46 protein-coding genes, 5 tRNA genes and 1 pseudogene (2 of these 52 running past the window's edge) are annotated in these 57,671 nt (G+C 64.8%); 33 read left to right on the forward strand and 19 right to left on the reverse strand.

Going from position 1 to position 57,671, the window contains the following annotated elements; genetic code table 11:
* The 7 genes from WG208_RS00500 to WG208_RS00530 form a co-directional block, all read left to right on the forward strand.
* Positions 1-441: the 3' portion of a DUF481 domain-containing protein gene (locus tag WG208_RS00500; RefSeq protein WP_337169354.1), read on the forward strand. The gene continues 429 nt to the left of window position 1, outside the view; 441 of the gene's 870 nt are visible here — the last part of the coding sequence; its start codon lies beyond the left edge, outside the window; it ends in the stop codon at positions 439-441.
* A 44-nt stretch (positions 442-485) separates the two neighbouring features.
* Positions 486-1,337 carry an NAD(P)-dependent oxidoreductase gene (locus tag WG208_RS00505; RefSeq protein WP_337169355.1) on the forward strand — a complete coding sequence of 284 codons (852 nt, stop codon included), beginning with the start codon at positions 486-488 and terminating at the stop codon, positions 1,335-1,337.
* Positions 1,338-1,370: 33 nt separating this feature from the next.
* Complete coding sequence (locus WG208_RS00510) at positions 1,371-1,553, forward strand: hypothetical protein (protein ID WP_337169356.1); 183 nt, start codon at positions 1,371-1,373, stop codon at positions 1,551-1,553.
* Positions 1,554-1,800: 247 nt separating this feature from the next.
* Positions 1,801-3,345, forward strand: coding sequence for a serine/threonine-protein kinase (locus WG208_RS00515; RefSeq protein WP_337169357.1), 1,545 nt, complete (start codon positions 1,801-1,803; stop codon positions 3,343-3,345).
* A 90-nt stretch (positions 3,346-3,435) separates the two neighbouring features.
* Positions 3,436-4,356, forward strand: a complete 921-nt coding sequence (locus WG208_RS00520) for a DUF3108 domain-containing protein (RefSeq protein WP_337169358.1) — start codon at positions 3,436-3,438, stop codon at positions 4,354-4,356.
* Positions 4,357-4,484: 128 nt separating this feature from the next.
* The gene (locus tag WG208_RS00525) at positions 4,485-5,078 is read left to right on the forward strand and encodes a YceI family protein (protein WP_337169359.1); all 594 of its coding nucleotides are present in this window, start codon (positions 4,485-4,487) and stop codon (positions 5,076-5,078) included.
* A 47-nt stretch (positions 5,079-5,125) separates the two neighbouring features.
* Positions 5,126-6,496, forward strand: a complete 1,371-nt coding sequence (locus WG208_RS00530) for a hypothetical protein (RefSeq protein WP_337169360.1) — start codon at positions 5,126-5,128, stop codon at positions 6,494-6,496.
* A 151-nt stretch (positions 6,497-6,647) separates the two neighbouring features.
* Here the strand turns inward: WG208_RS00530 and WG208_RS00535 are convergent, their stop codons facing one another.
* Positions 6,648-7,751, reverse strand: a complete 1,104-nt coding sequence (locus WG208_RS00535; RefSeq protein WP_337169361.1) for a cyanophycinase — start codon at positions 7,749-7,751, stop codon at positions 6,648-6,650.
* 187 nt (positions 7,752-7,938) lie between these two features.
* Between WG208_RS00535 and WG208_RS00540 the strand changes: the two genes are divergently transcribed.
* From WG208_RS00540 to WG208_RS00550, 3 genes are all read left to right on the forward strand, one after another.
* The gene (locus tag WG208_RS00540) at positions 7,939-8,784 is read left to right on the forward strand and encodes a DUF1028 domain-containing protein (protein ID WP_337169362.1); all 846 of its coding nucleotides are present in this window, start codon (positions 7,939-7,941) and stop codon (positions 8,782-8,784) included.
* Entirely contained in the window at positions 8,784-9,446 is a 663-nt protein-coding gene (locus tag WG208_RS00545) for a YbhB/YbcL family Raf kinase inhibitor-like protein (RefSeq protein ID WP_337169363.1), read from the forward strand. Before WG208_RS00540 ends, WG208_RS00545 begins: the two co-directional genes overlap by 1 nt.
* Before the next feature lie 136 nt (positions 9,447-9,582).
* The gene (locus WG208_RS00550) at positions 9,583-10,800 is read left to right on the forward strand and encodes a glycosyltransferase family 1 protein (protein WP_337169364.1); all 1,218 of its coding nucleotides are present in this window, start codon (positions 9,583-9,585) and stop codon (positions 10,798-10,800) included.
* Here WG208_RS00550 and WG208_RS00555 read toward each other — a convergent pair.
* The 5 genes from WG208_RS00555 to WG208_RS00575 form a co-directional block, all read right to left on the reverse strand.
* Positions 10,698-11,936 (reverse strand): glycosyltransferase family 1 protein, encoded by a 1,239-nt coding sequence (locus WG208_RS00555; RefSeq protein ID WP_337169365.1) that lies wholly within the window; start codon positions 11,934-11,936, stop codon positions 10,698-10,700. The genes WG208_RS00550 and WG208_RS00555 overlap by 103 nt on opposite strands.
* Positions 11,933-12,658 (reverse strand): DUF2334 domain-containing protein, encoded by a 726-nt coding sequence (locus WG208_RS00560; RefSeq protein WP_337169366.1) that lies wholly within the window; start codon positions 12,656-12,658, stop codon positions 11,933-11,935. The genes WG208_RS00555 and WG208_RS00560 overlap by 4 nt, the downstream gene beginning before the upstream one ends.
* Positions 12,659-12,750: 92 nt before the next feature.
* Positions 12,751-13,953 (reverse strand): glycosyltransferase, encoded by a 1,203-nt coding sequence (locus tag WG208_RS00565; protein WP_337169571.1) that lies wholly within the window; start codon positions 13,951-13,953, stop codon positions 12,751-12,753.
* Positions 13,950-14,465, reverse strand: a complete 516-nt coding sequence (locus WG208_RS00570; RefSeq protein ID WP_337169367.1) for a phosphatase PAP2 family protein — start codon at positions 14,463-14,465, stop codon at positions 13,950-13,952. Before WG208_RS00570 ends, WG208_RS00565 begins: the two co-directional genes overlap by 4 nt.
* Positions 14,466-14,909: 444 nt before the next feature.
* The gene (locus WG208_RS00575) at positions 14,910-16,139 is read right to left on the reverse strand and encodes a phosphodiester glycosidase family protein (protein WP_337169368.1); all 1,230 of its coding nucleotides are present in this window, start codon (positions 16,137-16,139) and stop codon (positions 14,910-14,912) included.
* A gap of 115 nt (positions 16,140-16,254) precedes the next feature.
* Here WG208_RS00575 and WG208_RS00580 point away from each other — a divergent pair, with 115 nt between their 5' ends.
* Positions 16,255-19,083 (forward strand): TonB-dependent receptor, encoded by a 2,829-nt coding sequence (locus WG208_RS00580; RefSeq protein WP_337169369.1) that lies wholly within the window; start codon positions 16,255-16,257, stop codon positions 19,081-19,083.
* 401 nt (positions 19,084-19,484) lie between these two features.
* Here the strand turns inward: WG208_RS00580 and WG208_RS00585 are convergent, their stop codons facing one another.
* From WG208_RS00585 to WG208_RS00595, 3 genes are read right to left on the reverse strand one after another with little or no spacing between them, the layout of a single operon-like run.
* The gene (locus WG208_RS00585) at positions 19,485-21,800 is read right to left on the reverse strand and encodes a DUF6259 domain-containing protein (protein ID WP_337169370.1); all 2,316 of its coding nucleotides are present in this window, start codon (positions 21,798-21,800) and stop codon (positions 19,485-19,487) included.
* Positions 21,801-21,841: 41 nt separating this feature from the next.
* Entirely contained in the window at positions 21,842-23,158 is a 1,317-nt protein-coding gene (locus tag WG208_RS00590) for a DUF1343 domain-containing protein (protein WP_337169371.1), read from the reverse strand.
* Positions 23,159-23,160: 2 nt separating this feature from the next.
* Complete coding sequence (locus tag WG208_RS00595) at positions 23,161-25,725, reverse strand: zinc-dependent metalloprotease (RefSeq protein WP_337169372.1); 2,565 nt, start codon at positions 25,723-25,725, stop codon at positions 23,161-23,163.
* 225 nt (positions 25,726-25,950) lie between these two features.
* Here WG208_RS00595 and WG208_RS00600 point away from each other — a divergent pair, with 225 nt between their 5' ends.
* From WG208_RS00600 to WG208_RS00615, 4 genes are all read left to right on the forward strand, one after another.
* On the forward strand, positions 25,951-29,031 hold the full coding sequence (locus tag WG208_RS00600; protein ID WP_337169373.1) for an Ig-like domain-containing protein: 3,081 nt from the start codon (positions 25,951-25,953) through the stop codon (positions 29,029-29,031).
* Positions 29,032-29,147: 116 nt separating this feature from the next.
* Entirely contained in the window at positions 29,148-30,362 is a 1,215-nt protein-coding gene (locus WG208_RS00605) for a DUF1343 domain-containing protein (RefSeq protein WP_337169374.1), read from the forward strand.
* Between the two features lie 22 nt (positions 30,363-30,384).
* A complete protein-coding gene (locus WG208_RS00610) occupies positions 30,385-32,781 on the forward strand; it encodes a DNA polymerase domain-containing protein (protein ID WP_345786950.1) in 2,397 nt (798 codons plus the stop codon).
* Between the two features lie 10 nt (positions 32,782-32,791).
* Complete coding sequence (locus WG208_RS00615) at positions 32,792-33,754, forward strand: endonuclease/exonuclease/phosphatase family protein (RefSeq protein WP_337169376.1); 963 nt, start codon at positions 32,792-32,794, stop codon at positions 33,752-33,754.
* A 156-nt stretch (positions 33,755-33,910) separates the two neighbouring features.
* Here WG208_RS00615 and WG208_RS00620 read toward each other — a convergent pair whose 3' ends face one another.
* Both WG208_RS00620 and WG208_RS00625 read right to left on the reverse strand, forming a co-directional pair.
* Positions 33,911-35,746, reverse strand: coding sequence for a cytochrome b N-terminal domain-containing protein (locus tag WG208_RS00620; protein WP_337169377.1), 1,836 nt, complete (start codon positions 35,744-35,746; stop codon positions 33,911-33,913).
* Positions 35,746-36,282 carry a Rieske 2Fe-2S domain-containing protein gene (locus WG208_RS00625; protein ID WP_337169378.1) on the reverse strand — a complete coding sequence of 179 codons (537 nt, stop codon included), beginning with the start codon at positions 36,280-36,282 and terminating at the stop codon, positions 35,746-35,748. The genes WG208_RS00620 and WG208_RS00625 overlap by 1 nt, the downstream gene beginning before the upstream one ends.
* A 387-nt stretch (positions 36,283-36,669) precedes the next feature.
* Between WG208_RS00625 and WG208_RS00630 the strand changes: the two genes are divergently transcribed.
* A complete protein-coding gene (locus tag WG208_RS00630; RefSeq protein ID WP_337169379.1) occupies positions 36,670-37,128 on the forward strand; it encodes a cytochrome b562 in 459 nt (152 codons plus the stop codon).
* A gap of 75 nt (positions 37,129-37,203) precedes the next feature.
* Here WG208_RS00630 and WG208_RS00635 read toward each other — a convergent pair whose 3' ends face one another.
* Both WG208_RS00635 and glf read right to left on the reverse strand, forming a co-directional pair.
* Positions 37,204-38,319, reverse strand: coding sequence for a hypothetical protein (locus WG208_RS00635; RefSeq protein ID WP_337169380.1), 1,116 nt, complete (start codon positions 38,317-38,319; stop codon positions 37,204-37,206).
* 10 nt (positions 38,320-38,329) lie between these two features.
* Entirely contained in the window at positions 38,330-40,546 is a 2,217-nt protein-coding gene (gene glf / locus WG208_RS00640) for a UDP-galactopyranose mutase (protein WP_345786951.1), read from the reverse strand.
* A gap of 155 nt (positions 40,547-40,701) precedes the next feature.
* Here glf and WG208_RS00645 point away from each other — a divergent pair, with 155 nt between their 5' ends.
* From WG208_RS00645 to WG208_RS00670, 6 genes and pseudogenes are all read left to right on the forward strand, one after another.
* Positions 40,702-41,100 carry a hypothetical protein gene (locus WG208_RS00645; RefSeq protein ID WP_337169382.1) on the forward strand — a complete coding sequence of 133 codons (399 nt, stop codon included), beginning with the start codon at positions 40,702-40,704 and terminating at the stop codon, positions 41,098-41,100.
* The gene (locus tag WG208_RS00650; protein WP_337169383.1) at positions 41,073-41,306 is read left to right on the forward strand and encodes a YetF domain-containing protein; all 234 of its coding nucleotides are present in this window, start codon (positions 41,073-41,075) and stop codon (positions 41,304-41,306) included. Before WG208_RS00645 ends, WG208_RS00650 begins: the two co-directional genes overlap by 28 nt.
* 289 nt (positions 41,307-41,595) lie before the next feature.
* Positions 41,596-42,270 carry a DUF2442 domain-containing protein gene (locus WG208_RS00655; protein WP_337169384.1) on the forward strand — a complete coding sequence of 225 codons (675 nt, stop codon included), beginning with the start codon at positions 41,596-41,598 and terminating at the stop codon, positions 42,268-42,270.
* A gap of 305 nt (positions 42,271-42,575) precedes the next feature.
* The gene (locus WG208_RS00660) at positions 42,576-42,971 is read left to right on the forward strand and encodes a type II toxin-antitoxin system RelE/ParE family toxin (protein WP_337169385.1); all 396 of its coding nucleotides are present in this window, start codon (positions 42,576-42,578) and stop codon (positions 42,969-42,971) included.
* The gene (locus WG208_RS00665) at positions 42,955-43,278 is read left to right on the forward strand and encodes a DNA-binding transcriptional regulator (protein WP_337169386.1); all 324 of its coding nucleotides are present in this window, start codon (positions 42,955-42,957) and stop codon (positions 43,276-43,278) included. The genes WG208_RS00660 and WG208_RS00665 overlap by 17 nt, the downstream gene beginning before the upstream one ends.
* A 469-nt stretch (positions 43,279-43,747) precedes the next feature.
* Positions 43,748-43,942, forward strand: a pseudogene (locus tag WG208_RS00670) (IS481 family transposase); the annotation flags it as partial.
* Between the two features lie 449 nt (positions 43,943-44,391).
* Here the strand turns inward: WG208_RS00670 and WG208_RS00675 are convergent.
* The 5 genes from WG208_RS00675 to WG208_RS00695 all read right to left on the reverse strand — a co-directional run bounded on the left by WG208_RS00675 (position 44,392) and on the right by WG208_RS00695 (position 45,037).
* A tRNA-Pro gene (locus WG208_RS00675) sits at positions 44,392-44,465 on the reverse strand.
* Between the two features lie 32 nt (positions 44,466-44,497).
* Positions 44,498-44,571: transfer RNA gene (locus WG208_RS00680), tRNA-Arg, on the reverse strand.
* A gap of 117 nt (positions 44,572-44,688) precedes the next feature.
* Positions 44,689-44,762 (reverse strand) — tRNA-Val (locus WG208_RS00685).
* Positions 44,763-44,781: 19 nt separating this feature from the next.
* Positions 44,782-44,854, reverse strand: a tRNA-Gly gene (locus WG208_RS00690).
* Between the two features lie 110 nt (positions 44,855-44,964).
* A tRNA-Ala gene (locus WG208_RS00695) sits at positions 44,965-45,037 on the reverse strand.
* A 348-nt stretch (positions 45,038-45,385) separates the two neighbouring features.
* On the opposite strand from WG208_RS00695, the gene WG208_RS00700 reads away from it, so the two are divergent.
* The 11 genes from WG208_RS00700 to WG208_RS00750 all read left to right on the forward strand — a co-directional run bounded on the left by WG208_RS00700 (position 45,386) and on the right by WG208_RS00750 (position 57,615).
* Positions 45,386-46,273, forward strand: coding sequence for an RNA polymerase sigma factor RpoD/SigA (locus tag WG208_RS00700; protein ID WP_337169387.1), 888 nt, complete (start codon positions 45,386-45,388; stop codon positions 46,271-46,273).
* Between the two features lie 228 nt (positions 46,274-46,501).
* A complete protein-coding gene (locus WG208_RS00705; protein ID WP_337169388.1) occupies positions 46,502-47,413 on the forward strand; it encodes an ABC transporter ATP-binding protein in 912 nt (303 codons plus the stop codon).
* Positions 47,413-47,904 carry an NUDIX hydrolase gene (locus WG208_RS00710; protein ID WP_337169389.1) on the forward strand — a complete coding sequence of 164 codons (492 nt, stop codon included), beginning with the start codon at positions 47,413-47,415 and terminating at the stop codon, positions 47,902-47,904. Before WG208_RS00705 ends, WG208_RS00710 begins: the two co-directional genes overlap by 1 nt.
* A gap of 24 nt (positions 47,905-47,928) precedes the next feature.
* Complete coding sequence (locus WG208_RS00715) at positions 47,929-48,774, forward strand: helix-turn-helix domain-containing protein (protein WP_337169390.1); 846 nt, start codon at positions 47,929-47,931, stop codon at positions 48,772-48,774.
* A gap of 129 nt (positions 48,775-48,903) precedes the next feature.
* Positions 48,904-50,466, forward strand: a complete 1,563-nt coding sequence (gene atpA, locus WG208_RS00720; RefSeq protein WP_337169391.1) for a F0F1 ATP synthase subunit alpha — start codon at positions 48,904-48,906, stop codon at positions 50,464-50,466.
* A 9-nt stretch (positions 50,467-50,475) separates the two neighbouring features.
* The gene (gene atpG / locus WG208_RS00725; protein ID WP_337169392.1) at positions 50,476-51,348 is read left to right on the forward strand and encodes an ATP synthase F1 subunit gamma; all 873 of its coding nucleotides are present in this window, start codon (positions 50,476-50,478) and stop codon (positions 51,346-51,348) included.
* A 26-nt stretch (positions 51,349-51,374) separates the two neighbouring features.
* Positions 51,375-52,805, forward strand: a complete 1,431-nt coding sequence (gene atpD, locus WG208_RS00730; protein WP_337169393.1) for a F0F1 ATP synthase subunit beta — start codon at positions 51,375-51,377, stop codon at positions 52,803-52,805.
* Positions 52,806-52,808: 3 nt separating this feature from the next.
* Positions 52,809-53,069, forward strand: a complete 261-nt coding sequence (atpC, locus tag WG208_RS00735; RefSeq protein ID WP_337169394.1) for an ATP synthase F1 subunit epsilon — start codon at positions 52,809-52,811, stop codon at positions 53,067-53,069.
* A 242-nt stretch (positions 53,070-53,311) separates the two neighbouring features.
* A complete protein-coding gene (locus WG208_RS00740) occupies positions 53,312-54,379 on the forward strand; it encodes a LytTR family DNA-binding domain-containing protein (RefSeq protein ID WP_337169395.1) in 1,068 nt (355 codons plus the stop codon).
* A 306-nt stretch (positions 54,380-54,685) separates the two neighbouring features.
* Positions 54,686-56,389 (forward strand): peptidase domain-containing ABC transporter, encoded by a 1,704-nt coding sequence (locus WG208_RS00745; protein ID WP_337169396.1) that lies wholly within the window; start codon positions 54,686-54,688, stop codon positions 56,387-56,389.
* A 29-nt stretch (positions 56,390-56,418) separates the two neighbouring features.
* A complete protein-coding gene (locus tag WG208_RS00750) occupies positions 56,419-57,615 on the forward strand; it encodes an efflux RND transporter periplasmic adaptor subunit (RefSeq protein ID WP_337169397.1) in 1,197 nt (398 codons plus the stop codon).
* On the opposite strand, the gene WG208_RS00755 is transcribed toward WG208_RS00750, so the two are convergent.
* Positions 57,595-57,671, reverse strand: partial view of a hypothetical protein gene (locus tag WG208_RS00755; RefSeq protein ID WP_337169398.1) — the end only. Its footprint extends 757 nt past the window's final position; the window shows 77 of its 834 coding nt (coding positions 758-834); its start codon lies off the right edge, out of view — the gene reads right to left on this strand; it ends in the stop codon at positions 57,595-57,597. The two genes, WG208_RS00750 and WG208_RS00755, sit on opposite strands and share 21 nt — an antisense overlap.

The following is a 57,671-nucleotide window of genomic DNA, read 5'->3' on the forward strand; positions in this document are numbered from 1 at the left end:
CAGCAGCGGCTCGCTTCGCGCGTGTCGGCGGGCGCGGGGGCCAAGTACACGGCATGGCGTCCCGATTCCGTGCGCGGCGGTTTCCAGGAGGATGCGAGCGTCAGTCTTGCCGTGCTCAGTGAACGGACGCGAGGGCTGGTCGTGGATACCACCTCCGTGAAACGTGGCTCCGGGATGCGCTATCGCTGGTCGCTGCGCATGCGGTACCGCACGCGCATCGGGGAGACGCTGCGTTTTTCGCATCTCACGTTCTTTCAGCCCACATTCGATCGCCTGGCCCGACACACGCTGGAGAGTTCCACCACACTGGCCGTCCCCCTGCGCTCGGCGATCGAGCTCACCGTGACCCATCGCGAACGTGTGGACAGTGAAGCCCGCGACCGCGGCGCACCAAGCAATCGAGACGGACAGATCCTGTTCGGCGTGCGCGCGGCCTTCTGATCGCGGGCACCCCACGGCCATCGCCACCGCGCTAACTTTCAGACATGGCTACCATCGCATATCTCGGCACGGGGCTGCTGGGCAGCGGCTTCGTGGAGGCCGCGCTCGGGCGCGGCGATACCGTCACCGTCTGGAACCGCACGGCGGAGAAAGCCGCGGCGCTCACCACGTTCGGCGCCCGGGTGGCGTCCACTCCCGCTGAAGCGGTGCAGGGGGCCGAGCGTGTCCATCTGGTGCTCAAGGACGACGCCGTCGTCGAAGAAGTGCTCGCGGCACTCCGACCGGGATTGGCGCCGGAGACCATCATTGTCGATCACAGCACGACCCAGCCGGTGCTGACCGCCGAACGGGCCGCCAGGCTGGCGGGGGAAGGGGTGAAATATCTGCACTGCCCCGTCTTCATCGGACCCGCGGCTGCCCGCCAGGGGCAGGGGATCATCATGGTCTCCGGGCCGCAGGCTCTGTTCGATGCAGTGCGCCCCGCTCTCGAGCAGCAGGCCCAGCGGGTGGTCTACTGGGGCGAACGCCCCGATCTGGCCGCGGTATACAAGCTGATGGGCAATGCCCTCATCATCGGACTGGGTGCACTGGTTTCCGATGTGTTCACGATCGGTGCCGGTTGCGACGTGGCCCCGCCGGATGCGCTCGAACTGCTCCAGTTCTTCAATCCCGGCAGCATGCTCCAGAATCGCGGGAAGAAGATGTCGCAGGGGGACTTTGCCCCCAGTTTCGAGCTCGTCATGGCGCGGAAGGACGTGCGTCTGATGCTGGAAACGGCCGGCTCGCGGCCGCTGGCGGCGCTGCCCTCCATCGCGGCCCGGATGGACGAGGTGATCGCGCAGGGACATGGCGCCGAGGACTACGGGGTGATTGCCCGTGACGCGCTGCATCGCTAGTCTATTCGTTCTGACCCCAATCGAGGCCACCCGATGCCGTTTTTCAGTCACCCCGCGAACGCCGACTGGCTGCTCCCGATCATCAAGCTGCCCCTGATGCTCATCTCGGGGATTTTCAGCGTGATCCTGACGATCGGTCCGTTCGGGCAGATCGCCCTCATTGCGATCATCATCGCACTGTTCGCCCGTAACATCATGGGGCCGGTACGTTCCTGATCAGCGATGACCGGTGGATGGCGCCGGCAGTCACGAGCCCGCCGCGACCCCCGTCGCGGCGGGCTTTTTGATTGAGGGGTGATTGAACGGCCGGCCATCGCTGGGCCGAAAGGCTCCAGGCGAAACGAAATAGGGGCTTGGGGGTGTCCAATTGTTCGATAGAAAGCAGGCCGGCAGCCAGCCGGTCGTGGGGCTCGCCGCCCGCGGCGTTCCCGTCCCCCGATCCGATCCCTGAATCGTCTTCCGTGTGGCACCCCTGATCGACTCCGTGCAGCGTCACCTGGGTGACGACTTCGTCATCGAGCGGGAGCTCGGTGGCGGCGGGATGTCGCGCGTGTTCGTGGCGTTCGACAAGCGTCTCGATCGACGGGTGGTCGTGAAGCTGCTGCGGCCGGAGCTGGGAGCGGGCGTGAATGCCCAGCGATTCCGGCGCGAGATTCTGACCGCGGCCGCGCTGCAGCATCCGCTCATCGTCCCCGTGCTCGACACGGGTGAGATCGATGGGGTCCCGTATTTTCTGATGCCTTTCGTGGAAGGCGAATCGCTGCGGGCGCGATTGCAGCGGGGACCTCTCACCGTCGTGGAAACCGTGCGCATCCTGCGAGATGTTGCGCGGGCGCTGGCGGTGGCGCATGCCCGACAGGTGGTGCATCGCGACATCAAACCCGACAACGTGCTGCTGGCCAACGATGCGGCGGTCGTGGCCGATTTTGGCGTGAGCAAGGCGTTTGCCGTCGCGCGTCATGAACACGATGCGCAGATGATCGGCCGCAACATCTCCGGGTCGACCACCACGGCCGGCGTGTCACTTGGCACGCCGGCCTACATGGCTCCCGAACAGGTGGCGGCGGATCCGCAGGCCTCGTTTCCCATGGACATCTATGCGGTGGGCGTTCTGGCGTACGAGATGCTCACCGGTGCGCCGCCGTTCACCGGTCGTTCGCCACAGCAGGTGATGGCCGCGCACATCACGGAGCAGCCGGCCTCCATCGAAACGCGTCGCGCCGATCTTCCGCCCGCCCTTGCCGTCCTGGTGATGCAGTGTCTGGAGAAGGACCCGATACATCGTCCCGCGGGGGCCGCGGCGCTGGTGACGGCGCTGGACGATCCACAGGTGATGAGCGGCAGTTTCACGCCGGTGAGTGAAGGGCACGATGTCGCCGAGGTGCTGCGTACCCTGACCGGCGGTCAGCGCGTGGGGCGGAGTGCCGCGCGTCGATGGATGTGGCTCACTGGTGCGGTGGCATCGATCGGGCTCGTGGTGGGGCTTGCCTGGTGGGCGGGATTCCGTGACGGTGACCGTCGTGGTGAGGGGGCCGGCGCGGCCTCGAACACAGGTCCGAATGCGGCCGGGGTAGCGACGCCCGGTGCACTCGGTGGTCCGGTCGTGGCCGACACGACGCCATCCGTGGCCGTGCTGCCGTTCGTGTACCTGGGCAGCGATACCACGCAGGCCTATGCCGCGAATGCGATTGCCGATGCGATCACGAATGCGCTGGCTCTCGAGCGGGGGCTGCGGGTGAGCTCACGCTCGGCGGCGGAGGTGCTGCAGCGCCGGATCGCCAGCGGTGACACCACCCGCATGCCCGTGCGCACCCTGGTGGAGGGGGTGGTCGAGGTGGAAGGCACACGCGTGCGTCTCACCGTGCGCCTCGTCGATGCCAACGATGGATTCACGCTCTTTGCCGACCGTGTGGAAGGTGAACGGGGCAATCTCTTCGCCCTCGAAGACGACATTGCGAAAGACATGCGCGATCTGCTCCGATCGCATTTCAATCTGACCGGGCGGTAAAGACCCCCTCGCTGTGTCGGGGGATTCCGCACAGCGCAGGCGGAATTCGCCCGCTGGTTGTGCAGGGGCCTCGTGGCGACCCTCAGGGCAATGGGTTCCACTCGATATCTCCGTCGTGGCTCACGCCATGCGTTCCATCTCCCGTCACTGTTGTCGCCGCTGGCGATAGCCGTGGCGATGGCCGGTGCACCGGCCGGCGCGTTGTCGGCCCAGGCGCCGCTGCCACCGCCGGTATTGTCCGACAGTACACCCCGTGCCCCGTTTCCCGTGGGGGAGATCCTTGAGTACCAGGTGCATGTCTCGCTCGGCGGCAACATCGGGCGCGGACAGATGCGTGTGGAAGGGCCGGTGCAGGAGCATGGGATCACGTTGTGGCGACTGGTCTCGGAGATGCATGCCCGACGGGCCTTCGTGCGGGCGAGCGATCGCAGTACGTCGTGGTTCGATCCAGCACGATTCGCGACCCGCCGTTTCGAGAAGGTCGAACGCAGTCCGCTGGGAAGCGGAACCGAACGCGTGGAGATCGATGCGGAAGGCGGCACCTGGCGGGGCACCGATGGCAGCGACAATCCGCTGGCGTCACCCCAGCCACTGGATGAACTCTCGTTTCTGTACTTCCTGCGCACGCTGCCGCTCGACCGTGAAGGATCGTTCAGCCTCACGAGGCACTACGACGAGTCCCGCAATCCCACGCTGGTGAATGTCGGCGCCGAGGAAGTGGTGGAAACCCCTCTCGGATCCTTCCGGACGCGTGTGGTGGTCATGCACGTGCGCGATCCCAAGCACTACAAGGGTATCGGTCTCATCAAGGTGAATGTCGATCTCTCGGCGTGCCATCTTCCGGTACGCATCGTGAGTCGCATGCCCATCGTGGGCACCACGACACTCACGCTGGTGGCCCGCTCGACATCCCCGCGTCGCATCGATGCGCCGGTGAGTGCGTCCGTCGATGCCTCGGGTGAGAGCGACGCGGCGCACAGGCGTCCATGTGTGGAGTCAGCAAACCCCTGACGCCCCCGCAGGCAGGAGCCTCACGAAAGTTCCAGACCTGCCCGACCTGAATTTGCTGCGCCAAGGGCGAATCTCCTACCCAGAGGTGACTGATTCACCTCGACCTGCACGAATACCGGAGATGCACGATGCGTTCCCTCAATCCCTCAATCCTCGTCATGACGGCCGCGGTGGCGCTGATGGCAGCGACGCCCAGCGGTTCCGGTCAACTCACGCTGCGTGAAGGCAGCCGCCTGTGGTTCGACGGTACATCCACGGTGCGCTCGTGGAGCTGCACGGCAGACCGGATCGACGCGACGATCAACTCTCCCGAGACCGCGGTGACCGACGCGGTACTCGATGGACGCAAGGTCGATGGCAAAGTCGAAGTGGACTTTCCCGTGGCCAAGCTCGAGTGCAAGAACGGCACGATGAACGAACACATGCGCAAGGCGCTCAAAGCGACGGACAATCCGACGATCCGCTTTGCGCTCGATGGCTACGACCTGACAAAAACATCGGCGGTCGGCGGCACGTTGCACGGCACCCTGCAACTGGCCGGCCAGAGCAAGCCGATCATCATCCCCGTGCAATTCGCGCCGGCCGAAGGGGGCCTGCGCGTCACCGGCAAGGTGCCGCTCAAGATGACGGAGTGGGGCGTGAAGCCTCCCACGCTCATGCTGGGCACACTCAAAGTCGGTGAGACGGTCACCGTGAACTTCGACCTCCTCCTGCAGCACTGAGTTCCGGCTCTTTCCCCTTCCATTTCAGTCGATTCCGGTACCACATCATGACTCGCTCACGTTTCTTCCTCGCCGCGGTGATGAGTGTCGCACTCTCGCCGCTCGGCGCTCAAACCGCCACCTCGTCGGCGGATACGGCGAAAGTCCAGCAGCGTACACTCACCATCCAGTACCTGCGTCCGCAGGACCAGCGCGGCATCAACGTCTTCGAAACCCCGAAGGTGGCCGGTGCCGAGTACAAGGGATTCGCGTTGCAGTTCGGCGCCGCCTTTGCCCAGCAATTCCAGGGACTGACCCATCAGAACACGGCGGACTCGGTCTTCCAGGCCGCGGTGCCGGCCGTCCCGGGCAACGCCGGCACGGCGTCGGTGGCGAACAAGAACCGCCTGATGGCGATCAGCAACGGTTTCAACAACGCCACGGCCAACATGTACATGCACGCGCAGCTGGCACGTGGTGTGCGCATCCAGCTCACGAGCTATCTGTCGGCCCGCCATCACAACGAAACCTGGGTGAAGGACGGGTTCATCCAGATCGATGAATCGCCGATCGACATCGGACTGCTGAACACGATCATGAAGTACACGACCGTGAAGATCGGTCACTTCGAAGTCAACTACGGCGACTTCCACTTCAAGCGGTCGGACAACGGTCAGGCGCTGTACAATCCACTCGTGGGCAACGCGATTCTCGATGCCTTCACCACGGAAGTCGGCGCGGAAGCGATCGTGCAGCACAACGGACTGCTCGGTGTGTTCGCGCTCACGAACGGTGAGATCCGCGGCAACATCACCCGTCCGGCCGACCGGTCGCCCGCGGTGATGGCCAAGCTGGGTTTCGACCGGCAGCTCAACGACGACGTGCGGGTGCGTCTGACGGGTTCGTGGCGCAATCAGGGCAGCGCGATCAGCAACACGCTGTATGCTGGCGACCGGGCGGGTTCGCGCTACTACTACGTGCTGGAGAACTACCAGGCGACCGAATCGGCGCAGCAGTACTCGGGCAACATCAATCCGGGCTTCAGCGACAAGTCGAGCTCGTACATGATCAACCCGTTCGTGAAGGTGCGCGGTCTCGAGCTGTTCGGCATGGTCGAGAAGGCGAAGGGACGTGCGGCGCCGAACACGAACCCGGTGCGTGAAGTGAACCAGTACATGGGCGAGGCGACGTATCGCTTCCTGCAGGGCGAGAAGCTCTTCGTCGCGGCGCGCTGGAATCAGGTGAGCGGGGATCTCGGTGGTCTCAACAACGACATCAAGGTCACCCGTGGGAACGCCGGGGCGGGCTGGTTCATCGCGCCGACGCTGCTGCTCAAGGCGGAAGTGGTGAACCAGACCTATACCGGATTCGCCCGCACCGACATCCGCAACGGCGGCAAGTTCAAGGGCTTCATGCTCGAGGCGGTGACGGCGTTCTGAGAACTACAAACAACGAACAGCTTTGCCGCGGATGACGCGGATGGGGCGGAAACAACACGGATAACTACGGAAAAGACCCGTTGTTCATCCGTGTTGTTTCCGCCCCATCCGCATCATCCGCGGCAAAGCTGTTTTTGTTGTTGTTGGGATCTCAGTAGATCGCGCCATCCGAGGCGGTCACCACACCGCGCTGAACCTGCAGGGTGTACTGTCGTGCATTGGGCGCGGACCACTGCCCCAGGTCGAAGATCCCATTGGCGGACACATGCTGCACGTTTATGGGTGCCAGCGTCAGCGGAGTGTTCGCCGAACAGATCCGGGTTGCGGTGGCCGGCACCGAGATCAGATACGCACCCTTGCCACTGCCGAAGACGGTGGCTTTGCCCGAAGCGTCCACTCCCACCGCGGATTTTTCGTCGACAGCCAGCGCACGCGGACTGGCCGATGCACCGTCCTGCTGCAGTCGGGCCAGGAAGACGAGCAACCGCCCCATCCGATCACGAACGGCAAAGTGCGAATCGGTGATCACATCGTGCAGCACCGGCAGGGTGAACAGCGAACGGGAAAGGGTGACCGAAGAGTCGTAGGGACTCGCGAGCACGTCCTTCGACGTCGATGAAACGTTGAGTGCCGAATAGACATGTTCGCCGAGCACGGCGAGTCCGGCGCTGGTCCCGCCCACGGGATAGCCGGCCGCGATGCGGGCATTCACTTCGCGCTGCACGGCGGTACCGCGCCAACGTCTTTCGTATGTGGACTGATCGCCGCCGGCAATGAAGACCACTTCGGCGCGCCGGATGGCCTCGGCGATTTCCGGACGATCGGCGCCGGCGCGGGAGAAGATCACGAAACTCCTGACGGAGTTGACGCCCATGCCGGTCAGCATGGCGTGGTACCCATTCCCGCCGCTCGATCGCAGGATCACCACGTCGCCGAATCCGCCACCGGGGCGCTCGCCACCTTGTGCGAGCAACCATCGCATGCCGGCTTCGATGTCCGTGCCTCCGCCGGCGAGATAGGCACCGCCGCGTGGAGTTGTGCGCACGTCGGTATCGCTGCCGGAATGATAGACCGTGAATCCGCGGGCCGTGTCGGACTGGGGCGTGGAGGAAGTGGGTCTCGCACTGGACGGCGTCGCGGCGGTCGTCGCTGCGGTCGTCGTCGCCCCGGTCTGGGGTGTGGTCCGTGCACCTGCGCAGCCGGTGACCGTTGCAGCGGACACGAGGCACGGCAGCAGGAATCGTGAGAGTCGCATCGTCTCGGAGGAGAATACGAGGGGAATACGCGGAGAATACGCGTGCGGAACCGCTGGACGGGCGGCGATCCGTGGTGCACCTATTGGAGTGCCTGCGGGATTCCGTCCGGGAATGCCCGTGGGCACAAGTTAGTGCCGCCGCGGCACTGTCCCCACCCGCCTTTCCCGCCCTCCCCCCGTTCACCGCATGCGCCTGCTGCGAATCGCTCTCGTCTGCTGTGCGATGGTGCTGGGTTTGCCCCGCACCGCACACGCCACCTGGTCCGTCATCGCCGTCGACATGGCCACCGGTCGTGTGGTCATCGCCTCCGCCACCTGCGTCGACCGCGACGACAATTTCCTCATGGGCGTCCAGGCCGTGGTCGTGCCGGGCAAAGGTGTGGCGGCCTGCCAGGCCGGTGTCGATGGCACCCATGCCAATCAGATGCTGGTCTTCCGTGAACTGCAGAAGGGCACGGACCCGCAACGTATCATCGAAATGCTGTCCGCCGATCCGGCGTTCCAGAGTCGGCAGTTCGGCATCGTCGATCTGCAGGGACGCACGGCCGGGCATTCCGGGCTCTCCAACGGCTACGTCACGCAGGATATGCAGGGGCAGGTGCCGGGCACGCAGATCTACTACTCCATTCAGGGCAACATCCTGCGCGCTGGCGATGTGGTTCCCAATGCGGTGAAGGCGTTTCTGCACACCACGGGATCGCTCACCGACCGGGTGATGGCGGCGCTCGAGACCGCGGACCGCTTCGGCGGTGACAGCCGCTGTGTCTGCCCGCCGCTGCCCGCCGATGGCACGAAACCGGCAAACCCCTGTGAAGGACGCACCGCGTACGTGGCGTACATGCTCATGTCCAACAGCAACGACACGAACGGCGACTCGCACAACAACGGTCGCTATTCGATGTACCTCACGGTGGCGCAGCCGGAGCAGGGCGGCCCGAATGCCATCAAGCCCGGTGAGAATCTCAATCCGGTGAAGACGTTGCGGGCCCGCTACGATGCGTGGCGCAAGACGCAGCCGAGGGACTTCAAGTGATGCGCCCGATCGGCAGAGGTATCGGGTGGGGCATCGTGTCGGCCCTGCTGCTGAGTGTCCTGGTCGGTGATGCACGAGCCCAGGCGTCTGGAGGGGCGCGTCCGGCGTCCGGTCAGCCGGCCGCTCCCACGGCGCAACCTCCACGCGCACCAGCCCGTGCACCGATGCGTACGATGGCGCTCACATCGCCGGATTTTGTGGACGGCGGTGCGATCCCGGCCATGTTCGCGCAGACCGGTCGCGATGTGTCTCCCGCGCTCCAGTGGAGTGGTGTGCCCGACTCCACGCGCAGTTTCGTGCTGATCGTGCATGACGCCGACGCGCCGATGGGCGACGGGCTCGACGACATGCTGCACTGGATGGTGTGGAACATTCCCGGTTCGGCCACCTCGTTGCCCCGTGGCGTGTCGCAGGGCAGCACACTGCCCGATGGATCGCGGCAGATCAGTGTGAGCGGTCCGTACTATCGCGGTCCGGCTGCGCCGAGCACCGGGCCGGCGCATCACTATGTGTTCGAGCTGTATGCGCTCGACATTCCGGTGAATGTGGCGGCCACGGGCATGGCGCCTGCCGCCACACGGGAAGCGGTGATGCGCGCCATGGCGCAGCACATCCGGGGCAAGGGCGTTCTGGTGGGAACGTATCGGCGACCCGCGCCCTGACGGCGTTCCGGAACTCCGTTCGATGTACTCCTGATCGCTGCGCGCAGCAGATCGCAGCAGATGTGGCCGGCACGTGACACGCAGGTGACGTGTCCGTGTCGGCTTTGTCGTCCGGACCAGTGAATGTCACACCACCGTGCGCCTGCTCGTCTGCACCGATACCTATCCGCCGCTCGTCAACGGCGTCAGCGTCGTCACGGCGTTGACGGTGGCGGGACTGCGTCGCCGGGGCTGGGACTGTCTCGTGCTGACACCCGGTGCGGAGAACGTGGTCTCCTCGCGGGAGGCCGTCGTCGATGGTGTGGTGGCGTTACCGGCCGTGGCATGGCGCACATATCCCGATGTGCGTGCCGCATTCGGTGAACGGCGAACCGTGCGCGCCTTCGTGAAAAGTTTCCGTCCGGATCTGGTGCATTGTCCGACGGAGTTCGTGCTGGGATGGTACGGCCGCCAGGAAGCGCTGCGTGCCGGTGTGCCGTATTGCACGTCGTATCACACCGACTTCTCCCGATATACATCATCCTGGGGCGTGCCGTGGTTGCGGCGACCGGTGCAGTCGTGGATCCGGCATTTTCACCGTCGGGCTGCACGAGTGTACACTCCGTCGCTTTCGGCCCGCGACGATCTGCGGGCCTTGGGGTTGCGCGACATCGAGGTATGGGGCCGTGGGGTCGATGTGGACCTCTTTCAGCCGCGGAGGGATGTGCCGACCTGCTCCGTGACACGGCCTTTCCGGTTTCTCTATGTGGGCCGCCTCGCGCCCGAAAAGAATATCGGATTTCTGATCGAGGCATTCGCCACGGTGCGTGCCCGGTATCCGGAGATGCCCATGGAGCTGCAGATCGTCGGCGATGGCCCCAGTCGTGCCGCCCTGCAGCGTCGGGCCGCCCAGTCGGGTGGACCCGCCGTGCATTTTCTGGGCGTGCAGGATCGCGAGAAGGATCTGCCGGGGATCTACGCCGGCGCCGACGCATTCGTCTATGCGTCGACCACGGAAACGCTGGGGCTCGTGGTGCTCGAAGCGATGGCTGCGGGACTGTCGGTGGTGGCCGTTCCGGCCGGCGGTGTCGCCGAGCATTTGCGCGATGAGGTCAATGGATTGACCTATCCCGCGGACGATCACGAAGCGTGCGCGAATGCCATGTCACGTCTGATGCAGTCGCCGGCGCTGCGCACCCGGCTCGCGCAGGGAGCACGCAGGACGGCCGAACAATGGTCATGGGACAGCGAACTCGATCGTCTCGATGGAAGTTACCGGGAGATCGTTGCAGAATCCGCGCGGGATCGGCGCGATGATTGTGAGGGCGTTGTGGATTCTTCACGTGCCGCCCATGGACGTTGGAGCAGCCGATAGTCGTCGATCAGAGCGTCCCAGATGACGTCCCACCGCTTCGACGCCGCAAATGCCAGCGCATTGCCGCGTGCGGTGACACGTGCGGACGGATGGGCCAGCAGGTGCAGCACGGTGTCGGTGAACGCCCGCGCATCGCCTGGCGTCACCAGCCATCCCCGATCGGGAGCCAGTTGTTCCCGCGTGGGACCCACATCGGCGCCGATCACCGGAGTGCCGGATGCCATGGCTTCGAGCAGGACATTGCCGAAAGTATCGGTGGTACTCGGAAAGAGCAGCACGTCGCTCGATGCAAAGGCTTCGCTGAGCGCCTGTCCATCCAGTCGCCCCGTGATGAGCGATCCGGCGGGTGCCGATGCCCGAACGGCGTCTTCATACGGGCCATCACCCACGATCAGGAATCGCACACGCTCGGGGCAGCTGGCATGCAACTGTCGCATGCAGTCCAGCACCACATCGAGGCCTTTCTCGACACCAAGCCGGCCGATGTAGGACACGACCAGTGTATCGTCGTCCGCCTGCAATCGGGACCGCAGTTCGTTCGATCGATACCGCGGTGAAAAGCGCTCGGGATCGACGCCGCGCGACCACTCGCGGCACTCCACGAACCCATGGGCGTCGAGCTCACGAATGATCGCCTGCGTCGGACAATAGGTCCGCAGGCCGCTGTTGTGAAACCAGCGGAGGTAGTGCCACCCCGGTTCGGCCAGCATCCCGAGCCCGTAGTGTTCGGCGTAGGCGGTGAAGCTGGTGTGGTAGGAGGTGACGAACGGGACGTGCAGATCCCGGGCCATCGCCCGTCCGGCCAATCCGATGCCGAACTCGGTGGCGGCATGCACGATGGTGGGTTGGAATTCCTCGAGCTGCCGACGCACATCACGGCGTGCCGGCCATGCGAGCCGCAGTTGTGGATAGGCCCAGAAGCGTCGACCTGGAAAGCGCTCGATGAGGTCGACTGGTCCCGGGCCGGTAGCCGGATCGTCTTCATCGGCCACGGTGAAGACGCGCACGGCGCCTCCCCGCTCCTGTACCGCGTCGACCAGTCGGGCGAGTGTACGGGCCACCCCATTCACCTGTGGGGCAAAGGTATCGGTGAACAGGGCGAGTCGCAGTGGCGTCGTGTCGGACACGGCGGTCATTGACAGAGGGAGCGATAGGTGACGGGCGTGCGTCTGCGTGACCAGTGCTCCAACGACTGTCGCACCGACCGTGCCGTGAGGGAATGATGCAGGTCCTGCGGATGCAGCGCGATGCGCACGAGGGGGCTCGAGCGCAACCAGCGTCGATGCCACCATGCCAGCAGGTGCGACATGCGAGCTCGTGTGGGCGTGCGGCCGCTCCAGCGCACGACGGGCGTGCGTGTGGACATGCCCGCGGGCGCGTACACGCGGGACACGTCTTCACTGCATCGCAGCTCGGGAAACCGATGCGAGAGCTCCTGCACCGCGTGATGTGTCGTCATCGGAGCCAGCCACGCGGGTGGGACGAAGCCGATGGGACGCAACCCGAGGGCATGCAGCCGGTCCATGCCGCGCGCGATGCGATCGGACGCCACCTCGGGCTCCAGGGTGAGGAACTCTCCCTCGCCCGCGGTGCGTCCCAGCGCCTGCCATTCGTGTTTCAACGTGCGCGGCGATCCCACTTCATCGTGGCGCTCGCCATGCAGCAGGATATCCGCGCCGGACATCTGCGCGTGCCATATCCATTGCACGAAGGAGGCATGCCGCTCGAGCGGCCAGGCGCCATGCCAGTCGGGGACCACGAACAGCGCCGGCACGATATCGAACGACCGGCACCAGTGCCACAGCGTGTGGACCTCGTCTTCGAGTGCCGGTGTGACATCGTGGATCGAGACCAGCAATCGCTGCAGCCCTTGCCCGGGCGGTTGTTGTCGGAGTTGCGGTTCCAGTTGCGGTCGCGATTGCCGTGATGGGCCGCTTTGCCAGCCGGAGATCATTGCCCGCGCAGTACCTCGTCATACACGGCGAACAGGCGATCGAAAACAGTGGTCCAGTCGTGTTCGGTCTCCGCAAACCGTCGGCCTGCGGAGCCCAGCGTCAGCAGATCGGCGCGCAGCAGTGTGATGGCTTCCTCGGCCAGCGACGCCGAGCAATGGGGCACGAACAACCGGCCCGCTCCACTGGCGCGGACATGGTCGGCCACTCCCCCGGAATCGGCAGACAGCACCGGTGTGCCGCTGGCCAGGGCTTCGAGCGCCGAGAGGCCGAAGGTTTCGACGGCTCCCGGCGCGACGTACACGTCGAGTGCGGCCAGCAGATCGGCCAGCGCACGCCGATCGTGCTGGAAAGGGAGAAAGTGGACGCGCGATGCGTAGGGGTGCGCCCGCAGGCGCGGTTCGAGGGGGCCGGCGCCGACCAGCACGAGTCGGGCGTCCGTGGCACGTTCGACGGCGCTCCATGCGTCGAGCACTACGTCGAGTTCCTTCTCACGGGCAAAACGTCCCACGAATCCCACCAGCGGCGTCCGGGGCAGGCCGTGCCGCGCGCGCGTCTCGGCGCCTGTTTCCCGTCGCCGCGGCGTGAACGTCTCGAGATCCACTCCCAACGGCACGTGCGCGATCCGATCGATGCCTTCCCGCGCCAGATCGCGCGCCGCGGCGTCGGACGCGACGATGGTCACCGGGAACAGCGCATCGAGGCGTCGCATGTAGCGTGACGCCGAGCGATAGACGAATCGTTGCATGGGGCGCCAGCGACCGGCCCGTGGCGCGAACATCCGCGGCAGGTTGGTGTGATGAAAACACACCAGCGGCACGTCGAGCATGCGTGTGGCATGACGCACGATCCATGGCACGATGAACGGACTGCCGATCTCGATCAGATCGGGGCGTTCGTGCTGCACGATGCGGGAGATCGAGCGCGTCGCGAGCATGAACCGGTACGGACGCTGCCGCGGAATCGGTGGACCGGCCAATCGGTATGTGCGCACCCCTTCGCCGTCTTCCACGCTGTCGTGGGCACCCGGCACCAGGATCACGTGACGGAGCGACGGCCGTGCGGATACATACCGCGCCTTTTCGAGCAGGTAGGTGCGGATGCCACCGCTGGTGTCGCCGAACCACTCGGTGACGTCGAGTACCCCGCGCGCCGCGTCAGGACGCAGGCGCGAGGGAAATGGATCGGTGCGCAGAGTCAGGCCAGCAAGGGGTACGCGGTGATCAACGCAATGGCCTGACCGACGAGCACGTCACCCGGGTAGTGCACGCCCAGGGCCACCCGGGAGAAGCCCACCACGCAGGCGATGATCAGCAGCGGCAGTGTGCACAGCGGAAACGCCGCGGCGAAACCCACTGCCACCGCCATGGCCGCACAGGCGTGGCCACTCGGAAACGAAAACCGATCGGGCACGTGAATGAGTGCTTCGAACGACATCCGGGCCGAGGGTCGCGGTCGGCCCACGGTGCGCTTCACCACCTGCACCACCAGGTGCGAGCAGCCGAGCAGCAGTAACGTGCGCCACACCAGCGCGACGCTCACCATCGGCAGGGTCAGCGCGGCGAGGCAGGTCCCGATGGCGCCCCGTGCGCCGCCGGCATGCGTGATCAACATCCAGAAACGGCGCGGACGGGGCGACGCGGAGGGTGAGAGCGCCCACCGTGTGAAGAGTGCACGGTCCCGCGCGTCGAGATGGTGCAGCCAGGAGAGCATGGCTACACACTGACGAAACCCGATGACGGTTTGGATACCGGACAGTGACGGGGAAGTAACGCGCGGGCCACGGTCTGGCTGACTTCAGAGTTCTGATGTCAGAGATCAGATATCTGACATCAGAACTCCGACGGAGATAGGGAGCAGGGAGGAGGCGTCAGAGGTCAGAGGTCCGAGCACTGGCGGTCGGGGGTGTCGTGCGGGGCACTGGCCCACGGCCGGGCATGCGGCCGGGGTGCCCGCAGGGTCCCTCGGGGCGCGAAGCGCCCCGCAAAACACTGATCCCTTGCGTCAGTATCCACCCTGCGGACGAAGTGCTCAGACCTCTGACCTCGTAGTTGTCTGATCTCTCATCATTCGATCGCCGTCTCAGTTCTGACCGGCTGATTTCTGACCTCTGACCCCGTCTGAAGATCCGGTGAAGATCTGGAGCCAGGCCCCAGATCATCTGCCCTTTCCTCGCTCGCGTACCACCAGCGCATTCCCCACTTCGCGTTCGCCCGTCTGATCCGTGGGCGCATTCACGACCTTGCCATCGATCACCATGGTGGTCGAGCCGCCGCCGTCGAAATTGAGGGCGTTCCAGGCGCCGAGTGTGCGGAGGAACTCGGCGAGTTCCACGAGTGTCATGCCGACACTGTTGGTGGCGCGGCCGTCGACGGTGACCAGCCACGCGGTCTGTCCCGAGCGCGAAACCGCGATGGCCGTGCGTGGATGGCGGGCTTCGGCGTTGCGTGAGATCGTGCCTTCGAGGGTGGCCGCACGCGCCGCCACGTTTTCGCCGTCCTGCAGGAGCAATGGCCACCCGCCCAGCACGGCTTTGGGCGCGCGGCGTGAGGCCGAGCGCGGCCAGGTGTCCAGATGGACGCGCAGTGTGTCCGTCCGCGAAAGCCTCGCGACGCCTTCGGCCCGGTCCCCGTAACCCACGAGCACCGCGCCGTCGCGGGGGATCGGTCCGCCGCTGCGGGCATTCGTCGTATCGGTGGCCGCGTAGAGCAGCGTGTCACCCCGCATGCCGATCGGGCGCAGCCGCAACTCCGCGACGCGTCCGGTATCGGTCGGTGTGCTGGTACCAAAGCGCGGAGTGTAGAGGGCCGTGCCTTCGTAGCGTCCGGTGGGTTTGCTGTTCACGCTCAGGATCGGAACCGCACCCCGTCGTGTCCAGGCGCGCCCATCCAGGATGAAACGACCGAAGGTCAGACCGCCGGTGGGATCGATCGCGACCTGGCCATGCACGTTGTCGTAGGTGTCGTACGGAGAATCGGTCAGGGGCAATCCTTTCCACCATTCGCCGGCAAGCACCTGGTTGTTCTCGTTCTCGCCGGTCGCCAGGTCGAAGAAGTCCGCGTTGACGGCGACCCGTACGCGACTTGTATCGAATTGCAGGCGTTTCGCCATCGAAGAGGTGCGCTCCCGCCCCTGCAGGGCATCCTTCGCCCGCACCGCATCGAGCGAAAGCGCCGCATTGGTGAGATCGATCTCCACAATGTGGAATCGCCACGGTCCACGCGGATCGGCCCGCACTTCGTGTTGAAGACCGGGCGCCAGTTGGCGCACACCGGGCGTGGCTTCACCAGGACCCTGCGCCGGTGGACGGCATGCGGCCAGCAGGAGGAAGGGGAGAAGCGGGATGAGTGGGATGCGCCCCCGGGACAACGTACGCCGGTGACTCATGGACCCTCGCCTGTGGTTGGAGAGACAATGGCTGCTGGTCTCGGTAACAGCCATGTCATATTTTGGGTGAAGCAGTTCCATCCCTTCCCATCCCCCTTTCGGATACGGAAAACCCATGTTTCCTGCGTCGTTCAGGCGCCGGCTGACCCATTCGTGGGTCGCCAGAGCGCTTGTCGCCGGTGCCCTTGGTGCGCTGACCGCCACCACCGCGTTCGCTCAGAATACCATAACCCTCGAAGGAGCGGTGAGAGGAGACGGCGCCCCGATTGCCGGTGCCCAGATCACGATCACCAATGTCGCCACCAATGAAGTCGCCCGGGCGCTCACCCGTCCCTCCGGCGACTTTCGCGTTCTGGGTCTGTATTCCGGTCAGTACACGGTCAACGTGCGAGCGATCGGTTTCCGTCAGCGTACGGATACCGTTCAGCTCGTGATCGGTCAGCGCGCGCGCCTCGAATTCGATCTCGAGAAGGGGGCGGCGGAGCTCGAAGCGTTGGCCGTCGTGGCCGAACGCGTGAAGCAGGTGGAAGTGCAGCGCATGTCGGTGTCGGCGCCCGTCATGAAGGAAGAGATCGAGAATCTTCCGTTCAACTCGCGCGGCATCATGAACCTTGCCGGCATCGCGCCGGGCATCAAGACGTACGCACCGCAGTCGGGTCGTACACTCCCGTCGGGTGGTGCCGCACCGGATCTCCGTTTCTTCAACGTCTACATGGACGGTGTCGAAATGAAGAGTCTCTACAACGGCAACATCGTGGGCCTCGGCCAGACGGGTTCGCCGCTGCCGCAGGAAGGTCTCGAACAGTTCCGCGTGTATCTCAATCCGTACGATGCGGAATTCACCCGCGCCGGTTCGTACGTGATCAGCGCGGAAAGCCGCCGTGGCACGAACGAGTTCAAGGGGTCGGGCTTCGGCTTCTATCAGGGCAAGTCGATGCTGGCGCAGAACGCGTTCCAGACCTCGGTGCCCAACTACGGTCGCACGCAGCTCGGCTTCAACCTCTCGGGGCCGATCCAGAAGGACAAGCTGTTCTTCGCGGCGAGCTATGAACTGACCAGCACCGATTTCTATCTCGACGTGAACCCGATCAGCGGTCCGTGGGGGCAGTACAAGGGATCGTTCCTGGCGCCCAACCGCAATCACACCGCGTTCACGCGTCTCACCTGGGTGCAGAGCCCACGTTTCACGTACGATTTCATGGGATCGGCGCGTTACCTCCGCGGTGAAGGCAACTTCGGCGGTCGCACGTCGCAGGACGGCGGCATCTCGCAGACCTACGACATCTACACCGCGCAGCTCCGCCAGCGCTATCTGTCGCAGGGTGGCAACTTCGTGAACGAAGCCAGCCTGCAGTACGTGAGCTGGAGCCACAACGAAGCGCCGCTCAAGCCGGGCCCGCAGTTCAACTACCCCGGCATCATCTTCGGCACGTCGGGCTTCCCGCTCATTCTGACGGAGAAGCACTTCCGCGCCGTGAACCGCTCCACGTTGAACATCGACAACGCCAGCGGTTCGCATGTGATCAAGTTCGGCGTGGAACTGAGCACCATCGCCGCCACGCAGAACCAGCCGAACAACACCAACGGCACGTTCACGTTCGCCTCGGACACGTCGACGCTGCCGATCTCGGCCTCGATCGCCGTGGGCTTCAACGATCCCAACGGCAAGTCCGACGCGATCGCCGACGCCACGGGGTACACCACCGGCATCTACATCAACGACGAGTGGCGCATCAAGCCGCACTTCACGTTGTCGCTGGGGCTGCGTCACGATGCCGAGATCAACACGATGAACAACGACTACGAGACCCCGTGGTCGAAGGATCCGGTACTGACGGCCATTCCGGCGCTCAAGAACTACATCAACGCCGGCAACCGCAAGAACCAGCTCGGCAACATCTCGCCGCGCGTCTCGTTCTCGTGGGATCCGTTCAAGAACAACCGCACCTTCGTGCGCGGCGGTTTTGGCATCATCTACGATCGTGTCACGAGCTTCATGGGCTTCCAGGAACGCCGCAATTCCACGTGGCGTACCTACACCTTCGCGAACCCGGGCACGAAGGATCCCGCGGTGCTGCGTCAGCGCGTGATCGGCGGTGTCACGGCAACGGCGTCGCCGATTCTCATGAATCTCGACATGAAGACGCCGAACGCCAAGCAGATGTCCATCGGCTTCGGCCACCAGCTCACGAACGAGTTCGGTTTCAACATCGACTACGTGCGTCAGCACATGGACAACCTCTATGTGCAGCGCAATCCGAACTATCTCGACAAGACGGTCACGCCGAACGTGCGCAAGCTGACGCCCGCGTACGGCGACATCCTGATCTGGGATGACATCGGACAGTCGGACTATTCGTCCCTCCTGCTCCAGGCCACCTACCAGCGCAACAAGATGCGCTTCAACCTGGCCTACACGCTGGGCTGGTACCAGGGCGATTTCGACACGGCCGGTCTGCCGACCTACACGTACGACTTCCTCTTCAACCGCCAGCGTACCACGGGTGACGAGCGCCATCGTGTGACGCTGTCCGACATCATCCCGCTGCCGTTCGGCTTCAACTTCTCGTCGGTGGCCACGATCGCGAGCCCGCGCCCGTTCCTCACCACCGATGGTCGCGACATCAACCTGGACAACGTCCTGAGCGACGACTATCCGGGTGGCACGGTGAACAGCACCGGCATCCGCACCACCATGCCGGCCAACTCGTGGAACAACTGGTACCGCACGGTGGACGTGCGTCTGACCCGCCCGCTCTTCACCTGGAACAAGGCGAAGGTGAGTCTGTCGGCCGAAGCGTTCAACGTGTTCAACTTCAACAACAACCTCTCGTACGGTGGCACGCAGTTCAACGCCAACGGTTCGCAGGTGGCGACATTCGGCAAGCCGACTGCCGCGTACGGCGCCCGTATGGGCCAGGTGGGCATGCGCTTCGACTTCTGACGGCGCGTGGTGGACAGAAAGACGAAGGGCCCCGGATACCCGGGGCCCTTCGTTTGTTCTGGGGTCTGGGCTCAGACCGTCAGAGGTCAGATGTCAGATGTCAGATGTCAGATGTCAGAACTGAGACGGAGATAGGAAGCAGGAAGGAGTGGCCAGATGTCAGAGGTCCGAGCACGTCGTCCGCGGGGTGGGGTGCTGACACGAGAGTCCGGCGTTCTGCGGGGCGCTGCGCGCCCCGGGGGGCCTGCGGGTGCCCGGCCAGTAGCCGGTGGCGCGCACGACCCCATCAACCGCCAGAGCTCAGATCTCTGACATCTGGCCACTCCTTCCTGCTTCCTATCTCCGTCTGAGTTCTGGTCTTCTGATCTCTGACCTCTGACCCCGTCTGAAAATCTGACCTCTCATGCCGGCGGCACCAGTTCGAGAACAACCCCTTCGAGTACGCCCACCGGTACGGTGATCTCCTGAGCGCCGCCTTTCAGCGTGCCCAGCTCCTGCGTGCCGTTGCTGTCGCGGCGCACGATGCGTGTGTTGGCGGGCAGTCCCCACAAGGCCGGATCGAGGGTGACCTTTGCCTCGACCGGCTCGAGATTGATGCCCGCCAGCGCCACCGCCACGCGTCCGTCGGCAGCCCGCCACGCGCCACTCAGCACTTCCGGCGTCATGATGTGTGCCTCGGTGGGACCGCCAAGGCGGGCGGCGTAGATGGAGATGCGTGACAGCAGCAGATCCACTTCCGGAACCTGCACCTTCGGCGCTCTGAGGAACTCGCCGGTCTGGAAGAACTCGCGCAGTCCGTAGCGCAGCCGCGCCAGACGTCCGAAGTAATCCATCTCCCGCCGACGCGCGGTGAGCTGGTCGGGCAGGAAGTTCGCGATCGTGGGTTGCATGCCCCACACGAACATGCGCGCCTGTTCGAGGTGGAACTGCCGCACGAATTTTTCGTCCAGCAACTGCATGGCCGTGGCGGGACGCTTCTCCTTCGGCCACAACTCGTCGTAGGGCGGCAGCGTGAGGGAGCCGTACGTGCCGTAGGTGAGCGCATAGGGGTGATAGGCCGCCTGGAACATCGGGACCACCTCCCATCCGCTCGCCGGGTCGGCATACCGCTCCTGGCTCACCTGCAGGGTGAGGAACGCGTCCAGATCGGGCAGCCAGCTCTCACCACCCCCTTCACCGGCAAATCCGCGACCGGCGCCGCCACGTTCACGCAGATTCTTCGCCAGTTCGCGGAAGCCCTGCATCCAGTAATTGCCACCACCCACCGGATGATCGTGGCCCGGCGTCCAGTCGATCAGACTCAACACCGCCTGATCCATGTAGATCCCGTCGATGCCGTACTGATTGAGCACGGTGTCCGCGATGCCGACATACTTGTTCCGCCAGAACGCATCGTGCGGATTCATCGTCGCGCAGGGCAGGGGATTGAACACATTGTACGTCTCGAGACGCACCGTGCCGTTCCGTTCACGCACCGCCCACTGCTCCGCGCCCTCCTTCGACCAGCTCGGGGTGTTGGTGCACCAGAGGCGCTGGTTCATGTACACGATGGCATGCAGGCCGGCCGCATGCGCTTTGGACACCGCTGCCGTGAACGCCGGCGCGCCTTCACGCGGCGGGATGTAGTCGGGGAAGCTCGTGTCGTAGGGGCCGTGATGCCACCAGTGCCAGAAGACATTCACCGGCAGACCCACGTCCTTCTGCAGCACCGCCGCGGGTTCGAGCACCACGTTGGAGCGGCCACGGTTCCACTCCCAGGCGCCCGCGTCGCGCATCCACTCCGGTGTGACACCCGAGTGCAACCGGCTTTCACGCGCCCAGTACTGCTTCGTGCCCCACTGTCGATATCGCTCGATGGCGGAGAACCAGTCGCCCGGCACGATGCCGATGATCGCGCGATACGACGGCGCGTACGACGCGTTGGTTCCCGGATCGGACAGCACGTGCACCATGGCATACGTGGCCGTATCACCGCCGCCCTCACCGCGCAGCGTGAAGCTCTTGCGATAGGCCGCACTGTCGTCGGCCGCGAAATACAGGCCGCCACGTTCGGGGTGCGACAGCGCCATCATCTGCATCGATGTCGCGCCGGGGTAGGCGAACTCCAGTCGACGACCCTTGCCTTCCGGACCGGCCAGCATCGTACGCGGATGACGGGCGCGCTGACCCATCCACGACGGCACCGCGAGTTCATCACCGTCCTGGACGACGATACCGGTGAGACGTGGGAAGTGCACCTGCTCCACGTCCGTGCTGTCGATGCCACCGAGGGCGATATGCCACGCCGTCGTGCTGTCGGCATGGAGCGCCACGCTCGCCGTTACGGACAGCCGGCCATACGGTGCGGGAAACTCCCCCCATTCCAACGCGAGACTGTCACCGCTCACCCGGCGCGCCGTGAATTTTTTCGCGGCCGCAGCGGCAAGCGTGTGCCGTGCCGAGTCGGCACCGATGTCGAGCACCCAGAGCCCGAGGGAGTCGGTGGGATGCCCGGCGCGTTGTTGCCCCTTGCCGTCGAGCAGTGACAGCACATGGCCGTCCTGCGGTGAGAGCGTCAGCGAGAGTCCCGGCGAGCGCAGCGTGAGATCGCCGCCGCCACAGGCCAGTGTGCCCACCGATGCGGAGACGAGGAAAGCGCGATGCAACAACCGCCGCACCCTGGGGTGCGGCGGTCGGGTCTGCGCGCCTTCCGAACGGATATCCTGATGCAGGGACATGATGTTCGGTCGCAGTGAAGAGAGTGAGATCGGCGGTGCGATCAGTTGTAGAGGAGATAGGGCTTCACGAGTTCCTGGAACTTCGCGGCGTCGGCATCCCACTTCCGGATCAGCTCGTCGACCGTGTTGTTCTCCACGGCCTTCGTCAGCTGATCGGTGCCGGCCAGGCGATCGATGCCGCGGATGCGTCCGGCCGCGTTGGCCGACGGCTCACGCCACTTGAACTCCGTGGGGTGATGCGCGTAGAACGCGCGCAGCAGGCGGATGCCCAGTTCCACCGGCCGCACGGCGTTGCGGTCGGTGACCTTGATCGCGACCATCGGGATGGTTTCACCGCCGAACTTGTACCCGGGCTCGATGGTGCGCGTGGCCGTGTCGAACTGCACGCCCGGCAGCTTGAGTGCGTTCAGCTCTTCCACGATGGCGGCGTTGTCCTTGAGATAGGCCGCGCCGATGAGCGTGAACGGCGCGTCGGTACCACGCCCTTCCGTGGCATTGGTGCCTTCGAAGAACACGGTGCCCGGATACAGCAGTTCCGCGTCGAGCGTCCGGAGATTCGGCGACGGGTTCACGCGCGGGATGCCCGTTTCGTCGAACCACATGGAGCGCTTGTAGTTCTTCATCGGCACCACGGTGAGCGACGCGTCGATGGCCTTCGTGCCCACGAGATAGCGCATGAGTTCACCGACGGTGAGACCGTACCGGAGCGCCACCGCGTGCTGACCCACCAGGGAGCGGAACGGCAGTTCGAGAATGTTGCCTTCCACCTTGTCGGCGCGGATCGGATCGGGACGATCGAGGATGATCACCGGCTTCTTCATCGCCTGCATGGCGAGCGCGAGTGTCCATTCGTACGTGTACACACGGGCACCCACATCCTGGATGTCGTAGACCAGCACATCGATGTCCTTCACCATGTCGGCGGTGGGCGTCTCCACATCGCCGTACAGTGAATACACCTTCACTCCGGTCTTCTCGTCGACTCCCGAGGAGATCTTCTCGCCGGCCTTCGCTTCGCCGCGAATGCCGTGTTCCGGGCCGTACAGTGCCACCAGATTCACGCCCGGCGCTTTGAACAGCAGATCCACCGTGCTCTCACCCGCCCGGTTGCGTCCCGAATGGTTGGTCAGCAGACCGACTTTTTTGCCCTGGACCAGATGCAGGGAGTCGGTGAGCAGCACTTCGATGCCGGGGATCACATCTCCCGACGCGGTGGCCGCGGCGCTGTCCGTGGCGTGGTCCGCGGGCTGTTCACCCTTGGAGCAGGCGGCGGCGAACAGCAACGACGCAGGAAGCAGCAGACGGGCCGCATGCGCGGCGCGCGATCTGACGGAAGAACTCGTGGTGTGGGGGGCCATGATCAACGAGGTTCGAGGATGGAGGTGATACGTTCGACCAGATCATTCCAATGTGCACGCGTGGTCGCCGCCGTGCTGCCGGCGGCGAAGGTGCGCGCGCTGCGCTGGATGTCGCGGAGCTGCTGACGGGCGAGCGCGGGCATGTCGCTCGTGGGGACGGCAGGTGCCGACACGAAGGGCAGGAACCGCTGCGGGCCACCGCCGAAACCGCCGGGGCCGCCGCCGGTCGCCGGACCGGTGGGTGGCGAGATCAGCGCTTCGAGGCGTTGGATGTATACACGTTGCAACTGGCGACGGTTGAGATCCGCGGACGCCCCGGGGAAGACGGCGCGTGTGAGATCCCCCAGATACTCGGCCACCGGATAGGCGTTGTTGGCATCATAGCGCTCGGATTCCGCCATACGCCCCAGTCGTGCCGGCGTGAGCAACGACTGCACCAGCGCCGCCTGACGGGTGGCCACCGTGGGATTCGGACCGATGCGACTGATGATCTCCTTCGGCATCAACCAGTCGGGCGTGGTGATGGCCGTGCCGGCAAGGAACGCCAGGGCCGCTTTCTGACGCGCCCTGGGAACGACCTTGTACACCGCGCCCGGCTGCTCGCCGGTCTTGAGATCCACCTCCACACCGCCGATGACGGTGGCCACGTGTCCCATGTTGCCGAACCAGCGGCTCACCGACTCTTCGTAGATCTCGCGCAATTCGGTGAAGTCCTCACCCGGCGCAGTGGTCCACTGAGCCAGTTGCGGAATCATCCGCTTGTAGTTGGCGGTCGAATACGTCGACGCCTTCACCGGATCGTCGCCCAGATCTTCGGTCTGGTTGCGCGGATCGGCCGAACCGGCCTGCTGCGCCACGTAGCGATAGGGAAACGGTCCGCTCTGGTTGACGAGCCAGTCGTGCAACACCTGGCGTTCGGCTTCCGGGGTGGGCGTGTTGGTGAGACGGTATCCCCAGTTGATGGCGTAATCGTCGAAGGGGCCAAGCCGGCGGATGAAATCCTTCGTCTGGAGACCGTCACCCGGTTGCGCCACGTAGTTCTGCCGGGCGTAGTCCATGATCGTGGCGCTCACACCGTACTTCCGCGTGAACGTGACGCTGCGCAGGGAATCCACGGGGAACGACGCCGACGCGATCATGTTGTGCTGCAGACCGAGCGCATGGCCGATCTCGTGCGTGATCACCTGCCGCATCGTTTCACCCATCAGCTCATCGGGCATGTCGAGCGTGCGCGCGGCGGGATTGGCCGCACCGGTCTCCATCATGAGCCAGTTGCGGTACGAGCGCATGTGGTTGTGGTACCACGTGATCTCGCTGTTGATGATCTCGCCCGAACGTGGATCGTGCGTATGCGGACCGGTGGCGTTGCGGGTGAGACTCGCCGCCCAGCGCACGATGCTGTAGCGCGCGTCGTCCATGTCGAAGTCGGGATCGTTCGTCGGCGCGTCTTTTGCGATGATGGCATTCTTGAAACCGGCCTTCTCGAACACCTTCTGCCAGTCTTCCACGCCCTGCTTCACGAACGGCTTCCAGCGCGTGGGCGTAGCTGGATCGAGATAGTAGACGATCGGTTTCACCGGTTCGACGAGTTCCCCACGGGCATAGGCCGCGGGATCCTTCGGTTCGAGACGCCAGCGCGTGATGAACGTCTGACTTTCGGCCTTCTGCACATCGAGGCCGTAGTTGATGCGATTGACGGTGAAGTATCCCACCCGCGCGTCGGCGTAGCGCGGACGCATGGGTGTCCTGGGCAGCAGCACGATGGACTGTCGCGTTTCCATCGTCACCGAGCCCCCGTCCGGATCGCTGGGCGGCGTGGCGGCATCGAAGGTCTGGACCTGGCGGACTTCGATGTTGATGGGGAAGCCGCGTATGCCCGCGATGTAGGAGCGCGCCGGATCGTAGCGCCGCACGCCGTACGCGCGCCGCTGACTGGCGTCGAGGCCCGAGGTGGCCGGATTGTCCGCGGCGAAGAAATCGGTCACGTCGATGACCGCCGAACTGCTGTCGCGGCCATAGGCGGCCACGGGGAATGCGCCGATGATGGCCGGGTAGTAGTTCTGCGCGACGCTGCGGGCGATGGGCAGCGTGTCGTCGGCCACCGCCAGCGTGCTGATGCTCTTGAGCAGGATCCGGTCACCCACCCGCTCCCACCGCACGAGCCGTTCGTTCAGCGAACTGCCGGCGCTCTGAAAACCGCCGGAACCCGCGGGCACGCCCGCCACCCGGGTGACCATGAGGAAATCGCGCCCCACGAGCGAATCGGGCACTTCGAAGAAGTAGCGTTCGTCCACCTTGTGCACGGTGACGCCGCCACGTTCGGTGTGTGCCCGGGCAGGGATGACCTGCGCGTAGGGACGGGGGCCGCGCGTGGCCGCTCCCTGCGTCTGACCACCGGGCGGCTGGCCGGCGGGAGGCTGGGCGCCCGCTCCCGCGCCGCCGGCGGGAGGTGTCTGGGCCGTCAAAGGAGAAGCGATTGCCGCCAGTGCGCCCATCAGGACGACGACGCGCGACGGGAACGGTGCCAGCGAAGAGCTGATCAGAGAGCTGATCGGAAAACTGATCATGAGCGCGGATGGTACAGGGAGGGACCCACCAGGGCATTCTCGATGAAAGTGCCACCGCCAACTGTACGCTGCGCAGGTGATCGGCGCTGTCCCTGCTGTCCCGATGAGACGATTTGCCGGTTTTTTGCGCGTCTCGTGGTGTCGGTCATTGCGGGTTGGCCTGCCGAGTTGGTCACCGACATCCGCGACATCTCTCCTCATACGCGCTCTTCCCGGAGTACAGGCATGCGACGATCTCTCGCAGCACCTTTCCTGATTGCGGCACTTCTGGGTGTCACCGCCTGCTCCGAGTCCACGGCCCCGGAGTCCCCCGAACGTGTCACCGTCTCACCCGCCACCGCCTCGCTGGCCAGTGGCGGCACCCAGACGCTCGTGGCGACGACCACCGGGTCCAAAGGCGGGACACTGAGCGGTCGCACCTACACCTGGAGTTCGTCGAACACGGCCGTTGCCACGGTGGACGGATCCGGTGTGGTCACCGGGGCCCGCATCACCGCGTCCACGCCGGGTACCACCGTCATCACCGCCACCACCGGCGGAGTATCCGGCACGGCGACCATCACCGTCTCCCCGGTGGCTGTCGCCTCGGTGAGCATCAGTCAGTCGACCAGCACGGTGCGTCCCGGACAGAACAATCAGTTGACGGCGATTGCCAACGATGCCGCCGGCACCGTACTCGCCGGGCGAACCGCGACCTGGAGCAGCAGCGATACCACGATCGCCACCGTCAGTGCATCCGGACTCGTGGTGGCAAAGACCTACAGCGGCACGGGTGATCGCACGGCCACCATCACGGTCACGATCGAAGGCCGGTCCGCCACGCACGCCCTCACGGTGGCCGCCTGGCCGGTCTCCCGGATCACGGTCACTCCGGGCACTGCCAGTCGACAGCCGCGACAGACCGTGCAGCTCACGGCGACGCTGGCCGACAGTCTTGGCGGGGCGTTGACCGGCCGCACCGTGACCTGGACGTCCAGCGACACCAGTATCGCGCGGGTCTCCACCTCCGGTCTCGTCACCGTTTCACTGTACACCGGCGGGGACGACCGCACCGCCACGATCACGGCGGCCAGCGAGGGGCGTTCGGGCGCCACGGTCCTCACGGTGACACCACTGCCGGTCGCCACACTGGCCGTGACCCCGGCCAGTGTCCTCGTGCGGCCCGGGCTGGCCACCCAGCTGACCGCGGCACCTCGCGACAGCGCCGGCACGGCACTCACCGACCGGACCGTCACCTGGAGCAGCGCCGCACCCACCGTGGCAATGGTGTCCGGCACCGGGCTCGTGACGGGGGTGGCGCAGGGCACGACCACCGTCACCGCCACGGCCAATGGCCGATCGACCGCGGTGCCTGTCATCATCGCTCCAGCCAGTGGACCGTTCGTGGCATCGGTGACGCCCGCTTCGGCAGCGCCTGGGGCCACCGTGACCATCGCCGGCCTCGGCCTCAATCCCTCCACCGCCAACAACCGGGTCGTCATCGGCGGCGCCACGGCCACCGTCCTGACGGCCACCGCGGAACAACTCACGGTGCGTGTCCCCTGCACGCTCAGTGGCGCCACGACATTGACGGTGGCTGTCACGGGCGGCACCTCGGCGCCCGTCCCCATCACCGTCAGCACCACGCGCCTTTCGCTGGCGCTCGGGCAGTCGGTCATCTATGGAACCGCCTCGGAGAGTGCCTGCAACGAACTCGCACCCTCCGGTGAGGCAGCGCGTTATCTGCTCACCGTGTACAGTGTGGCGGGCACCACCAGCGCGTCGGTGGACGTGGATGTCAGCGGCAATCCCGTCACCACGGGAACCGCCCTGCACATTCCCGCGCAGCCGGCGCGCATCGCGTCGTTGCCGTCCTCCAGGTCGGAGAGCGAGTCGGAAGCCGATCGCGAACATCTGCGTCACATGGAACGGCAACGGGCCAGCTATCGGCAACTGATGGCCAGCGGCGCGGCGCGCTCGATGACCCGTTCGCCGCGCGGGCGTCTCGTCGACCCGCCGGTGGTCGGGGACAAGCGCACCATCTACTTCAACTACAACAGCTGTAACGATCCCACGCAGACCATCCGGATCCGGGCGGTCTATGTCGGCGAACACGCGGTGGTCTGGGAAGACACGACCAACACCTTCCAGAGCGCCAGTTCCGCATCGATGGCGAATTACTATCGCAAGCTCGGCGTGATCTTCGATCGCGATCAGTATTCGACGATCAGGAAGTACTTCGGCGATCCCCTGCTACGGGATCCGCTCACCGACAACGATGGCAAGCTGCACATGATCTTCACGCGTCGCGTGAACGGGACCGGTGCAGCGGCATACGTGGCCTACTGCGATCAGTTCCCCCGGGGTGAAGGACGCCTGGGCAGCAACTTCGGTGAGTACTTCTATTCCAGCGTTCCCGTCAGCGCCGCCTCGAACCTGAACAGCACCGACAACCAGGATGGCTGGTTCTACTTCATCGGGCGCACGGTGGTGCACGAGGTGAAACACATCGCCTCCGTCGCGGCCCGCGTGGAAAATCAGTCGCCGAACTTCGAACAGAGCTGGCTGGAGGAAGGCACCGCACGACACGCCGAGGAGTTGTGGGTGCGGGACTCGGTGCACCGGGTGGCGTGGAAGGGCAATACCGGGTGGGGAAGTGCCAGCACCAACGGGGTGTTCTGCGACTTCAACCCCGGCAATGCGGCCTGTCTCGCGGCCGACACACTCCGGCGTCCTTCCTACGGCATGCGACGGCAGTTCAACGAGATCCGGCAGAAACTGTTCGAACCGTGGAACTGGTCGCTGTTCGGGGATGCATCCGGTCAATCGGGCTCGGTGTTCTATCAGACCGTGTGGTCGCTGGTTCGGTACGCCATCGATCGGTATGCGAGCAGTGAAGCGGCGTTCTTCCAGGCCCTCACCAACACCACGCAAGAGGGAACGGCCAATCTTGCGACGGTGGCAGGCGTGCCCTTCGAGCGTCTCGTCGGCGGCTGGGGGCTCGCGCTCTACGCCGACGACTACCCCGGCTTGCCCGGCGGCAATCGTGATATCGAGTTTTCGACCTGGAACCTGCGCAGCATCTACGCCGGGCTCAACGCCGACCCGGTCTGGCGCACGACCTATCCGAATGCATTCCCGATGCAGGCGGTGGCATTGCCTTTCGGTTCGTTCTCCACGACCCGACTCGGTATCCGTGGCGGCGCGCAGGCGTACTTCGAATTCAGTGGCACACACACCGCTGCGCAGCTCATCAACATCCGGAACGCCGTGGGTGGCGGTGTGATTCCGGCGGATGCCCGTGTCGCGATCGTCCGACTGCAGTAGTGAGGCCGTCGTGAGGCCGTAGCGGAGCCCTCGCGGGAGACGCGATACATTGTGTCGGTGGGCGGTCGGAAGGATGACCGCCCACCGATCTTCGTATCTCCTCTTTGCTTCGCGCCATGGTCGTTCGTTTCGGTATCGATGTGCTGCTCGAGCGTCTCACCCAGGCTGGCGGTCCTCCGCCTGCGTGGCGGCGGGTCGGGTTGGTCACGAATGACGCCGCCCGGCTCGGTACCGATGCAACGTGCCGCACACGGGAAGGCCTGTTGCGGGCGGGTGTGCCGTTGCAGCGACTCTTCGGCCCCGAACATGGGCTGATCGCCACCGCGATCGATGGCGCGCGTGTCGACGACACGATCGACACCGTGACGGGACTGCCGGTGGTCTCGCTGTACGGCGCGCGGATGCGTCCGACGGCGGAACAACTCGGGGATCTCGATGTGCTGCTGTTCGACATCCCCGATGTCGGTGCCCGCTGTTACACCTATGCCTGGACTCTCTTTCACGCCCTGCAGGCGTGCGCGGATGTGTCGGTGCCACTGCTGGTGCTCGATCGTCCCAATCCGCTGGGTGGATGCCTGCATGTCGCCGAGGGACCCGTCCTGGAGAAGGAATGTCGTTCGTTCATCGGTGAGGACGACATCCCGCTGCGGCACAGTCTGACGCTGGGAGAACTGGCCCGTCTCTGGCAGCGGGAACACTGGCCCGCGGCGATGCTCGAGGTCGTGCCCTGTGAGGGCTGGAATCGCAAACAGGCCTGGCCTGCCGTGGGTCGTCCGTGGATTCCTCCCTCACCGGCGATGCCGTCCTTCGAAAGCGCGATCTGGTATCCCGGCACCTGTCTGTTCGAAGCCACCAACCTGAGTGTGGGGCGGGGAACGGATATACCCTTTGCGCAGATCGGGGCGCCCTGGCTGCGCGCCGAGGCCGTGATCGAACAGGTGGCCGCGGAAGCCGCACAAACCGGCGCGCATTTGCGGGCCTGCGAGTTCATGCCGGCCGAAGGGCCGTGGGCGGGCACCTCCTGCCGTGGCATCCGGATGCTCGACGCCACGCCGCCGGATGGCGATCGATCGGTGTGGATCGCGCAGACCACCCATCCCGTGCAACTGGGGCTCGCTCTGCTGGATGCCATCGTGCGTCAGCATCCGGACGATTTTTCGTGGGCGCACTATCCCACGGCCGCCAACCCCACCGGCACCGATCATTTCGCGCGACTGATCGGACGTGCCGACCTGCACGCCGCCATGGGCGCGCAGTCGCGGGAGGATCGTATCGGACTTACCGCCGTGCCCGATTGGCGTGAGCGTTGCGCATTGGCGCGCCTCTACTGAGGCCCGATCGTCGATGTCCGATATGTCCGGCAACGATGAATGGTTGTGGGGATGGGACCCCACGCCGGCGATCGTTTCCGTCTGGGCCGACGATACGGGGCGCGCCATCGTCTGGAGACGTCCGCAGGGCGGGGCGCTCATCCGCGAAGAAGACACGTTTCGTCCGTGGCTGCTGCTGTCGTCGCTCGAGGATCTCGACGTATCGGGCGAGCCGTTCGCCCGCGAAGGGGAGCCGGATCGCCGCGCACCGGTCATCCGATATCGCGAACTCGGCGGGCCCGGTGCGCTGCGCTTCCTGGTGTCGGCCGACCGATGGAGCACGCTCGAACGGGCGATCTGCCGGGGCGCATCCCGTCGCATCGGCGAACGGATCACGCGTCTGCAGCAACTCTCGCGTCGCGAACGCCACATCCTGCCGCCCGATGAGCAATACCTGGTGGCGACGGGGCGCACGTACTTCAGGGAGCTGAGTTTTGCGCAGCTCCGGCGTGTGCAGTTCGATCTCGAAACCACGGGACTGGATGCGGCGCACGATCGGATCTTTCTCATCGCCATGCGCTCGCCGGAAGGCGAGGTGGGATTGATCGAAGCCGATGGCACCGACGACGCGGCGGAAGCCCGGGTATTGCGTCGTTTCATGGCCGCCGTGCGGCGTCTCGATCCCGACGTGCTCGAGAATCACAATCTGCACGGCTTCGATCTGCCGTTTCTGCATCGTCGCGCCGAACGTCTGGGCCTGCCCTTGATTCTCGGGCGTCTCGATGGTGTGCCGCTGCAGGAACGCGCGGCGCTCCGGGGGACACGGGCGGCATCCGGCGACGGCGCCGCCTCCGACCGGCGCGTGCGATACGTCGCTCCGGGACGCGAATGCATCGACACGCTCGACGCGGTGTTCCGCTACGACTTTGCCGTCCGGGAGCTGCCGGGACATGGACTCAAAGCCGTGGCCCGGCATTTTGGCCTTGCCGGCGAAGATCGCGAACTGATTCGTGGGGACCGGATCGCGGCGGTGTATCGCACGGACCCGGCACGTGTGCGACGCTATGCCGCCGCCGACGTCACCGAGGTGGCCGGCCTCGCGCGTCTGCTGGGAGGAGCGGCGTTTGCGCTCGCCCGTATGGCGCCGCGTCGTTATGAGCGGCTCGCCGACGCGGGAGCGGCCACCGGGGTGATCGACCCCATGCTCGTGCGCGCGTATCTGCGCGCGGGGGAGGCCTTGCCCGCCTATGCCAGAAGTGATGGCACGGAGCACAGCGGCGCGGCCTTGCACCTGTTCACGTCGGGGGTGGCGCAGCGCGTGGTGAAGGCCGACGTGGCCAGCCTCTATCCGTCGCTGATGCGGGTGTTCCGCATCGGGCCCGCAGGCGATCACCTGCAGGCGTTGCTGTTTCTCGTGGAGCGTCTGGTCGATCAGCGACTCGAAGCCAAAGCGCGCGCACGGGCAGCGGCGCCCGGATCGGATGAGCGGTTCACGCAGGAAGCGTTGTCCGCAGCGATGAAACTCGTCGTGAATTCGGCCTATGGCTACATGGCTGCCGGCGAGGATCTCACCCGCTTCAACGACGTCCACGCCGCCAATGAAGTGACCCGTCGGGGGCGGGAAACGTTGCGGCAGATGTGTCGTGCGCTCGCCGAACGCGGGGTGACGCTGCTCGAAGCCGATACCGATGGCATCTATTTCGCCGTGCCACCCGGATGGACCGAGGCCGACGAGCGGCGCGTCGTCGACGAAGTGGCGGCCCTGCTGCCGCCGCTGGTGCAGCTCGAATTCGAAGGGCGGTACGCCGCCATGTTGTCGCACGAGGCCAAGAACTATGCGCTGCTCACCGGCGATGGTCGGCTCGTCCTCAAGGGGGTCGCGTTCCGCTCCAGTCGCGCCGAGCCGTTCGGCGAACGTTTTCTGCGTCAGGCCATCGCGTGTCTGCTGAACGATGACGTGGCCGGTGTCCGACGCGTGTACGTCGAAACCGTACAGGCGTTGGCGCGTGGAGCCCTGCCCACCATCGACGTCACGTCACGGGTGCGTCTGCGCAAGTCGTCGGAGGGCTATGCGCGCACCCGGCATGAACGTCGGGAATTTGCATACGAGGCCATGCTGCACAGCGGTCGTTCGCATTGGCGCGTGGGTGAGCGGGTGCTCGTGTATCGTACGCCCGGTGGTGGTCGGGTCATCGAGGAAGTCGACGACGAAGCCCGTATCGACGACGATCCGCGCGACTACGATCGTGCCTACTACATCGCGTTGCTGCGGCGTACGTTCGCCATCAGACTCGACCGTGCGTTCACGCCCGATGACTTCGCCATGGTGTTCGCGGATCCCCGGCAATTGCCGTTGTTTCCCCCGGCACTCGAGACGATCCGCCCCATTGCCACGCGTGTGGAGGCGGAATGGGCGGCGCTGGACGATCCCGTGCAGTAGCATTCGCTGCATGCCTCCCTTTCCGAAGCCGGACATCGACTACACGTACGACGTGGCCGCCGAAAAACGCGCGTTGCGTGCCCACCGGAAGTTTCGCGGAATCCCCGCCAGAACCGCCGACGCCGCGCTGATCGCCACCTGGAACATCGCCAACCTCGGTACGCAGCTGCGGCGCGATACCGACTTTGCGCTCATCGCCGAGATGCTCTCCTGGTTCGACATCGTCGCGGTACAGGAGGTCAACGACAACTTCGCCGATCTGGTCTACATCGTGCAGCTCATGGGCACGAAGTACCGGTACGTGATGTCCGATGCCGCGGGCAACAACGAGCGCATGGCGTTCGTGTACGACTCGCGGAAGATCAAACTCGCCGAGGAGATCGGCGAAGTGGCCTTTCCGCCGTCACAGTACAAATCGGTGCGCGTGGACGGCGTGACCGGCGCGTTTGCCGGATTCGACCGCAGTCCGTATCTCGCGACATTCGTGGCGGATCATTTCAGTCTGACCCTGCTCAACGTGCATCTCTATTTTGGTGGTGAACAGGAGGCGCACATCCATCGTCGGGCGCTGGAAACCGCGGCAGTGGCACGCTGGTCGCGGATCCGGGCGGGCAGCAAGTACGCGACCACACGCGACGTGCTGGCGCTGGGTGACTTCAACATGCCGCGCGGGGAGCCCGGAAACCTCGTGTACGGTGCCGCCACGCAGGCGGGGCTCAAACGGCCGCTGCATTCTTCACAGGTGGCCTCGGCCATCGCGTCCGACAATCAGTACGATCAGATCCTGTACTTTCCCGAACAGACCGAACCGAAGCTCAAAGCCATGGGCGTGTTCGACTACGACACGGCCATCTTCAGCTCACTCTGGCAGGGCGCGGCGGCGCAGGATCGCGTGAAGTTCTCCGCGTACCTGCGATACTACATGTCGGACCACCGGCCGGTGTGGTGTCAGATGAGTATGCGCGAGGAGTGACAACGGGTTGTGGGGAGACGTTCCGGGTCCTGGGCTTGGGGTTTGGAGTCGACCAGCCGCGTATCGCGGTTACAGGACGCGAGTCTCGTCACGCGTTACCCGGAACCCGGTTGTTCACCCCCCAAACCCACGTCCCCACAACCCGGAACCCTCTGCTCAATTCCCCGTCGTCGCCTTGCCTGTCTTCGGCGTGTTCCACTCGCCACGCAGCCAGTCCACCACCATCTCGATCTCGCGAGGCGTCAGACTCTTCTCGGTGCCGAATGACGGCATGCGATCGTTGTCCCGCCCGAAGAACCGCTGATGTGCCGGATCGTGCACGAACGCGATCGTCCAGTCGCGTGAACCCCAGTCGGTGAGTTCGGGACTGTCGGTGCCCACGTCCTGGAACTTGTGGCACTCGGCGCAGCCGCTCGACGTGTTGCGCATGAACGCGATACCGGACGCGATACGGGAGCTGTCGCGTACATCGAGTGCGGCCTGCGAATTGAGTCGCGCCTGATACGACAGCGCCAGCACGACGTTCTCGCGCATGGCGACTTCATCCTCGTCTTCGGGGATGTGATCGGCCAGCCACATCGCCATGTCGCCTTCGGCATGGGTCGTGCCGCCCCAGTAGCGCGCCGTCAGGATGGTATCGGCGTTGAGAAACCCGCGCACCCATTCGCGCGAACCGAAGCCCTTCAGATCGGACGCCGAGATGGAGTCCTTGGGCAGCGGGTTGCCCAGGCCATCGTGTCCATCGAAGCGATGACACGACGCGCAGTTGCGCGAGAAGATGCGCGGGCCCTGCGTGTAGGGGTCGTCGCGCATGAGCGTAAGCGCGCCCGTGATGGGCACGCCGGCATTGGCGAGTTCCACCGCCCGGGCCGCATCGCGCTTGGCGCCGGCCTTGGCCACCTGGTATTCGACATCGTTGCGGTCGGCCGCGACAGCCTGCCAGGTGAGCAGCGCCACACCCGCCAGCATCACGCCCATGAACCCGAGATTGAAGCGGTGACCGAGGCGCCACTTGCCGATGATGGGCATCGCGGCGAGCGCGAGCAGGCACAACGTGGGCAGCACGATCGCGCCGATGACTTCCGCCTCGCCGGGGAAGTACTTGAGCAGTTGGAACAGGAACAGGAAGTACCACTCCGGCCGGGCCGCGGAGAACTGCTCCGACGGATCGGCCGGCGCACCGAGCGGTGCACCGTGTTCACGCACCACGAAGAACAGCACCACCAGCAGGACGGCGAGGCAGGCCACCACGTCCTTCAGGATCTGCTCGGGCCAGAAGCCCTCGTCGGGGCCCTTGAGCGGCTGCTTGGGCGTGATGCCGTGGCGCCGGAACAGATACACGTGACCCACGATGAACAGAATGATGACACCGGGGATCACGCCGGCATGCAGCGCGAGGAATCGTGAGAGCGTCTGGTGTCCGTAGTTCGCCCCACCCACCACCACCGTCTGCAACGGCGCACCGATCCCGGGACTCAATCCCACGATGTTGGTGGACACGGCCGTCGACCAATATCCGTTCTGATCCCACGGCAGCAGATATCCCGTGAGCGACAGCGCCAGAATGAGCAGCAGGAGCACCACGCCGAACCAGTAGTTCACCTCGCGCGGGGCTTTGTATGCGCCGTCGATGATGACCTGCATGAGATGCAGCACCAGCAGCACCGTCATGGCCTGCGCCACGAAATGGTGAATGCCGCGCAGGAACCAGCCGCCCCACATCTGGTGCTGGATGAAGTACACGCTCTCCCACGCCGACTGCGTACTCGGGCTGTAGGACATCCACAGGAACGTGCCCGTGATGACCTGCACCACGAAGAAGAAGCTCAGCGTGCTGCCCCACACGTAGCGCCACCGCGCGCCACCGGGAACGTTCTCGAACAGCACCTCGTGCAGCAGGCCTTTGTAGCCGGTGCGCTGGTCGAGCCATTCCTGTGCTTTGTCGAGTGCCGAGTCGCCGCCGGCCGGTCCGTCCTTGCGTTCGGAGGCCATCAGACGGGGATCTTGTCGGGGGAGCCTTTGCGGAAGTTCTGGAACTTCACCCAGACCTCGCCGTCCCGCACTTCGGCCGTCAGTTCATCCATGGCCCGGGGACTGGGGCTCTTGGGATCGGCGATGCTGCCGTCGACGGCGAAGGCGCTCTTGTGACAGGGGCAGAAATAGCCCTGCGTGCTGGCGCGATAGCCCACCGAGCAGCCCAGATGCGGACAGACGGAGTTGAGCACGCGGACGGTGTTCTCTCCCGTCTTCTGGACGTAAACCGAGCCCACCGGCACGTTCTCGGTCTTGTTCCAGGCGTCCACCAGGGTGTCGAGCACGGGGAACTTGCGCGGTTCGCCATTCTCGGGAAGCGAGGCCAGCGACGCCACGCGCACCATGCCGCGGGTGTCCGACTTGCGACGCAGGGGATCGAGGAAGGTCAGCAGGCCCGCAACGGGCGCCACCACCGAAATGAGGCCACCGACGACGATCGCCGCGGCCTTGGTGACGAAGTTGCGCCGGTCGGGCGCCTGGTGGTTCTCGGTCATGTCGGCGTGATGATCCGGGAAAACTCCGGCCCCTCAGGAGGGAAGAGGGTCGGGATGAAAAATGACAAAGACGGGACGATCCGTGTCGGCATCGTCCTGAGAAACTGATGGGAAACTGACAGGACGCTGACGGGAAGAGAACAGACCGTTCAGCCTCTCCCAGTCGGGATAGTACGCAAAATACGCAAGGATTGCTGGCGGGCGTGTACGCGGAACCTGTCGCGTTCAGGCAGGTACATCAGCGGGCATCTCCACTGGCAGCGCAGTGGCACGCCCAGTGGCAGACCAGCGAACGGATCGCCTCGTACGTACTTCTCGCCATAGAAACGCACCCGCGGCGATCCCGGGTGCCCGGGATCTCCTTCTTCTTTCGGACTGACTCACACCATGCAACTTCGAGTTCGGCAGCTCGGTGCACTCTGCGTCCTGGCCCTCGCATTGACGCAGGCCGCCTTCCGCTTCCAGGACGATGAAAAGACACCGCTCGGCAAGAAGATGTCGGCCATCAACACGGCCTTCAAGGCCGTGGGGCGGCAGATCGAGGATCCCGCGCAGAACGCCAGCACCCTGAAGCAGCTCGATATCATCGAGAAGAACGCCAAGGAGTCGCTGACGCTCGAGCCGGAGAAGAAGGGACAGATCCCGGCTGCGCAGCAGGCGAAGTTCGTGGCCGACTACAAGGCCGGCATGCAGACGTTCATCGAGACCGTGGGCAAGCTGCGGACCGCGGTGAAGGCCGGCAACAATGCCGAGGCGGTGAAGATCATCGACTCGATGAAGGACCAGCAGCGCGAGAGCCACAAGGAATTCCGTATTCGCAAGGCGGGCGCGCCGCCGGGACTCTGAGCCTCGGCGCCTGAACGGGCGACGGCGTCGCCCGGCACACCCCGCACCGGTTCGTCCGGTGCGGGGTGTCGTGTTTCACACGGGAAGAACCGCGAGTTGGAGTCGCTGTCGCTCGAGTTCACGGAGCAGGGGAGCATGCAGGCGCCGGTCCCCCGTATCGGATGCCTCGGAAAAAAGACCGGTCGATACGGGTCGTCCATTGTCCCAGCCCGGATAGTGCGTGAGCGGATAGAGGCAGACGCCCTCCACCGACACGCCCCGCGCCATCGCTTCCTGCACCTCGTCGCTGACGTAGTGCAGCCATGCCGGACGCGCCGACCCTTCCGCCCCGGTTTCCGCGATCCACACGGGTCGGTCGTATCGGGCGGACGTTTCCATGAGCATGTCGGCCAGGGGACGATAGGCATGATGCCCCAACGGCACGGTGGGACCGTCGAAATACCATTGATTGTGCGGGTAATAATTGAGCCCGATGACATCCACCATGTCCGGAGTGCCGCCCATCTCCGGTTCCTGCCGGCCGGTCAGCAGGTCGTACACTTCGTATTGGGCCAGTCGGTACGATTCGGCACGTTGTCGCTCGTCCGGGGCATCGTTCCGGGGCGCCACATGAATGAGCGGCTCAGACCAGACCACGCGGCATTCATGATCCACATCACGCATCGCGTGCACCGCCGCCAGCCCCGCACGCACCAGTTGTCGTTTGGCGAATGCCGCGGTGATCTCCCGAGGCATCGGGAAATAGCCCACCCCCACGGCCCAGGCAAAGAAGGAAATCTCGTTCACCGGACAGACGAGTGCCGGCTTTCCCGTCACCTCGCGATGCAGCCGGATGGCCGCTGCGGCGAAGCGGGCAAACGCATCCACATACATCGGACTCCCGAAGTCGGCATGATCCGGCGCACCATAGTGGTGCAATGTCCAGATGATCCGGACACCCGCCTGCTCGGCCGCTTCGAGCATCGGAATCCAGCTCGACCAGTCGTAGTGCCCGGCACGCTGTGCGATCAGGTGCCACCGCACCCCATCGCGCAGTGTGGAGAGACCCAGCCTGGCGCAATGCTCATAGTCCCGCAACGCCCACCGGTCGTGCGCGGTCGCCCGAATCATGTCGAGACGCACCCCGTCGTTCCGTCTGTGTGATGCGGACTCGAAACCACCCAGAAAGAACTCCGTGGGAATGGTCGGCATCGTGCGGTTTTCAGATGGCGATGGAGCGTCGGATATCCTCCGGTATCCGTATGCCCTGTCTGATTCCCATACGCTTGAACGTGGCCAGTGCCTGGCCGATGACCTGATCCATGTTGTAGTAGCGATACGTCGCGAGCCGGCCGACGAACGTGACATCCGGCGTGTGTTCGGCCAGCTCCCGGTAACGCCGATAACACGCCTGCGCGGCGGCGGTGGGCATGGGATAGTAGGGCTCACCGCTGTCGCTGGGAAACTCGTACGTGATGCTGGTCCGGTGACTGCGCTGCCCCGTCAGGTGCTTGTATTCGGTGATGCGGGTGTAGGGCACCGCGGGATCAGGATAGTTGACGACGCCGACGGGTTGGAACGTCCCGCAGTGCAGTGTCTGATGATCGAATCGCAGACTGCGATACGGCAGCCGGCCGAACCGGTGGTCGAAGTACTCGTCGATCGGGCCGGTGAAGATGACGTGGCTCGCGGACACCAGTTCCTTCACGTCCGCCCACTCCACACCCAGTGCGAGGTCGATATGAGGATGATCCAGCATCGCGTTGAACAGCGCGGTGTATCCGTTGGCCGGCATCAGCTGATGCTTGTCGGTGAAGTACCGGTCATCACAGTCCGTTCGCGTGGGAATGCGTGCCGTGACCGCTTTGTCGAGTCGACTCGGGTCCACTCCCCATTGTTTCCGGGTATACCCCTGGTAGAACAACTCGTAGAGTTCACGGCCCACCGCGGCAATCACCATATCCTCGGCGTTTTCGATCGGTCCGTCGCATCGTGCCTGTGCGGAGAACCATGCGGCCGCCTCGGCATCGCTGTCGAGCGCGAGATCGTACAGTCGGTTCAGCGTCGTGCGGTTGATGGGAAACGGCACCAGCGTGTCGCGGACGGATGCGAGGACGCGGTGCTCGTAGGCGCGCCAGGCCGTGAACTGCGAGAGGTACGTGACGATGTCGTCGCTGTTCGTGTGAAAGATGTGCGGACCGTACTGATGGATCAGAATGCCCGCCTCGTCGCGTCGATCATAGGCATTCCCCGCGACATGTTCGCGCCGGTCGATCACGAGCACGTGAGCCCCGTGCTGGCTGGCGAGCCGTTCGGCCAGTACCGCGCCCGCGAAACCCGCGCCCACCACCACATAGTCGTAACGGTCGCTCCAGAGGGTCATGGGGCGCGACCAGCCGTTTTCGCCGAGCTCCTTGACCAGCAGTTCGGCCATGCGGGCCTGAGTCAGGTCCCAGCTCTGTGTCGCCAGAAATGCATCGGCTTCCTCCAGCCAGGAGGGATTCTCCGCGTTCAGCGTCAGAGCCTGTTCACACGCCGTGACAAAATGCGCCGGATCATTCGCGATGAAGACGCCGGTGAGATTCCCGTATTGCTGAACGACATCGGTGATGGGTGTGGAAACGATGGGCGTTCCTCCCGCCAGATACTCCGGCGTCTTGGTCGGCGAGATGAATCGGGTGGACTCGTTGAGCGCGAACGGCATCAGCGCGACCTGCCATCCGGCCAGGTAGGCGGGCAACGTGCCGTACGGCTTTGCTCCCAGATAGTGGATGTTGGAACGGCGGGGAAGTTCGTTGGCATCGATCTTCACCACGGGACCCACCATCACCAATGACCAGTCGGGGTGTGCATCGGCCAGATGTGCGAGCAAGGTCACGTCCATCCGCTCATCGATGACACCAAAGAACCCCAGCCGCGGCGCAGGAATGCCGGCCAGATCGTCGGGGAGTTCGTCCGGATGCCGGGCGCTCTTAAAGTGCGCCTGATCCACGCTGGATGGCATGAGGTGTACTGCGGGGTGACGATCCTTCTTGGCTTCATAGAGGCTGAATCCACCCGTGAACACCACATCGGCCAGCGCAAGCAACTGACGTTCCAATGGGATCAGTTCAGGTGACGCGAAGCGGAAATTCGCGAGTTCATCCATGCAGTCGTAGATCGTGGCCGCGGCGATGACATGCCTCGAGAATGGCAGCATGAGCGGAGTGTAGTACCATCGCACGAGAGGGCCTTTGCAGTCGGCGAGCAGAATGTCGAGCAGACTCCGGAGAACCTGCTGCTGCGTGACCGTCGGCATGTCACGCGGCACATGGGGCGTGACGATGGTGACACCGGTCGTTGCACAGTGTCGCGTTTCCAGTTTCGGCGCCGTGGTATGCTCTTCGAAGATCGGCTCCTCCCAGTAGATCACCCGATTGCTGCGTGCAAAGCGACTCATCAGATGCTGCGGTCGCTGGAACACGAAATCCCAGCGCAGATGGGAGAAGCAGATCAACGTGTATGCGGAGGTCATGTCATCGGATCGCGGCTGCGGACAGCTGTTCATTGCATCGTCACCCTGGTTGGAGATGCGCGTCACGGATCGGGCCGCACATGTGTGCGGTCGAGTCTCCTCTGGCATGGATGTGGCAAGAACGAGGCCGGACCGTTGATGCTGGAGGGGCTATGTCATTCATGCAGATCGATTGGCGCGCGCTCGTCGTGCCGACGGTCGGACTCGCCGAGCTGTTCATTCGCGGCAGTGTGATGTATCTCGGGATGCTGATCCTGATGCGTCTGCTGCGTCGTCAGAAGGGCGCGTTGAACACCGCCGACCTGCTGGTGCTGATCGTCATCGCAGATGCCGCGCAGAACGGTATGGCTTCGGAATACACATCACTCACGGAAGGCCTGTTTCTCGTGGGGACCATTTTTCTCTGTATGGTCTCGACATTCTGGCGTATCGATGGCCCCGGTTCCGGCGTGTGCTGCACGAGCCACCGCTCGCATTGATCACGAACGGCAGACTGCAGCACCACAACCTCCGCCGGGAGATGCTGACGAAGGAGGACGTGCTCGAGCAATTGCGCGAGCGGGGCATCGACGACATCCGTCGGGTGAAACAGTGTTGCCTGGAAGCCGACGGGCATTTCAGCGTGGTGACGTTCGACGGGGAGCCGGAGAGCGCTCCGGAGGTTGGATCCAGCCCGGTGCACTAGACCGGCCCGAGGGGATACCGGTGCAGCATGGCGGTGGCGCGGAGAGGACGGTTGGCTGCACCGGCAATAGGGGCTGCCGGTGGTCCATGGCTGGTGGCGTGCTCTGCGGGGTGATTTCTGTCGTCGTTGACGTCGAAACCGAAGCCGATGAGGCGCGGAGAGCGCGGCAGGCTCATGGTCGGCAAATGATATCTGGCTGACACCCTGACCTAATGTTTTTGACGATGCCCACGTGGGCGCATGCCGGGACTTTCGCCATTTCTGAAACCCAACGGTTGGGTTATATTCCGTGCCGACGATTCTTTCGCAGGGCGCATTTTGCATCCGGATTCTCAATCCGCCGCGCGAACACGGGCCGGCACATGTCCATGTACTCAGGGGGCAAGGGAAGGGAGCGACGGAGGTGCTGATCGATTTGGGAGAACCAGAGCGTGTCAGATGCTGCGACAGAACTGGAGAAGAATCCATGGCGACAGGTGACTCAGGGCGTGTTGACCCAGCAGCATTGACGGGCGGCGGCAGGCTGTCGGAGGCGGAGATCCTCGCGCAGATCCCGGCGGCGCGCGCGCGGGGGGTGGAGGCGAGCAGGCAAGGGCTCCGTGCGGTGTCAGCGCGTTACCGTGCCGCTCACGAAGTGCTGTACATCGAACTCACGAATGGTACCGTGATCGGTGTGCCCCTCTCCCTCGTACCTGCTCTTCGTCATGCGTCGAAAAAGGCCTTGGAAGAGGTCGAAGTGACACCTACTGGATCCGCTCTTCACTGGGAGCGTTTGGATGTCGATCTCAGTGTGCCCGCGTTGATTCGCGATGCGCTCGGCGCGGATGCTTTGCGAAGTCTCTTTGGCGCCGAGGGCGGTCGCGTGGTGAGCGAACGAAAGGCTGAGGCGGCGCGGCGCAACGGGGGCAGGGGTGGACGCCCTCCCCGGGGTGGATCCACAGGTAAAAAGCCGTCCACGCTCTGAGTCTGCAAAAACAAAAACCCGCCAACGAGCGAACTCGTTGACGGGCTTCCATTTCTCTCAGTCCGGGCGACTGGATTTGAACCAGCGACCTCCTGCTCCCGAAGCCGAAGCCGAAGCCGAAGCGCGGCGATGGCGACCGCGACAATCGCGACAGGTCAGAGGGGAAACCGCGACAACCGCGACACGGTCTTGGCGGGCATTCTGGGAAAGCATCTGGGAATGCCCGCGGGGCGTGGCGCGGGCCCCGTCCGATCGCCGGCGTGACGCCGAAGGCCCTGGACCCGTCTTGTGGAGTGTAGCACTGGGTGCTACAGTATAGGTATGGCCAGTGCCCCCGCCCGTCCCGCGTCTTCAAGACCGCCTGGTTCGCCAAGGCGGCCCGCAAGGCAACCATCGGGGACGACGAGCTGTGCCGCGCCGTGAAGCAGGCCCAGGCCGGACAGTGCGACGACCTCGGCGGCGGGGTGTACAAGAAACGGGTGAGCCGGAACCTCTACCGGAGTATCGTGCTGGCGAAGGGTGGCCGATACTGGGTGCTGACGTACCTGTTCGCAAAGAAGGACCGCGCCAACATCGATGCGGCGGAGCTTGCGACTTTCCGTGAGCTCGCCAAAGGGTACGAGAAGCTGACGGCCGCGCAGCTCAGCGAGCTGCTCACCTCCAAGGACCTCGAGGAGATCTGTCATGGCGACCAAGCCTAAGTACAAGAGCGACGCCTTCGAGGCGATCCATTCCGCCGCATCCGCGCTTCACCGGGTCGGCGCCATCGGCAAGACCACGATGCGTCAGTTCGACGAAGCGGCGCTGAGTGCCCCCGAGCCCCTCGCCCCAGCGCAGATCAAGAAGATCCGGGAGCAGGCCAAGGTGAGTCAGGCCGTGTTCGCACGCCGGCTCAACACGAGCGCCAGCACCGTGGAGAAATGGGAAACCGGAGCCAAGCGCCCGAGTGGGGTGGCGCTCAAGATGCTCGCGGTCGTGAGGAAGCACGGATTGGCGGTGCTGGACTAGCTGTAGACGCTAAGGAGGTTGTTCACAGGGATAGCCGTTGCAAGCTGAAGTTGTCGAGGCCATTACTCACAACCGCCAGAGCCCCTATGAACACCCGCAAAAATGCCCGGCTCACCGCTTGGGCGCGACAGGAGATCGTGACCCGCGTCGGGCGGGCGAGACGCAGGGCGAGATCGCCCGCCTCGACGCGGGTCACGCGAGAAACGGTGAACAAGTGGTACCGCCGCCTGTCGCAGGCCCCCGAGCCGGCGCGGGCAGCGCCAGGCCGTTTCTCGCGGCCGCACACCTCCCCGACGCGGCGGCGGCGTACCAAGCGGCGCCAGATTCGCAAAGCCCAGCAGAAACGCTGGAGCAGCCCGCGCATCGCGCAGCACTACGACATCCCGCTGTCGACGGTCACGACGGAGCTGCGACGGGTTGGCCTCAACGCGCTGGCGGCCTTGGAGCCGCCACGGCCGATCGTGCACGGCCGATCGTGCGCTACGAGCGCCCACGCCCGGGCGAGCTGGTGCACCTCGACATCAAGAAGCTCGGGAGGATCGGGCGCGTCGGGCATCGCATTCACGGGGATCGCCGTCCGCGCGTCCGTGGCATGGGGTGGGAGTTCCTGCACGTGGCCATCGACGATCACTCGCGTCTGACGTATGCCGAGGTCCTGCCCGATGAACAGGGCGAGACCACTCCCTACACTTTTACAACTTTGAACGACGGCACAGCGCGTTGAACTACCTGCTTCCAGCCTCGCGCCTGCCTGCTGCGCTGTGAACAACGTCCCTAGCAATTGCAGCTAGATACCGCTGATAGAGGGGATCGTCTTCTCTTGACATAGCAGGAAGCCCAGGGGACTGAAATTTCGAGCACGGGGCACGAGCGCCGCCGAATCCAGAATATGCAGCTGTTGGGGCAGTGGGTGAAGAAAACGCGGGACCCGTCCGCGACTGCCAAGTGTCATGTGTCGTCCCACTCCCTCCGACTATTGCCGCCTTCCAGATCTGTATTGGGCACGCCGATGCATCTCTGGGAGTTCCTAGGGAGTTCCTGAACAAGCAATGACACCCCGAAACAAAAACCCGCCAACCACCGAAGTGGTTGACGGGCTTCCATTTATCTCAGTCGGGGCGACTGGATTTGAACCAGCGACCTCCTGCTCCCGAAGCAGGCGCTCTACCGGGCTAAGCTACGCCCCGTGCGATTCCGGTTCCCATCTCCGCTCCCTCAACGCGCCTGGAAGGACTCGAACCTCCAACCTTCTGATCCGTAGTCAGATGCTCTATCCAATTGAGCTACAGGCGCAACGATCAACTGCGTCCGGAACCGCACCCCTCGCCTTTCGGTGAAGGACCAGCAACCTAGTGACTCCAGACAGCGGTCGCTACTACCCGACCACCACCCGATCCCCAGGGTCCTGCATGGGTCGTACAAGACTCGAACTTGTGACCTCCACGATGTCAACGTGGCGCTCTAACCAACTGAGCTAACGACCCTTCGACATCGGTCCCACAGAGCGGGAAACGGGACTCGAACCCGCGACCCCAACCTTGGCAAGGTTGTGCTCTACCAACTGAGCTATTCCCGCAACTCCTCCCGACTGGCCACCCGCGCCGGTCAAGGCCATCAACAGCCACTGCACGAGCTACCGCACGACACCCGGACACCCTTGCAGGCGCCCAACGTACCGTCCCGGGATGGAGGCGAGGGGAATCGAACCCCTGACCTCTTGAATGCCATTCAAGCGCTCTCCCAACTGAGCTACGCCCCCGGGCGCGACACCCTCGCAAACGGCAGCCCAGAGCAAAAAACCAGGGGCACCCGCCAGCGAGGGCGTCAGGAACGCGCAGTCTAGTCGGGTGTATGTCCGTCGTCAAGCAGAGTTGGCCGAATCACACTGGCGAAAGCCTCCACGTGGCGTATCTTGCATGGCTCCCCCCGCAGCGCCAGGGTTTCCCCGGCGCCGCGGCAACGCGCGCCATGGGATGCACGTTGCAGACTGGAGGGAATGACACCGGCGCTGACGCTCTGGCCGCCGATCGCTTCGTCCGTTCGCACGCACTCACGTTTCACCGTCAGGGATGCGCCTCGCACATCCCCTCAGGTCCCATAGAACTCCATGACTGAAGTCAAGCGGAAGCGCCGTCGCGCCACACCGGCTGGTATCGCTCCCTCCGAGCCGGAACGCGACATCCTCGACCAGTACCTGTACGAAGTCAGCACCTATCCGCTCCTCAAGGCCGCCGAGGAAATCGAGCTGGCCAAGAAGATCCGGGCGGGCGATCAGGACGCGCTCCAGGAGCTGGTCAAGCGTAATCTCCGCTTCGTCATCTCCGTGGCCAAGAAGTACCAGAACCGCGGCCTCCCCCTCATCGACCTGATCGGGGAAGGCAACGTCGGTCTGCTCACGGCCGCCCGGAAGTTCGATCCCGACCAGGGCGTGAAGTTCATCTCCTACGCCGTGTGGTGGATCCGCCAGGCCATCCTGTCGTCGCTGGCCCGCCAGGGACGCACGGTGCGTGTGCCGCTCAACCGCACCGCCGACCTGTCGCGCATCATCAAGGCCTCCGAAATCCTTCGGCAGAAGCTCCGCCGCGAGCCGTCGCCCGAAGAACTCGCACAGGTCACCGGTCTCTCCGTCGACGTGGTCCAGTCGCTCGCCGCCCTCAACACCGGCGACGTGCGCCTCGATGCGCCCATGGATCCCGATGGCGACCGCTCGCTCATCGAGCGCTTCGTGGCCGACGAGATGCCCGACACCGAGGAGGAAGCCATGAACCGCTTCCTCACCGACGAGATCGAGCAGGCGCTGTCCACACTGCCCCCCCGCGACGCCAAGGTCCTGCGCCTCTACTTCGGTCTCGAAGGCGGCCGCGAACACACCCTCGAAGAGATCGGCTCCATGCTCGGCGTGACCCGCGAGCGCGTCCGGCAGCTGCGCGACCGGGCGCTCAAGCGGTTGCGCGAGGGCGACGTGGGACGCGCACTGTCGAGTTTCGCGGCCTGAGATCTTCCCGGCCTGAGCCGGACCCCGCCCGACCGGCGGGGCTCCTCGCGGGCTGAGAGCTCCACGACAGGAAGCAGGAGGGAGTTGGCCAGAGCGACGAAGCACGTCAGACCACACACCGTCTGACATCCTCCGTCCCCCTGACCAGCTCCCTCCTGCTTTCTATCATGGTCTGACATGGTCTGACCTCTCACCTCTGATCTCCGATGGAAGTAGATTTGTGATTCCATGATCGAGTTCAAGGACGTTCACAAAGCCTTCGGCCCCAAGCAGGTGCTCCGCGGTTTTTCCCTCCAGGTCAGGGAAGGCGAAACCATGGTCATCATCGGCTATTCCGGGACCGGCAAGTCCGTCGCCATCAAGCACATCGTCGGCCTCCTCGAACCCGACGCCGGCGAGGTCTGGGTCGATGGCAAGCGCGTCGACACCCTCTCGCGCAAAGACCTGTACGCCCTGCGCGGCAACATCGGCTACGTCTTCCAGTTCGCCGCCCTCTTCGACTCCATGACCATCGGCGAGAACGTCGCCATGGGGCTCCGCAAGCAGGGCACGCTCTCCGAACAGGAGATCGCGGCCCGCGTGACCGAAGCGCTCGAACTGGTCGATCTCCCCGACGTGCAGAACCGCATGCCGGCCGAACTCTCGGGCGGCATGCGCAAGCGGGTGGGCATCGCGCGCGCCATCGCGCTGCGGCCCAAGTACATCCTCTACGACGAACCCACCACCGGTCTCGATCCCGTCACGTCGGCCACCATCGACACGCTCATGGTGCGCATGCGGGAGCAGCTCGGCGTCACCGGCATCGTGATCACGCACGACATGCGCAGCGCCTACACCGTGGGCACGCGCATCGCGATGCTGTACGAAGGCAAGGTGCGGGCGGTGGGCACCGTGAAGGAGATCCAGCACTCCACCGATCCGATCGTGCGGCAGTTCATCGAAGGGCGTGCCACGCTCGAAGGCAGTGCGCCACTCATCGGCACCAGTGCCGCGCTCGAAGCGGCCACGGAAGTCGGCGCCGCCATTGCCGCCGAAGTCGCCGAGGAGATTGCCGACGCGCAGTCCGACGTGGAGACTGGCGTGTCGGGAATTGGCGCGGCCGCCGATCGTGAACACCCCGGACCGGGCGGTCGTCGCTGATGGCATCCCCCTCCCGCAATCCGCGCAAGCGCTCGTCGCGTGCGCGTCTCGAGACATCGGCGGGAGGCGTGGTCTATCGTCTGCAGAATGGGCAGCCGTATTTCCTGCTCATTCGCGACAGCTATCGCAACTGGGGTTTCCCCAAGGGGCATCTCGAGAGCGACGAGGCGCCCGACACGGCTGCGATGCGGGAAGTGCGTGAAGAAACCGGGCTGGCCGAAGTGACACTCGACGGAGCGATCGACACCATCGACTGGTTCTTTCGCTTCCGGGGGCGGCTCGTGCACAAGGTGTGTCACTTCTTCCTGATGCACACCGAAGCGGAGCGTACCACTCCGCAGCGTGCCGAGGGCATCACCGCCTGTCGTTGGGTCTCGTTCGACGAAGCGTCCGAACTCGTGTCGTATGCGAATGCGCGGGACGTGCTCCGGAGGGCGCATGCCATGGTGCGCGGCATCGATCTCTCGCGCGATCCCGCCTCGCTGCCGTGAGGACGATCGCATGAAGGCCACCGCATGAAGACCACCACCCGCGGGGGAGCGGATGCCTCCTCGTCGGCGCTCTGTCTGGTGACGCTGCTGCGCCGGGAGCGCGCGCGTGCGCTGGTGCGTGCCGCATTCCCCCGGCGTCGGGCACATCTAGTCTCCGTCCGTTCAGTGGTCGAGGTGGAAGAGCATCTGCTGAAGGACCTGGTGGATGCCGTCATCATCGATGCCGGTGCCGGCGACGACGTGCCGCGATTGCTCGCCCGCGCCGAGGAGTTCGCCAGCATTCCCTTCGTGCTCGTGACCACCCTGCTGCCTGCCGATGCGCCGCTGGTGGCGAAGGCGGCAGAAGCCGGCGTGTGCGAGATTCTCATCGAAGGACTCGACGACAGCGTGGCCCGCGATCTGGTGGCCCGCCGGGCCTTCTCCACGCGGTTCGAACGGGCCCTGGCCGCACCGCCCTCGTCGCTGCACCTGGAAACGCCGCTGCAACTGGCGGTCTGGCAGAGCGTGGTCCGGCGCGCCGGCCGGCCGGTGCGCACCGATCAGCTGGCGAAGGAGCTCAGCGTCTCCCGTGAGCACCTCTCCCGCAGTTTCGCGGTAGGGCAGGCGCCCACGCTCAAGAAGGTCATCGACCTGGTGCGTGTCCTGGCTGCCGCCGAACTGTCCAAGAACGCCGGCTACGATGTCCGTGACGTGGCCCAGGTCCTGGGCTTCGCCAGCTCCTCGCATCTCTCCAGCACGACCCAGCGTCTGGTCGGCGCCAAGGCCTCCAGTCTGTCGCGCCTGCGCGCCATGGACCTGCTCCAGCGTTTCAGCCGCTACGCCCAAACCCCCGACGAGGAAGAGCCAGCCCCGGCCACCGCCTCGGTCTGACATCCTCCGTCCCCCTGACCAGCTCCCCCCTGCCCCCTATCACTCCCGACTTGCCCCCACTCCACCCCTTGTGATAATTTTCACAAGCTGTCCCCAAATCTTTACGACCGCATACAAAGCCCCTGTATCATGGCCACCCAGACCGCGCTGCGTCCCGGCGAAATCAAGGACATCCTCCTCCGCGAGATCCAAGCGGCGGACCTCGCTGATCTCAATGTCGAGGAAGTCGGTACCGTTCTCGAAGTGAAGGACGGCATCGCCCGCATCTATGGCCTCGGCAAGGTCATGGCCGGCGAGATGCTCGAGTTCACGGCGTCGGAGAGCAAGCAGGTCATCACTGGCCTCGCGCTCAATCTCGAAGAAGACAACATCGGCGCCGTCATCCTGGGTGACTACCTGCAGCTCAAGGAAGGCGACGAAGTCCGCCGCACCGCGCGCGTGCTCGAAGTGCCCGTCGGCCCCGAACTCATCGGCCGTGTCGTCGATCCCCTTGGCCGCCCCATCGACGGCCTCGGCGAGATCCACACGAGCCACTTCCGCAAGGTCGAATCGCCGGCGCCCGGCATCATCGTGCGTCAGCCCGTGAAGGAGCCCCTCCAGACGGGTATCAAGGCCATCGACTCGATGATCCCGATCGGCCGTGGTCAGCGCGAGCTCATCATCGGCGACCGCTCCACGGGCAAGACCGCCGTGGCGATCGACACGATCATCAACCAGAAGGGCCAGGGCGTCATCTGTGTGTACGTCGCCATCGGCCAGAAGGCGTCCACCATCGCCTCCGTGGTCGAGCGCCTGCGTCAGGCCGGCGCGCTCGAGTACACGATCATCGTGGCCGCCTCGGCGTCCGATCCGGCGCCGATGCTCTACATCGCGCCCTACTCGGGCTGCTCGATGGCCGAGTACTTCATGTACAACGAAGGCAAGCCCACGTTGTGCGTGTACGACGACTTGTCGAAGCAGGCCGCGGCGTATCGTCAGCTCTCGCTGGTGCTGCGTCGTCCGCCGGGCCGCGAAGCCTATCCGGGTGACGTGTTCTATCTCCACAGCCGTCTCCTCGAACGCGCCGCGAAGCTGCGTGAAGACGACGGCGTGGTCGATGGCAAGCACATTCTCAAGCCGGGCGGCTCGCTCACCGCGCTGCCCATCATCGAGACGCAGGCCGGTGACGTGTCGGCCTACATCCCGACCAACGTCATCTCCATCACCGACGGGCAGATCTTCCTCGAGACCGACCTGTTCAACGCCGGCATCCGCCCGGCCGTGAACGTCGGCATCTCGGTGTCGCGCGTCGGTGGTTCGGCGCAGACCAAGGCCATGAAGGGTGTGGCCGGTCGTCTTCGTCTCGACCTCGCGCAGTATCGTGAGCTCGAAGCCTTCGCGGCGTTCGCGTCGGACCTCGACGCCGCCACGAAGCGTCAGCTCGAGCGCGGCGCGCGCACGGTGGAAGTGCTCAAGCAGGGGCAGTACTCGCCGCTGCCGTTCGAAGAGCAGGTGGCCGTGATCTACGCGGTGACCAACGGCTTCCTCGACGGGATCGAGACCAGCAAGGTGCGCGCGTGGGAGAAGGGCTTCATCGAGTTCCTCCGGGCACAGTTCCCGCAGGTGCTCGATGGCATGCGCACCAGCAAGGCGCTGTCCAAGGATGGCGAGGCCGATCTCAAGCGCGCCATCGAGCAGTACAACCAGCGCTGAGGCCCGACGATGGCCAAGGGGAAGGAACTCAAGGGGCGTATCCGCTCCACGGAGAATACGCGGAAGATCACGCGCACCATGGAAATGGTCGCGACGTCGAAGCTGAAGCGGGCCACCGACCGGGTGGCCGCGGCGCGCCCGTATGCGCTCGCGCTCGGCGAGGTGCTCTCGCACGTGTATTCGCCTGAGCTGGCCGACCGCTTTCCGCTGCTGCGGCGTCCCGCGACGCCGCGCACGGTGGCGCTGGTCGTGCTCACGGCCAATCGGGGTCTGTGTGGCGCGTTCAACGCGAACCTGATCAAGGAAGCCCGCGCCCGCCTCGCGGAACTCGAAGGCCGGGGGCTCACCGTCGAGCTCCATGTCGTCGGCCGCAAGGGCGCCGGCTTCTTCCGCTACATCAACCGTGCGCTCGCCTCGCAGCGCACGGACATCACCGACAAGCCGACGGCGGCCGATGCCGCGTCGCTGATCGATGGACTCATGCAGCGGTTCGCTGCGGGCGCCGTCGATGCGGTGTACGTGACGTACGCGAAGTATCTCTCGGCGCTCTCGGCGCCGCCGACCACCGAGCAGGTGCTGCCGGTGGCGCCGCCCACCACGAAGACCGATGGTGGCGTGCAGCACGACTTCATCCTCGCGCCCTCCGCCGACGCGATCCTCGAAGCACTGCTTCCGCTCTACGTGCGCAATGCGATGTATCGCGCGCTCGTCGAGACCGAAGCCGGCTTCCAGAGCGCGCAGCGGACGGCGATGAAGAACGCGACGGACAATGCGACCGAGCTGCTGCAGGTGCTCAAGCGCACCTACAACTCGGCGCGTCAGGCGCAGATCACGCAGGAAATCGCCGAAATCGTCGGCGGTGCATCGGCATTGCAGGGCTGACGTTTCACCATATCCAGTACGCATCCATGGCTACCACTGCCGCTCCGACCACTGTCGGCAAGATCGTTCAGGTCATCGGTCCCGTCATCGACGTGGCGTTCGAGAACGATCACCTGCCGGAGCTCTACAACGCCGTCGTCGTCAACACCACCGCGCCCGATGGGTCGCGCATCACCGTGACCGCCGAGGTGCAGCAGCACATCGGCCGCAATCAGGTGCGCGCGGTGGCCATGTCCAGCACCGATGGCATCACGCGCGGCATGGACGTGATCGACACGCGCTCGTCGATCACGGTGCCCATCGGCGCGCCCGCGCTCGGCCGCATCCTGAACGTGCTGGGCGAGCCGGTGGACGATGGCGCGCCGATTCCGGCCGACGCCGAACGCTGGCCCATCCACCGCAAGCGCCCCGATTTTGTCAACCTCGAACCGAAGACGGAAGTCTTCGAAACGGGCATCAAGGTCGTCGACCTCGTCGCCCCGTTCGTGAAGGGTGGCAAGATCGGTCTGTTCGGCGGCGCCGGTGTCGGCAAGACGGTCATCATCCAGGAGCTCATCAACAACGTCGCGAAGGGACACGGCGGCAAGTCGGTGTTCTGCGGCGTGGGTGAGCGCACGCGCGAAGGGAACGACCTGTACCTGGAATTCCAGGAAGCGGGCATTCTCGACAAGGTCGCGTTGATCTACGGTCAGATGAACGAACCGCCGGGCGCGCGTCTGCGCGTCGCGCTGGCCGGCCTCACGGTGGCCGAGTACTTCCGCGATCAGGAGAACGCGGACGTGCTGGTGTTCGTCGACAACATCTTCCGCTTCACGCAGGCGGGTTCGGAAGTGTCGGCGCTGCTGGGCCGCATGCCGTCGGCCGTGGGATACCAGCCCACGCTGGCCACGGAGATGGGCGAACTGCAGGAACGCATCACCTCCACGCGCAACGGCTCCATCACGTCGGTGCAGGCCATCTACGTGCCGGCCGACGATCTCACCGACCCGGCGCCGGCCACGGCCTTCGCGCACCTCGACGCCACGGTCGTGCTCAACCGCAAGATCACCGAGCTGGGCATCTACCCGGCCGTGGACCCGCTCGACTCCACGTCGCGCATCCTCGATCCGCAGTACGTGGGCGAGCGGCACTACGCGGCCGCGACGACCACGCAGCGCATCCTGCAGCGTTACAAGGAACTCCAGGACATCATCGCCATTCTCGGCATGGACGAACTCTCGGAAGACGACAAGAAGATCGTCGGCCGGGCGCGTCGTCTGCAGCGTTTCATGTCGCAGCCGTTCGCGGTGGCCGAGCAGTTCACGGGCATCGCCGGCAAGTACGTGAAGCTCGAGGAGACCATCTCCAGCTTCGAGCGGATCTGCGCCGGTGAGTTCGATCACTTGCCCGAGCAGGCGTTTTTCATGGCCGGTGGCGTGGAAGACGTGGTGGCCAACGCGAAGAAGCTCCAGGGCTGATCGGTGAGCGACGCACTGAAGGTGTCGGTGATCTCGCCCGAGCGCGTGCTGTTCGAAGGCACCGCGCGTGGTGTGATCGCGCCCGCCTTCGATGGCGAAGTGGGCATTCTTCCGCTGCACGCGCCGCTCATGACGCTGCTGGGGAAGGGCACGCTGCGCATCGACACGACGCAGGGCGAGAAGCGGTACACGGTCGACGGCGGCTTCCTGCAGGTCGTCGACGACCAGGTCCGCGTGGTGACGGAGCAGGCCACGGCCGCCTGATTCGTGGCGGGCCGCCGATGTCACGCCGGTGTCACGGCGGCGCAGGCGACTGCGCTCGATGGCGAAACAGACAGGCGACACAAGGTGGCATCCGAGGCACGGGGCAATCCCGTGCCTCACGTGTTTCTCAGAGGTGCAACGTCTGGAAGTGGTGCGGCGTAAGTCTTAAGGGCATGGCACTCCCCGTCCGGACCCCCTCGATGCAACTGGCATCGAGTTCGCTGGCGTCTTCCCCCCGTCACATGTCTCTGCGAGTCGTCGTTCTGGGCCAGGTCCCGCCCGCTCTGCAGCAACAGCTCTCCGAGCTGGCGAGTTCGATGGACCTGACATTGATCGGACCGGTGTCCGATCTCACGGCAGCGCAGACTGCGTTGTCGTCCCCCGTACCTGATATCGCCGTCGTGAGCACGGCCATGTCCGATGGCTCGGGGTTCTCCTTCATTCGCAATCTGCCGTCGACGCAGCGTCCGGTGTCGGTCATCTTCGTCGGCAGCAAAGACGAGGATGCGGTGGCGGCGTTCGAGCTGCAGGCCACGGACTTCGTGCTCTGGCCGGCGTCGGTGGCCCGGGTGAATGAAGCACTGACGCGCGCGCGGCAGCATGTGCTGCAACTCGCGCTGCTGCGCACGGCGGACGAGCTGCAGCGTCTGCTGGGCGAGGCCACGGCCGCGGGAGGAGTCGACCTGGGCGCCGTGTTCAACGGACGTCTGGCGGCGGCATCTCTGGCCGGCGCGCCCCTCACGGCAAACGGGAACGGGCATGCCTACGCCAACGGACATACGAACGGCAATGGCGGCGGCAATGGCCACGGGCTGTCGCAGCGTCGTCGTCGTACGTTGGGCGGTGCGAGCACCGGCACGCTGATCGCGACGGCGCCGTGGCGGGCCACGTCGAGGCCGCTGGACAATCGTCTCGGTCGCATGCGCGACGGGGCGGAGGAGGCGGTGCTCGATCTTTCGCTCGAAGACGGCGGTCGGTCGGCGGCGGGTGAAGGACGTCCGCTGCGGGTGCTGGTGCGCGAAGGCCGTCGTACGCGTTTCGTGCCGCTGGCCGATATCGACTGGTTCGAAGCGGACGGCAACTACATCCGCGTGCACGCCGCTGGTGAGCGGTACCGGACGCGCGGCACGATCACGGCCATCGAAGCGGCACTCGATCCGCGGCAGTTCGTGCGCATCCATCGTCGCATCGTCGTGAACATGGACCGGGTGCGAGAGATGAGCCCGTTGCCCGGTGGCGACGGCCTGCTGCTGCTCGGCGACGGGTCGACGCTGCGGTTGTCACGAACGTATCGATCGCGGGTGCGGTGAGCTGAAATTGATTGGGGCGTCGTTCCTTCACGGGGGCGACGCCCGCAGTATTCCAGGCATATGCAATCCCCGTGGCGACCAGATTGGACTTGACGGCCGCTCTGAATAGCGGAACTTGGACACGGTGGCAGCCTTCCGGGGATTCTCTGGGGGTATCCGAGTGATCTGAGAAGATGCCGCTGTCTGTTATGCATTTTCACACTGCGCGATGCAGAGTATGCCATTGTGAGATCCAGGCACAGCGCACCGACCGCACCGATCCCGTCGCTTCGGGACGCACTCGCATACTTCATGCGGGTGATGCTGATGGTTCGGCCCTATTGGGGACCGATGCTGCGTGGACTGCTGTTGAGTCTGGTCGCGGGCGCGTTGGGACTCGTGACCCCGCTGTTCTCGAAGCTCTACTTCGATTCCGTATATCCCGCGCGCGATGTGTCGTTGCTGCACGCGTTGGTGTTCGGTGCCGCGGCGTTCTCGCTGGCCACGGCGCTGATGGGGGCTCTGCGTGGCTACTACACGCAGGTTGTTTCGGCGAAGCTGGGAAGCGCCGTCAGCCTCATGTACTTCAACCACCTGCAGCACCTGCCCATCCGGTTTTTCGACGAACACCGGGTCGGCGAGATCATGAGTCGGGCCGGCGACATGCGCGGCGCACTGGGAACGGTTTCGCGAATTCTGCAGATCATTCTCGTCAATGGCGTCTATCTGATCCTGGTTCCGCCATTTCTCGTCGCGCTGAATTGGAAACTGTCCATTCTGGCGCTCATCACGACACCGTTGACCGTCGCCATCACGACGGCGACGAGTCGTCTGACGCGCCGGTACATGAAACGCAGTGCGGAAGCGAGTGCCGAGCTCAGCGCGATTCAGGTGGAAACCATGAGTCAGATTCGAACGCTGAAAGCGATGGCGATGGAGCCGCATGTGTTCCGTGACGCCTCTGCGCAGACCGAAGACGTCATCCACCTTCAAATGAAGTCCGCCAGTCTCAGTACCGGGGTGAGTGTCGTTGTCGCGCTCGTGAGAACCATCGGCACCGCCGCCTTCACGTGGTACGCCTGGACATTGATCATTCGAGGAGAGCTCTCACTTGGCAGTTTCGTCGCTTTTTCGGCATACCTCGGCTATCTCACAGGACCCGTTGGACAGATCGCCGGCGTGTTTGCGGACTTTCAGCAATCGGCGGTGGTGCTGGGACGAGCGTTCGAGTACCTCGATCTACCGCCGGAACAGGACCCGGAGCTGGCCTACACGCCTCCGTCGGGCATTCAGAGACGTATCAAAGCCGCGATTTCCCTCGATGCCGTTTCGTTCGGCTATTCCCCGGACAAATCGATCCTCGATGAGCTGTCACTGACTTTTCCTCCCGGTTCGATGACTGCGTTGATCGGTTCCAGCGGCACGGGGAAATCGACCATTCTGCGTCTGGTTTGCGGCATGGAGCGCCCATTGAAGGGGACCATTCTCGTCGATGGTTCTCCCATCGATCGTTTTCTCCTGTCGGACCTGCGGCGCCAGATGGCGGTGGTGTGGCAGGAGCCCACCCTGCTTCGCGGGACGATCTGGGAGAATCTCACCGTGGGAGCGGACACGGTCGATCGTGATGCGGTGGAAGATGTGGTGCGCCTCTGTCAGCTCGACGGACTCATTGCGGAACTCCCCGACGGATTGGACACCATGGTCGCTGAATGGGGCGCCTCTCTTTCGGGAGGCCAGCGTCAGCGTTTTGCCCTGGCGCGTGCGCTCGTTCGGGATACCCCGGTGCTGTTGCTCGATGAAGCAACATCGCAGGTCGATGTGCGTACCGAAGGCGAGATTCTCCGGGCACTCATTCCACGGGTGCGCCACAAGACAGTCGTGCTGGTGACGCATCGCATGGCCACGGCGTCGTTGGCCGATCGTATTTGCGTGCTGGACCATGGCCGCGTCGCCGGTCTGGGTACGCATGAAGAACTTGTCGGCAGCAGCGATGCATACCGCCAGATGGTACAGGCCGCGCAAAGCGATTAGACAAAACGTCTGCGCAGGTTGAATGTCACATGACCGCACCGAAGATGTTTCGGGAGCCCGAGCGCAAGCTGGTGCGCCTGCCAGACCTGGATGACGATCGCATCCCGGGGTGGCGGTTCACCAGACACGTCGTCGCCTGGACGTTGGGGGTCTTCATCGTCCTGTGCATCATCGCGATCGTGGTGGCATCGGTGCTCACCATGAAGGTCACGGTGTCTGCAGACGGTGTACTCGAACCTGCGGCCATCTGGCCGGTCCGGTCGACTGAGAGCGGCCTGTTGACAACCATTCTGGTGCAGACTGGTGACTCCGTCGACGCCGGACAGATCGTTGCGCGGCTCGATTCGATGGAGGCATGGGCGGCAGTGGCCGATCTCGAATCACAACTTCGTAAGATACGGATCGAGCGTGACAGGGCCATGCGCTCCGCACCCATCGACGTCCAACGGGCGCAATCCGGTGTGACATCGGCGGAGGCGCATGTCTTGCGCGCGCGCACACTGCTGCGTCAGCGCATGGTCGATTTCATGATTTCCGGAGATCCGGACAGCATCGCCACCACCGTCGATGGTCGGGTGCATGTCGGTCTCGATGTGCCTTCGGCCGATCTGATGACCGCACAGAGCGAACTCGGTGCGGCTCGGGCGCAGTTGGCTGCGACCGGACTGTCGGAATTCGATGTCGCAAGCAACACGAACGAATTGGATCGTCTCGAACGACTCCTGGCGAAGAGTCGCATCCGGGCGGCACGACAGGTGATCCGGGCACCGGCCTCGGGTGTCGTGCTCACCGAGCAGCTGGAATTGCTCCGGGGCAGAGCAGTGATCGCCGGTGAATCGTTGTTCGAAATCGCGGATACCCGACAATGGCGTGCAACACTGAACGTCGGCGAGCGCGACGTCTATCGTGTGCACGTGGGCGATACGGTCGATATCGAGATTCCGGCGTTTGCCGCGATGGCCGACAATCATGTCCGGGGTCGTGTGGAAGCCGTGGGCTGGCAGGCTTCAGCTCCCGGTCAATCGAATGGAGCGACCGGCGGCACCGTGGCCGGATTGTATCGTGTGGTCGTTCGCATCGATTCCCGGGAACGATCGTCACCCATCATTGATGTGGGGCTTCGTCGAGGCTACGCCGTGCACGGGGAGATCATCACGCGCTCGGAACGCGCATTGACATTGTTGGTCGAGCACTTCCGTGACCGTTCACGCCAACTGACGCGCTGACGGGCATCCAGGTGCCGGGGGCGGGACTTCCGCGGGCGACCAGAGCGGCAGTTGTG

This window comes from Gemmatimonas aurantiaca (assembly GCF_037190085.1).
GTDB classification, from domain to species: domain Bacteria; phylum Gemmatimonadota; class Gemmatimonadetes; order Gemmatimonadales; family Gemmatimonadaceae; genus Gemmatimonas; species Gemmatimonas aurantiaca_A.

What these genes read in the sequence shown, in the direction of transcription:
- WG208_RS00665 (WP_337169386.1), top strand. Translation starts at nt 42,955, where the DNA reads ATGGCGACCAAGCCTAAGTACAAGAGCGACGCCTTCGAGGCGATCCAT.
- WG208_RS00625 (WP_337169378.1), bottom strand. Translation starts at nt 36,282, where the DNA reads ATGACCGAGAACCACCAGGCGCCCGACCGGCGCAACTTCGTCACCAAG.
- WG208_RS00510 (WP_337169356.1), top strand. Translation starts at nt 1,371, where the DNA reads ATGCCGTTTTTCAGTCACCCCGCGAACGCCGACTGGCTGCTCCCGATC.
- WG208_RS00590 (WP_337169371.1), bottom strand. Translation starts at nt 23,158, where the DNA reads ATGGCCCCCCACACCACGAGTTCTTCCGTCAGATCGCGCGCCGCGCAT.
- WG208_RS00585 (WP_337169370.1), bottom strand. Translation starts at nt 21,800, where the DNA reads ATGTCCCTGCATCAGGATATCCGTTCGGAAGGCGCGCAGACCCGACCG.
- WG208_RS00540 (WP_337169362.1), top strand. Translation starts at nt 7,939, where the DNA reads ATGCGCCTGCTGCGAATCGCTCTCGTCTGCTGTGCGATGGTGCTGGGT.
- WG208_RS00575 (WP_337169368.1), bottom strand. Translation starts at nt 16,139, where the DNA reads ATGAGTCACCGGCGTACGTTGTCCCGGGGGCGCATCCCACTCATCCCG.
- WG208_RS00605 (WP_337169374.1), top strand. Translation starts at nt 29,148, where the DNA reads ATGGTCGTTCGTTTCGGTATCGATGTGCTGCTCGAGCGTCTCACCCAG.
- WG208_RS00740 (WP_337169395.1), top strand. Translation starts at nt 53,312, where the DNA reads ATGTCTCTGCGAGTCGTCGTTCTGGGCCAGGTCCCGCCCGCTCTGCAG.
- WG208_RS00570 (WP_337169367.1), bottom strand. Translation starts at nt 14,465, where the DNA reads ATGCTCTCCTGGCTGCACCATCTCGACGCGCGGGACCGTGCACTCTTC.
- WG208_RS00600 (WP_337169373.1), top strand. Translation starts at nt 25,951, where the DNA reads ATGCGACGATCTCTCGCAGCACCTTTCCTGATTGCGGCACTTCTGGGT.
- WG208_RS00595 (WP_337169372.1), bottom strand. Translation starts at nt 25,725, where the DNA reads ATGATCAGTTTTCCGATCAGCTCTCTGATCAGCTCTTCGCTGGCACCG.
- WG208_RS00700 (WP_337169387.1), top strand. Translation starts at nt 45,386, where the DNA reads ATGACTGAAGTCAAGCGGAAGCGCCGTCGCGCCACACCGGCTGGTATC.
- WG208_RS00645 (WP_337169382.1), top strand. Translation starts at nt 40,702, where the DNA reads ATGTGTGCGGTCGAGTCTCCTCTGGCATGGATGTGGCAAGAACGAGGC.
- WG208_RS00545 (WP_337169363.1), top strand. Translation starts at nt 8,784, where the DNA reads ATGCGCCCGATCGGCAGAGGTATCGGGTGGGGCATCGTGTCGGCCCTG.
- atpA (WP_337169391.1), top strand. Translation starts at nt 48,904, where the DNA reads ATGGCCACCCAGACCGCGCTGCGTCCCGGCGAAATCAAGGACATCCTC.
- WG208_RS00530 (WP_337169360.1), top strand. Translation starts at nt 5,126, where the DNA reads ATGACTCGCTCACGTTTCTTCCTCGCCGCGGTGATGAGTGTCGCACTC.
- WG208_RS00745 (WP_337169396.1), top strand. Translation starts at nt 54,686, where the DNA reads ATGGTTCGGCCCTATTGGGGACCGATGCTGCGTGGACTGCTGTTGAGT.
- WG208_RS00525 (WP_337169359.1), top strand. Translation starts at nt 4,485, where the DNA reads ATGCGTTCCCTCAATCCCTCAATCCTCGTCATGACGGCCGCGGTGGCG.
- WG208_RS00620 (WP_337169377.1), bottom strand. Translation starts at nt 35,746, where the DNA reads ATGGCCTCCGAACGCAAGGACGGACCGGCCGGCGGCGACTCGGCACTC.
- WG208_RS00580 (WP_337169369.1), top strand. Translation starts at nt 16,255, where the DNA reads ATGTTTCCTGCGTCGTTCAGGCGCCGGCTGACCCATTCGTGGGTCGCC.
- atpD (WP_337169393.1), top strand. Translation starts at nt 51,375, where the DNA reads ATGGCTACCACTGCCGCTCCGACCACTGTCGGCAAGATCGTTCAGGTC.
- WG208_RS00505 (WP_337169355.1), top strand. Translation starts at nt 486, where the DNA reads ATGGCTACCATCGCATATCTCGGCACGGGGCTGCTGGGCAGCGGCTTC.
- WG208_RS00710 (WP_337169389.1), top strand. Translation starts at nt 47,413, where the DNA reads ATGGCATCCCCCTCCCGCAATCCGCGCAAGCGCTCGTCGCGTGCGCGT.
- WG208_RS00555 (WP_337169365.1), bottom strand. Translation starts at nt 11,936, where the DNA reads ATGACCGCCGTGTCCGACACGACGCCACTGCGACTCGCCCTGTTCACC.
- atpG (WP_337169392.1), top strand. Translation starts at nt 50,476, where the DNA reads ATGGCCAAGGGGAAGGAACTCAAGGGGCGTATCCGCTCCACGGAGAAT.
- WG208_RS00705 (WP_337169388.1), top strand. Translation starts at nt 46,502, where the DNA reads ATGATCGAGTTCAAGGACGTTCACAAAGCCTTCGGCCCCAAGCAGGTG.
- WG208_RS00520 (WP_337169358.1), top strand. Translation starts at nt 3,436, where the DNA reads ATGGGTTCCACTCGATATCTCCGTCGTGGCTCACGCCATGCGTTCCAT.
- WG208_RS00615 (WP_337169376.1), top strand. Translation starts at nt 32,792, where the DNA reads ATGCCTCCCTTTCCGAAGCCGGACATCGACTACACGTACGACGTGGCC.
- WG208_RS00630 (WP_337169379.1), top strand. Translation starts at nt 36,670, where the DNA reads ATGCAACTTCGAGTTCGGCAGCTCGGTGCACTCTGCGTCCTGGCCCTC.
- WG208_RS00750 (WP_337169397.1), top strand. Translation starts at nt 56,419, where the DNA reads ATGACCGCACCGAAGATGTTTCGGGAGCCCGAGCGCAAGCTGGTGCGC.
- glf (WP_345786951.1), bottom strand. Translation starts at nt 40,546, where the DNA reads ATGAGTCGCTTTGCACGCAGCAATCGGGTGATCTACTGGGAGGAGCCG.
- WG208_RS00535 (WP_337169361.1), bottom strand. Translation starts at nt 7,751, where the DNA reads ATGCGACTCTCACGATTCCTGCTGCCGTGCCTCGTGTCCGCTGCAACG.
- WG208_RS00715 (WP_337169390.1), top strand. Translation starts at nt 47,929, where the DNA reads ATGAAGACCACCACCCGCGGGGGAGCGGATGCCTCCTCGTCGGCGCTC.
- WG208_RS00635 (WP_337169380.1), bottom strand. Translation starts at nt 38,319, where the DNA reads ATGCCGACCATTCCCACGGAGTTCTTTCTGGGTGGTTTCGAGTCCGCA.
- WG208_RS00610 (WP_345786950.1), top strand. Translation starts at nt 30,385, where the DNA reads ATGTCCGGCAACGATGAATGGTTGTGGGGATGGGACCCCACGCCGGCG.